Origin of the sequence: Bacillus cereus group sp. N24 (genome assembly GCF_016483345.1) — a bacterium.
GTDB classification, from domain to species: Bacteria; Bacillota; Bacilli; order Bacillales; family Bacillaceae_G; genus Bacillus_A; species Bacillus_A toyonensis.
On the sequence record NZ_JAEHCA010000009.1, the window covers coordinates 1 to 57671 of the forward strand.

Below are 57671 nucleotides of genomic sequence, written 5' to 3' on the forward strand. Positions count from 1 at the left end.
ATATGTTAATCACCCTGTAATAGAATTTTAAGAACCTATAGAATATGTAAAAGATCCTGAAAAAGAATTTGAAGAAACGAAAGAAGAAGTAAAAGAGCCGGTAAAAGAAGTTGAAGAAATAAAAGAAGAAGTAAAAGAACCGGTAAAAGAAGTTGAAGAAATAAAAGAAGAAGTAAAAGAACCGGTAAAAGAAGTTGAAGAAACGAAAGAAGAAGTAAAAGAGCCGGTAAAAGAAGTTGAAGAAACGAAAGAAGAAGTAAAAGAACCGGTAAAAGAAGTTGAAGGTACAAAAGAAGAAGTAAAAGAAGTTGAAGGTACAAAAGAAGAGGTAAAAGAATCAACAACTGGATTGAATCAAGAGCCAAAAGGGGATAATCAAGTTGGGCCGGTGAAGGTGGTAGGACAAGAGAGTACGCAAGAAAAAGTTTCAAATAAGCAACAAGCTAATAAGCAAGAGGAAAATCAGAAGTCTTTAGCAGCAACTGGTAGTCAAGCTAACACATCGAGTTTACTTTCGGGATTAGCATTTGTTCTTTCAGCATTAAGTATGTTTGTATTTAGAAAGAGAGTATTTAAGAAATAAATAACGCTTTATCTTATTATTACAAAAATATATAAATCTTTGAGAAGACCTTATCATAGCAATTTCATGTTGAAATATGCTTATGATAAGGTCTTTTTGAATAGGGGAAGGATATGGATACGAGGATGTTTTAATAGCTAAAATAATGGAGAAACTGTAGCGGAAATTGTAAGTACTTTTCGTTCACGATACGTTCAAATTGTATGAAGAAATAATATGAAATATTGCATTTTATATCTTTTTATCCGGATAATATGTTAATTTCGTGAATGGAATATATAAATAGGGGGCAATGATATGAACAAGAAATCAAAGATTAATAAAATGATGCTTAGTATTAGTACAATGGCGCTATCGTTAGGAGCAATTCAAACGAATGTTTCAGCAGAAGAAAAGGTGCCATATAATGTATTGCATTCGAAACCAGTTGGAATTGAAAAATCAGTAGATGAGATCGGACACGTTTCTAAAGCCGAGGAAACATTATCATTTCAAGAACGTTTAAAAGTAGGAGATTTTTCACAGCGACCAGCATCTATTACGAAGAACTCGGCAGTAAAGCAAGCTAAAGAAAGCTATTCAATGGCTGATTTAAACAAAATGAATGATCAAGAGTTAGTTGAAACGTTAGGCAGTATTAAGTGGCATCAAATTACAGACTTATTCCAGTTTAATGAAGATGCAAAAGCCTTTTATAAAGATAACGGAAAAATGCAAGTAATTATAGACGAATTAGCTCATAGAGGTAGTACATTTACGAAAGATGATTCAAAAGGAATTCAAACGTTTACTGAAGTGTTACGTTCAGCTTTTTATCTTGCATTTTATAATAATGAATTAAGCGCTTTAAATGAAAGAAGCTTCCAGGACAAATGTTTACCTGCTTTAAAAGCAATCGCAAAAAATCCAAACTTTAAGCTTGGAACAAATGAGCAAGATACAGTAGTATCTGCATACGGTAAATTAATTAGTAATGCATCAAGTGATGTTGAAACAGTACAATACGCATCGAATATTTTAAAACAATATAATGATAATTTTAATGCATATGTAGACGATCGTATGAAAGGACAAGCTGTATACGATATGATGCAAGGCATTGATTATGATATACAGTCTTACTTAAATGAGGCCCGTAAAGAAGCGAATGAAACGATGTGGTATGGAAAAGTAGATGGGTTTATTAATGAAATAAATCGTATTGCTCTTCTAAATGAAGTAACACCAGAAAATAAATGGCTCGTTAATAATGGAATTTATTTTGCTAGCCGTTTAGGGAAGTTTCATAGCAATCCAAATAAAGGATTAGAGGTTGTTACACAAGCAATGCATATGTATCCACGTTTAAGTGAACCGTATTTTGTTGCGGTAGAACAAATTACAACAAATTATAACGGAAAAGATTATAGCGGGAATACGGTAGATTTAGAGAAGATACGTAAAGAAGGAAAAGAGCAATACTTACCAAAAACGTATACATTCGACGATGGATCTATTGTATTTAAAACTGGGGATAAAGTGTCAGAAGAAAAAATTAAGAGATTATATTGGGCTGCGAAGGAAGTAAAAGCGCAATATCACCGCGTAATCGGAAATGACAAAGCCTTAGAACAAGGTAATGCAGACGACGTATTAACGATAGTAATCTATAATACTCCAGATGAATATCAGTTAAATAGACAATTGTATGGATATGAAACAAACAACGGTGGAATTTATATTGAAGAGACAGGTACATTCTTTACATATGAGCGTACGCCAGAGCAAAGTATTTATAGTTTAGAAGAGTTATTCCGTCATGAGTTTACTCACTATCTTCAAGGGAGATATGAAGTCCCCGGTTTATTTGGAAGAGGAGATATGTATCAAAATGAAAGATTAACTTGGTTCCAAGAAGGGAATGCAGAATTTTTCGCAGGATCTACTCGTACAAATAATGTAGTACCGAGAAAGAGCATCATTAGCGGATTATCATCTGATCCTGCAAGCCGTTATACAGCAGAGCGCACATTATTTGCTAAATATGGTTCTTGGGATTTCTATAACTACTCGTTCGCATTGCAGTCTTACTTATATACGCATCAGTTTGAAACATTTGATAAAATTCAAGATTTAATTCGTGCGAATGACGTGAAAAATTATGATGCATATCGTGAAAATCTAAGTAAAGATTCTAAGCTAAATAAAGAGTATCAAGAGTATATGCAGCAGTTAATTGATAATCAAGATAAGTACACTGTACCGGAAGTAGCAGATGATTATTTAGCTGAACATGCACCAAAGTCGTTAACAGAAGTGAAGAAAGAAATTAGTGAGACGTTGTCTATGAAAGATGCAAAAATGACAAAACACGAGTCTCAATTCTTTAATACATTTACATTAGAAGGTACGTTTACAGGTAGTGTAACAAAAGGTGAATCAGAAGACTGGAATGCAATGGGTAAAAGAGTAAATGAAGCTTTAGAACAATTGGCGCAAAAAGAATGGAGCGGCTACAAAACGGTTACAGCATATTTCGTCAATTACCGTGTGAATAGTTCCAATGAATTTGAATATGACGTAGTCTTCCATGGTATCGCAAAAGATGACGGAGAAAATAAAGCTCCGACAGTTCATATAAACGGTCCTTATAATGGGCTTGTAAAAGAAGGAATTCAATTCAAAAGTGATGGATCAAACGACGAAGATGGAAAAATCGTTTCTTATTCATGGGAGTTTGGAGACGGAAGAACAAGTACAGAAGTTAATCCAGTACATGCATATGAAAAAGAAGGAACTTATAAAGTAGTGTTAAGAGTAAAAGATGATAAAGGAAAAGAGAGTAGAAGTGAAACAACTGTTACGATTAAAGATGGAAGTTTAACAGAATCTGAACCAAATAATCGTAAAGAGGAAGCAAATCGTATCGGACTAAACACTACTATAAAAGGTAGCCTTATCGGCGGGGATCACACCGATGTTTATACATTTAATGTAGCATCAGCGAAAGATATCGATATTTCTGTTTTAAATGAGTATGGAATTGGGATGACGTGGGTACTTCACCATGAATCAGATATGCAAAATTATGCTGCTTACGGTCAAGCTAATGGAAATCATATAGAAGCAAAATTAAATGCAAAACCAGGTAAGTATTACTTGTATGTATATAAATATGATAATGGCGATGGAACGTACTCATTATCACTAAAATAAGTTCTTTTCCAATGTATGTTTAACTTTACTTTTTGTGGAAAATAGTATATTATATAGATATATAATATATCGGTTATTTTCTAGGAGGAGCCTGTCACAATAGGTTTCTCCTGTTCTTTTTTAGAGACCTGTCTTACAGGTTTTTCTTTAAAGGATAAATAACTGAAAATTGAGATTAATAATCTTTGAAAGAGGTGAGGCATACACATAACAAAAAAGGGATTGTTTAAGAAAGGGGGATAAGAAATGTTCTTGTTTGGTTATCCACTTGAAACAATTTATTTATATGGATTTATTATTGCTACTATACTCACTGTTATTTATATTTTCTTTGGAGATATATTTGAATCAATATTTAGTTTTGGGGGCGGATCTGTATCCGTTGTTACTTTACTACTTAGTTTCTTCGCTATGTTATGTGGACTTAGTTATATAGGAGAATATTTATTTTCCTTTAATAGTACTATTATTTTCGCTGGTTCATTTGCTATATCTTTTATCGGTGTTTTCATAATGAAAATATTAATTTTAAAACCGATTGCAGAAGCAGAACAAAATACCGTACAACGTATGGATGAATTCATTGGTTGCAAGGGAGAAGTCATTACGACAATTCCTACAGAAGGATTTGGTGAAGTATTAATCTCCTCCCAATTTGGAAGTAATGCAATCCCAGCTAAAACAATTGGAAAGAAAGATATTTCACAAGGAACTGAAGTTATTATCGAGGGAGTTCAAGATGGTGTTTTGCTTGTACAAAACATGGCTTATTCTTTAAAGAAACCAAAATTATAAGGGGGAATTTACATGACGATTCCATTAATTATCGGTGGAGTTTTACTCGCAATTTTAATTCTACTCATTTTAGTATTCATTACGAAGTATCGAACAGTTGGTCCAGATGAAGCGTTAATTGTTACAGGGAACTGGCTTGGTGGTGGGAAAAATGTTGTTACCACTGATGATGGAAAGAAGATTAAGATTATTCGCGGTGGCGGTACTTTTGTAGTTCCAATTATGCAAAGAGCAGAGCCTTTAAGCCTATTAAACTACAAATTAGAAGTTGGTACACGTGATACGTATACGAAACAAGGTGTACCAATTACAGTAAATGGTGTTTCTATTATTAAAGTAGGATCGACAATTGAAGAAGTTTCTACAGCAGCTGAACAATATTTAGGAAAAGAAACGGAAGAGTTAAAAATAGAAGCAAAAGAAGTTTTAGAAGGGCATCTCCGTGCTATCTTATCTTCTATGACAGTAGAAGATGCGTATAGTAATAGAGAGCAATTTGCTCAAAAGGTGCATGAAGTAGCTTCTACAGATTTAAAGAAGATGGGTCTTCGCATCGTTTCTTTTACAATTAAAGAAATAATGGACAAAAACGGATACTTAGATGCGCTTGGACAGCCGCAAATTGCAATGGTTAAGCGTGATGCAACAGTTGCAAATGCAGAGCGTGAAAAAGAGGCACGAATTGAAAAAGCTCGTGCTGAGAAAGAAGCAAAAGAAGCAGAATATCAACGTGATGCACAAATCGCTGAAGCTGAAAAACATAAGGAATTAAAAGTGCAGTCCTATAAGAGAGATCAAGAACAAGCTCGTGCAGATGCGGACCTTTCTTACGAATTACAACAAGCGAAAGCGCAACAAGGTGTTACAGAAGAGCAAATGCGCGTTAAAATCATTGAGCGTGAAAAGCAAATTGAATTAGAAGAAAAAGAGATTGCACGTCGTGAAAAGCAATATGATGCAGAAGTGAAGAAAAAAGCAGATGCAGATCGCTATGCTGTCGAACAATCAGCAGAAGCGGAAAAAGTAAAACAAATGAAAAAAGCAGATGCGGATCAATATAAGATTGAAGCAGAAGCAAGAGCACGTGCAGAAGAAGTTCGTGTAGAAGGTTTAGCGAAAGCAGAGATTGAGAAAGCACAAGGTCAAGCGAAAGCGGAAGTACAAAAAGCACAAGGTACAGCAGAGGCAGATGTTATTAGGTTAAAAGGTTTAGCAGAAGCAGAAGCAAAACAAAAAATTGCAGAAGCATTTGAATTATATGGTCAAGCGGCAATTATGGATATGGTTCTTAAAATGCTTCCAAGTTATGCGAAGGAACTTGCAAGTCCGCTTAGTAACATTGATAAAATCACAGTTGTCGATACAGGCGGCGGTGGTAAAAATAGCGGGGCCGGAAAAGTAGCGGGCTATGCGACCGATTTAATGGCAACGATGCAAGAAACTTTAAAAGCTTCTTCTGGAATTGACTTAAAAGAGCTATTAGAAGGATTTGCAGGAAAAGGAGCGGTACAACAATTATCAAGTGATAAACCGGTTGTATCTGTAGTAGAAGATAAGAAAAAAGAAGTAGAAAAAGATAAAGAATAGTAAGGTAGGCAGGACCTCTAGCATGTGCTAGAGGTTCTTCTGTGAATCATAATATTTCGAATAATATACATTTTTATACATTGTTTTAATTATTTAATTTTTATAGAATGAAGTAAGTATGCAATAATCCTTTAAATTTAGAATGATGAGTAAAAAGAAATAGAGAGTCTCGTCAATTTATTTATATCTTATAATTTTTATAAATAGATTAATTGTAATTTATTGCATGTAAAACGGTATGGAGGGGTAGAAATATGTTTCAAAGGAAGTTAAGGAGTAGTAGTTTAAAAACAAAGTTACTTGTGTCATTTATTATCATTTTAATTCTTCCAAGTATTGTAATTGGTTGGACGTCTTATCAGCAGGCGAAAACAAATTTTAATGAAACGATTTTAAACTCGGCGAAAGATAATATAAAAATTTTGGATAATGTAATTAATAAGGAATTGGATAGTAAAAAAGTAGATGCAACTTATTTTACGAAATTATTTACACAATCAAGTTACCAAGCGGATCAAATACAAAATATCCAAAATAAACTAGAAGAATATAATAAGTTACATCCGGAAATGGAAGCTATCTATACTGGGTCTAGCAACGGGCAATTTATTCAATCACCGGCAATTCAAATGCCGGAAGGATATAATCCTACAGAAAGAGATTGGTATAAAGAGGCAGTGAAAAAAAGCGGAGAAGTGATTGTAACTGCTCCATATAAGTCAAAAACGACAGGGAATACGGTTATCACATTGGCAAAACAAAATGAGGATAAAAGTGGCGTTCTTGGGATTGACTTAATTATCAATAATATTGTAACTACTTCCAAGATGGTTAATATTGGTAAGGAAGGTTATGTAGCGATATTTGATCAAGATAAAAATGTAGTCGCACACCCGACACTGAAGCCGGGTGAGAAGTTAGAAGAGAAACTTAGCAAGGAATTTTATAAACAGGAAGCTGGTGATTTTCATTATTCATTAGATGGTGAAGATCGTAACATTACTTTTAAAACGAATAAGAAAACTGGATGGAAAATAGCGGGGATAATGCCTTCAAAAGAAATTATTCGAGCGGCTGAACCTATTTTCTATAAAACGATAACTGTTATTGGGATTTCATTAATGATTGGTGGGGTTTTAATTTACTTCATAATTGCTTCTATTATTAAACCGTTAAAACAACTTGTTCTATCATCTAGGAAAATTAGTGAAGGTGATTTAACAGAATCTATTACAGTTCATTCTAAAGATGAAATCGGGCAGTTAGGAGAAAGTTTTAATGAGATGGCATCATCATTACATAATGTCATTTCCAATATAAATATTTCAGCAAGTCATGTAGCAGCATCTTCAGAAGAATTAACAGCTAGCATGAAGCAGACAAGTGAAGCGACAGAACAAATTACACAAGCTATAGAGCAAGTGTCGAGTGGGGCTGAAATACAAACGAGAGAAGTTGAAGAAGGAGCGACGTTATTAGAAGAAGTTACAGAAGGAGTTCAGCGTGTTGCTGATAGTTCTTCATTAGTATCAACAGCTTCTATGTATACGAAGAAAAAAGCTGAAGATGGTGGGAAGTTAGTTGAGCAAACTGTGAATCAAATGCAATTAATTCATGAGTCAGTTTCAAATTCAGATAAAGTCATTGCTTTATTAGATGATAAGTCGAAACAAATCGGAGCAATTCTGGAAGTGATTCAACATATTGCAGAGCAGACAAATTTATTAGCATTAAATGCTGCAATTGAGGCTGCGAGAGCTGGGGAGCAAGGAAGAGGATTTGCAATTGTAGCGGATGAAGTGCGAAAATTAGCTGAACAATCTGGACAGTCTTCTACGGAAATTGGAAAACTAGTGAAAGAGATTCAATTTGATATAAAAGAAACGGTAAGCTCTATGAATCAAGTTGGAACAGAAGTACAATCAGGTCTTGTAGTTGCAAATGAAACGAAGCAAAGCTTTGCTGAAATATTGAAATCTACAAATGATACAGTTGTGCAAATTGATAGTATGGTAGAAGTAGCGAAACAAATGACGGTAGATGCCAAACAAGTAAGTGCATCTATTAATGAAATTGCAGCTACGATTGAAGAAAATGCAGCAAGTGTTCAAAATATTGCTGGCTCTTCTGAAGAGCAATTAGCTTCAGTAGATGAAATTAATGGAGCAGCAGTTCACTTATCACAAATGGCAGAAGAATTGCAAGAGATGATTGGCAAGTTTAAAGTGTAATAACAAATATTAAGAAACGAGGTAGTAATTTTACTTCGTTTCTTTTTTTATGGAGATAAAAATAAAGAAATGTGTAGTAACCGTGTTATGATTAAGTTTAATAATTAAAAAAACTGTATTTTCTTTAAATTCTATCTTTATCCATGTTAGGGGAATGGTTTTGAAATTTAAAAAATTAAAACTACAACCGAGAATTACATTAACTATTAGTACACTTATTCTTGTTGTGCTTTTGTTAACAAGTTATTTGTTTTACTACATATTATCTGAAACAGTAGAAGAGCAAATTGGTAAAAGAGCTTTGCATGTTGCGAAAACAGTTGCAGCTATACCGGAAATCGCGGAAGCTTTTCAAAAAGAAAATCCAGCTTCTATTATTCAGCCGATTGTAGAAAAAATTCGAATTGATACAGATGCTGATTTTATTGTGGTTGGAAATAAAGAAGGGATTCGTTATGCACACCCCAAGAAAGACAAAATAGGAGAAGTAATGGTTGGTGGAGATAATAAAGGAGTGCTATTAGAAGGGAAATCTTACGTTTCGAAAGCAACGGGATCACTAGGACCTTCCTTACGCGGAAAAGTTCCAATCCGTAATCAGGATAATAAAATTATTGGTGTAGTATCTGTTGGATTTTCAATGGATGATATTCATGGAGCGGTAGAAGTGTATGGAAAGCGTGTATTTTGGATTACAATAATCGGTTTGTTAATGGGGATAATCGGTTCCATATATTTAGCTGCAAGTATAAAAAGAATGATGTTTGGGATGGAACCAGAAGAAATTTCATCTTTATATGAAGAGCATAGTACAGTGATTCAATCTGTACGAGAAGGGATTATCGTAATTGATAAAAAGGGCATGATTAGTTTAGTCAATCAAGCAGCCTACGATATTCTTTCACTAGACAACCGAAAAAATATCATTGGATCATTTATTTTAAATATAATTCCTAATTCATCCATACTAGATGTACTTCAAACTGGTGAAGAACAGTTTGATCGTCAATTAAATATAAAAGGGCAGGCTGTTATTGCTAATCGTCTACCTATTAAAGTAAATAATAAAGTAACCGGCGTCGTATCGAGCTTACGTTTGAAATCTGAAATGGATCAGTTAACAGCAGAATTATCTCAGACGAAGCAATATACAGAGGCGTTACGAGCACAAACCCATGAATACAACAATTTATTATATACGCTTTCAGGTCTTATCCAATTAGAGTCATATGAAGATGCTCTAGAGCTCATTCATAAGGAGACGGCGGTATATCAAGATTTTGTTCAATTTATTATGAAGCGAATTCAAAATCCATGGCTAGGTGGAATTTTAATTGGATTTTATAATAGGGCAAGAGAGTTGAAGATTGATTTTGTACTAGATCGAGAAAGTAGTTTAGAAACATTAAGTCCGCATATTGAGAGTAATTATGTCGTTTCGATTTTAGGGAATTTAATTACAAATGCATTTGAAGCAATTGAAAAAAATCAAGAGCATGATAAGAAAGTTAGAATGTTTGTAACAGATATCGGAGAAGAAATATTAATTGAAGTGGAAGATTCGGGGCAAGGGATTCATGATGAAATAATTACTAGCATATTTTATAAAGGCTTTTCAACGAAAGAAGGAGAGAAGCGAGGATATGGATTAGCAAGAGTGAAAGAGTTAGTAGAAGATTTAAATGGAAGCATTGCAATTGAAAAAGGGGATTTAGGTGGTGCGTTGTTCATTATTGCATTACCGAAAGAGAGAGGCGAGTTGTAATGGGTGAGGAGATTGAAGTATTAATTGTAGAAGATGATATTCGGATTGCGGACATTCATCGGCGTTTTACTGAAAAAATTGAAGGATTTAAAGTAATTGGAACAGCAACGACTGGGGAACAAGCGAAGGAATGGCTAGAGCTTGTGAAGCCACAACTCGTTTTATTAGACGTGTACTTACCTGATATACAAGGAACAGAACTTGTCACATATATTAGGCATAATTTGCATGATACAGATATTATTATGATTACAGCTGCATCGGAAACAGATGTAGTAAGGCATGCTTTACGTGGTGGAGTAACTGATTATATCGTAAAACCACTTATGTTTGACCGTTTTAAAGCGAGTTTAGAAAGTTATCAAAAAAAGATTAGGCAGTTAAAGAAAAGCAATCAATTATCTACAGAACAAATTGAACACTTATGGTCTCAAAGAGGTGTGAAGGGAAATACAGTTGAATATGCTCCAAAAGGAATAGATCCTTTAACTTTAGCGAAAATAAAAAAGCATATGTTAACAGTTAATGAAGAAGGAATTACCGCAGAAGTGTTAAGCTCGATGGTTGGAGTAAGTCGATCAACAGCGAGACGCTATTTAGAGTATTTAATATCTGGGAAGAAAGTACATGCAGAGCTTATATATGGAAGTGTAGGGAGACCAGAGAGAAGGTATTTTCTCGTTTCTTCATAAAAAAAACAGTAGAGGATTTATTTCTTCTACTGTTTTTTGCGTCTTATATTGGAATAATCCCAATTACAATTCCAGTGATCAACATCACCATTGTCGTTCCAACGGCCCACAATAAAGTGAAGCGTTGATGTTCACCAAAATCAACTTTAGCCATTCCGACCAATAAATAAGTGGAAGCGACAAGAGGACTTAATAAGTGAACGGGTTGACCGAGTAAGGAAGCACGTCCCATTTCAGCTGCACTAATTCCATAAGTAGCAGCAGCCTTCGTTAAAATAGGTAATACCCCGAAGTAAAATGCATCATTGGACATGAAAAATGTGAACGGCATACTAAGAAGAGCTGTAATAATTGGCAACTGTGGTCCAAGTGCATCTGGTATAAGAGTTACTACACTTTGAGCCATTGCATCTACCATTTTTGTTCCAGATAAAATACCAGTGAAAATTCCAGCAGCAAATACGAGTGAAACAACAGCTAATACGTTTCCTGCATGAGAGGCAATACGTTCTTTTTGTTGTTCTAAGTTTGGATAGTTAATCATAACAGCAATAGCGAAAGCAACTGTAAAGAGAACAGGTAACGGCATAACTTCTAGTATGAGACAGACAAGTAATATAGCGGTCAATAAAAAATTAATCCATAGAAGTTTAGGGCGTTTATGCACGGCAGCTTCTACTGTGGCAGCTTGCTCATCCATTGTTTGCATTTGTTTTAAATATTGCACATCCATAATGCCTAAACGTTTTCTTTCTTTTTTTCCAAGATAGTAGGCAACGAAAACTACCCAAATTGCACCAGCAATCATTCCTGGTATAAGTGGTGTAAAGAGCTCTGATGCATCTAGTCCAAGTGCACTCATAACTCGAGCAGTTGGTCCACCCCAAGGTGTAAGATTTGTCACACCTGCCCCTAACATAACAACCCCAGCTAATATAAGTGGATTCATTCCGAGACGTTTATATAATGGGTACATTGCGGAAACAGTAATCATATACGTTGTTGTTCCGTCCCCATCTAATGAAACGATAATAGTAAGAATGGCTGTACCAACAACAATTTTTAAAGGATCCCCTTTTACAAATTTTAATATTTTACTAATGACAGGATCGAATAAACCGCTATCGATCATAATTCCAAAATATAAAATGGCAAACATAAGCATAATACCGGTAGGTGCTAATTTTTGAATGCCCTCTAACATCATAGGACCCATGTCTGCATAAAATCCGCCAATTAATGCGAAAGTAATTGGAATTAATATTAATGCTACTAATGCTGACATACGTTTCGTCATGATTAAAAACATAAAGACAAATACCATTGCAAATCCAAGTAGAGCTAACATCCGATCTCCCCCTTTAAAAAATGATTGCGCTTTCAAAATAAAACGAAAATTCAGAACAATGTTTTTTGTTTATCATAAAAGCATCTATCCAAATGGTAAATAATTTGAAAAATAACACCATTAGAAGCATAATTTTTATTTTGGTCATATTGTTCACGAAGGTAATTTTGAATTTTTAAAAATATAATTTACTTCTAACAAGAGTGATAGAATAAGGTGAAAATAGTGAAGTGCGAAGTAGGGAGTAGATTTTGAATGGAAACGAGAATAGAAGAAGTTTATAGTTCTTATGAGGGGAAGATAGAAGAGATTTTTGTTAATGAATCTTCTTATGTATATGAGTGGGAAAAATTAATGATGGTCCGAAAAAATAATGGTGAGCTTGAAAAAGTCGCGGTCGGTATCAGTGGAAATATAAGATTAGTAAATGTAGAAGTTGGGCAGAAAATTAATACAGATACATTATTAGTTAAGTTAGAAGATGATTTATTAATTACGGGCTGTGAATGATGAAAGATGTGTAGAAATAGCTACACATCTTTTTTGTTTTCTATATTACAAAAAGCACATTGTTTTTTCACAAATCCCACACAAGTTTTTGATATTCTCCTTGTGGAGTATACGGTTTTTAGGGAGGAATAGTGATGAGAATAAAGTATGTTGTGCTTGCTATATGTTTATGTTTCTTATTTACGATAGTGGGGTGTGGGAAAAATGGAACAACAGCTGTGGCAATTGATGAGAAACATGATAAGTGTGATATTTGCCAAATTGGGGTAACGGATAATCAATTTGCAACAGAAATCATTTTAGAAAATGGAAAAGCGTTAAAGTTTGATGATATTGGTTGTATGTATAAATGGATGGAGATTAATCCAGGCGAAAAGACGAAAGAAAAATTTGTTCGAGATTATGATTCGAAAGATTGGGTTTCGTTAGAAGACGCTACTTACGTATATGATAAAACAATAACGACACCAATGGCTTATAATGTCATTTCATTTAAAAATAAAAAAGATGCAGAGAGCTTTGTATCTAACTATAAGGGTAAGGTTCTTTCGTATAAAGAGCTAGCAGAGCATAAATGGGAAATGAATAAAGAAATGATGGGGAAACCGAAAACAGGGAATCACGGTGGGCATCATTAATACTAGAAAAAGACAACTATATAGTTGTCTTTTTCTAGTATTACTCAGGTGCAAATATAGAAAAGGTGTAAAATTTTTAGAAGAACGGTTACAATGGAATATAGTGACCTAAAGCAATCATTTATGTACTTTTTAGAAATGTATACAAATGCGGTTAAAACGTGCTAAACTAATTGCTTCATAATGTTAATGATGAGGCCATCAGGCGTATCATTCCAATAGGTTGAGAAACATAGGATAAGCTTAAGATAATCCGATTAAAGAAGGAATATAAAGGGCTTATGGATAAATGTACTCAAGAAGAGTTATTGTATGTGATGGAGGAATGGTTAAGAAAACATTATCTTTCATAGGAGCTGTAGTTGTGAGAAAACAAAAAATTTTATTATGTATGTTATTAGGACTTTTAATGACGGTAGTGGCTTGCGATAAGCAAGAGGAACCAGAATCGAAACCGGTTCATGTGAAAAACGAAAAGAAAAAAGAAAAGCATAAAGAACAAGAAGAAGTTAAAGAAGAAAAAAGTATAAATTTACTGGACAAACAGTTGTTACTTTCAGCGACTCTTGGAGACACAGAGACAGCTATGAAGTTGATTCAGGATGGAGCGAATATAAACGTAGAAGGTGACAACCGAGAAACGCCTATCCTTGCAGCAACGTACCAAAATCATGTAGAGACAGTTAAAGCATTAATTGGTGCAGGTGCAAATATTGAAGTCAAAGATGAGAAACAAAGCAATCCATTCCTTTATGCAAGTAGAGAAGGGTATACGGATATTGTAAAAGTATTAATTAATGCAGGAGTTAATACGAAAGAAACGACTAAGTCAGGTGGCACAGCACTCATTTCTGCATCTGAGCGTGGTCATGTAGAGGTTGTTAAAGAATTATTAGAGCATACAGATATTGATGTGAATTATAAAAATGAACGTGGTGGTACAGCTTTAATAGAAGCAATTGTATTGGGAAATGGTAGTGAAAGCCATAAGAAAGTAATTCAAATGCTTATTGACCACGGGGCAGATGTAAATATGGCCAATAAGGAAAATATTACGCCGCTGCAATATGCTGAAAAAAGAGGTTTTAAAGATATTGCGAATGTGTTGAGAATAGCTGGTGCGAATGAAGTAGTGCAGCCGCAACCACAACCGGTGGAATAATAAGAAAAAGACATAAAGAGTACGAAATAATCCCATTTAGATAGACAGAATGAAGAAGTCATTTTAGTATGATTGATTCAGTAATGTGTATTTAAATGGGATTTTTGTTTTGAACATCAGAAAATAGAGTATGAATGGATGGTATATGGAGGCTACACAGGGTAATGAAGGAGGGCATAAATGCGATTTTCAGAACTTGAGTTAATAGTAATTCAGGCAGAGGTTTTATTTGTTCATAATCAAGTGGGAAGAATAAAGAGTGTAAATGAACAGGGAAATCCGAAAGCACCACGTTTTTTTCTTAGCAAAACTCGTGAAGGGAATATAACGAGATATCATTGTAATTTGGATGGTGAAATAATAAGTAAGATTGAGAAATTAATTCGAGAACGTTCAAATCACATAGAGATAGCAAAGATCATGAAAGTATTAAATGAAGAGAGAACGGTAGAGAATATTTGGATGGGTCCTGCTTACATGTTTCCAAATAATTCAAATGAGCCGACTAGGGTGATACAAATAACAGAGAAAAATAAAGAGCTCATGCGAGAAAATTTTCCTAATCTAATAGAACAGATGGAATGGAGGCAACCTTATTTTGCAATTGTTGAAAATGAACAAGTCGTTTCTATATGCTGCAGTGCAAGAAGTACGCCTATAGCTGCTGAGGCAAGTGTGGAAACTGTAGAGGGCTTCCAGGGAAAGGGATATGGTGCTGATGTCGTTAAAGCTTGGGCAATGTCAATAAAAGAAGAAAAACGTATTCCGCTTTATAGTACCTCTTGGGATAATTGTGCTTCACAAGCAGTGGCGAGAAAACTAAAACTTATTAACTATGGAATGAATTTACATATTGATTGAAATGTAAATATTGTTGTGTTCTGTTAGAGTTTATTCGTATATCTGGATTATTGTAAAAACAATATGGTGAATATTAACATTCGATTAACACCTAATTAACAATTTATCAAAACTGACTTAATAAATGCGTAATATAGTAAAGGTAACAAAATAACTAGGGTAGAGAACATTTGAGAACACCCGCTTACATATAACGTGCCACTTTCTTAGGTGTGCTCTATTCCCTAGAGTTCAAATAAGGAGAAGGGTGTTCTATGTAAGTAGGTGTTTTTAGTTTGGATAAAAATAGAAAAGCTAGGTGGAATAAATGTTTAAAGAACCTCATATCGCGATGATAAAGGATTGGAAAGGGTATAAAGCATACAAAAAATTACCGAAAACAGTTTTTCTTATGACTGGTTCAATGCTGGAGTTACCAGAGCGTGTATATGAATTACAGAAACATGGACATGATGTATTTCTTCATTGTGATTTTATACAAGGCTTAAATACGAACACAGAGGAAGCCCTTTTGTATATTCAAGATGTTATCGGAGCACAAGGTATTATTTCAACAAAAGGTTCGACAATTCGAAATGCCAATAAAATTGGATTAAAAACGATTCAACGAATTTTTATTGTCGATACTTTATCTCTTACAAAATCAATTGAAAATTGTAAAACGACTAAACCAAATGCGGTAGAGATTATGCCTGGAATTATGCCTTCTATTATAAAACAGCTAGCAGAGAAAATAGAGTTTCCTATTATTGCAGGTGGATTGATTCAAACGCGGGAAGATGCGGAAATTGCCATTCGTGCGGGAGCAAGTGCGATTTCAACGAGTCATTATGAAGTATGGATACAAGAAGAAAAAAGGAGTGCAACCTTGTGATCGAATTGAAAGATGTTTCAAAGATATATATAAATGCGGAAGAGACAGCGGTTAAAGATGTATCGGTTCATATTAAGAAGGGAGAATTTTTCGTTTTAGTTGGACCTTCGGGATGTGGAAAAAGTACATTACTACGAATGATCGCTGGCTTAGAAGAAATCTCTTCGGGAGATTTAATGATTAATGAACGTGTTGCAAATAATTTAGAGCCGAAAGACCGTAATTTATCAATGGTATTTCAAAATTATGCATTATATCCACACCTAACTGTAGAAGAAAATATTTTATTTGGACTTAAGGTAAGGAAGGTACAAAAAGAAGAGCGACAAAAGCGATTAATAGAAGCTATTGAAATGGTAGGGCTGAAAGAGTATGTGAAAATGAAACCGGGCCAATTATCAGGCGGACAAAGACAGCGTGTTGCGCTTGCCAGGGCGATCGTGAGTCAAGCACCGATTTGTTTAATGGATGAACCACTTTCGAATTTAGATGCGAAATTACGTGCGCAAATGAGGATTGAAATTAGAGAAATTCAGCAACGACTCGGAATTACGATGATTTACGTTACTCACGATCAAATAGAAGCGATGACTATGGGAGATCGTATCATGGTCTTGAATAAAGGAAGTATACAACAAGTTGGAACACCTCTTGATATATACAACGAACCAGCAAACGAATTTGTTGCAAGTTTTATAGGTTCTCCTTCTATGAATATAAATGATGGAGAAGTGGATAAAGAAAAAGGCGTATTACATATAGGGCAATTGCAAATTCCATTATCTATTGGACAGTTAAAGCAATTACCAGCAGGGACAATTCGAATAGGTATGCGTCCTGAGCATATTGCATTGTCTGAGGCAGGACAAGAAGTTACGCTGCAATCTGTAGAAGTATTAGGGAATGAGTCTATATTAAACTTTGCGGTAAATGGAACAACTTGGAGTGCGAAAGTCATCGGACAGTTAATCCTGAACAAAGGTGACAAAGTAAAATTATTATTCTCGCAAGAAAAACTATGTTTCTTTCACCAAAATAAGAATGAACGATTAAAAGTGGTGGCTGAAGAAGAGTTGAAAGTGGTGGCGAAATAATGATTGAAGTAGGGAAGTTACCAGTTCAAACAGCAGTGTCAAAAAAGAAGAGTTTATGGGGCAGAACGAAAGATTTAAGAATAGGATTATTGTTTTTGGCTCCATCTATTTTGTTATTTTCAATTTTTCTTTTCTATCCATTGTTTAGGACGATTTACTATAGCTTTTATTTAACAGATATACACGGAGAAGCCAATCTTTTCGTTGGCTTAGAAAATTATCAATATTTATTTTCTGATCCTGCTTTCTACAAAAGTATAAAGTCAACTTTATTATTTGTTTTATATACAGTGCCTACTAGTATTGTATTCGCCTTATTTCTTGCATTAATTGCAAATGAAAAAGTAAGAGGTATTGGATTGTTCCGGGTTCTCTTTTCTTCAACGATGGGAATATCAGTAGCTGCTAGCGCAGTGATTTGGCTATTTTTATTTCATCCAAGTGTAGGGTTATTTAATAATATATTAGCCGCTATAAATCTTCCGGCAATCGCATGGTTAACGAGTCCGGACTGGGCACTGTTTTCTGTATCGGTTACAACGGTTTGGGTGAATACAGGATTTGCATTTTTAGTTATATTAGGTGGTTTGCAAAATATTGATACGTCTTTATATGAGAGTGCATCTATAGATGGTGCTAGTTATTTATATAAGCATCGCCGCGTTACATTACCGATGCTATCACCAACTTTATTCTTTATCGTGACAGTAACGTTAATTAGTGCATTCCAAAGCTTTGGACAAATTGATATTTTAACGCACGGTGGACCGAATGATGCAACGAATTTAATTGTGTATTCGATTTATAAAGAGGCATTTGTGAATCATCAATTTGGAACAGCAAGTGCACAAGCGATGGTATTATTTGTTTTCATTTTTATTGCTACATTACTTCAATTTAAGTTTGCTGAGAGAAAGGTGCATTATAAATGATCGTTAAACAGTGGAAACAAAATTTCCTATTATACATGCTGCTCATTATTAGTGCAGTAATGGTGTTTTTTCCTGTACTCTATGCGTTTTTAATAAGCTTTATGACACCAGATGATATTCAAATGAGAAGGTTATTTCCGACCCAATTTACTTTCGATAATTTTATGAATATCTTTCGAAAAGTACCGCTTTTTACATACTTGTACAACAGTTTAATTGTATCGACGATTGTTATGATTGGACAACTTATCGTATCCAGTTTAGCAGCTTATGCTTTTGTTTTTCTTCAGTTTAAAGGGAGAAACGTAATTTTCTTCTTGTTTATTTCAACGATGCTTATTCCGTGGGAAGCAACGATGGTACCGAACTTTTTAACGATTCAAAACTTTGGTTGGATCAATAGCTTTGCTGGGATGACAGTGCCATTTTTTGCAACAGCTTTCGGTATTTTCTTACTACGCCAACATTTTATGACGCTTCCGAATGAATTGAAAGAAGCTGCTTTTATTGAAGGGATTGGAAATGTAAGGTTTTTATTCAGCGTTGTAATTCCGTATTGTAAAACGAGTTTTATTACGCTTGGAGTATATAGCTTTTTAACAACATGGAATATGTACTTGTGGCCGCTCTTAGTGACCACTGATGAAAAAGTCAGAACAGTTCAAATTGGTGTGAAGCAACTTCAATCTCAAGAAGTTGCAACTGATTGGGGAAGCGTAATGGCCGGTGTTACGGTTATCGTCATTCCAACGTTGATTTTACTATTTTTAGGGCAAAAGCAATTACAACAAGGATTAACAAAAGGTGCAATTAAATAAGCATACATAGGAAAAGGTGGGATTGAGATGAGTTTATTGAAAAAAAGTGCTGCTCTTTTAATGGCAGCCACAATGGCATTAACTGGGGCTGCTTGTTCAAATAGTAAAACAGAGGGGAAACCTGAAGCGCAGGCAAAAGTAGCACCAGTTGAAAAAAATGGTGATAAAACTGTAATTCGTTTTTGGCATGCGATGGGTGGAAAAACACAAGGTGTACTAGATGGGCTTGTTGCAGACTATAATAAATCGCAGAATAAGTACGAGATAAAGGCAGAGTTTCAAGGAACATACGAAGAGTCTTTAACGAAGTTTAAAACGATGTCTGCTACGAAAGAAGCTCCAGCTCTTGTTCAATCGAGTGAAATTACAACGAAATATATGATTGATAGCAAAAAGATTACGCCTATCGATAGTTGGATTAAAAAAGATAAGTACGATACATCAAAATTAGAAAAAGCAATTACAAATTATTATTCAGTTGATGGAAAAATGTATTCTATGCCATTTAATTCATCTACGCCAGTATTAATTTATAATAAAGATGCTTTTGCAAAGGCTGGGTTAGATCCAGAGAAAGCTCCACAAACATATGCTGAATTAAAAGAAGCCGCGAAAAAGTTAACGATTAAAGAAGGCGGAAATGTAAAACAATATGGATTCTCTATGCTCAATTATGGTTGGTTCTTTGAAGAATTGTTAGCGACACAAGGGGCTTTATATGTAGATAATGAAAATGGCCGTAAAGATGCTGCAAAGAAAGCGGTATTTAACGGTAAAGAAGGACAGAAAGTATTTGGAATGTTAGATGAATTGAATAAAGCTGGTGCACTAGGAAAGTATGGAGCAAGTTGGGATGATATTCGTGCCGCGTTCCAATCTGGACAAGTTGCTATGTATTTAGATTCTTCAGCAGGTGTTCGTGATTTAATTGATGCATCTAAGTTTAATGTAGGTGTTTCGTATATTCCGTATCCAGAAGATTCAAAGCGAAATGGTGTTGTTATTGGCGGTGCATCATTATGGATGACGAATATGGTTTCAGAAGAAACGCAGCAAGGTGCATGGGACTTTATGAAATATTTAACGAAGCCAGACGTACAAGCAAAATGGCATACTGCAACAGGATATTTCTCAATTAATCCAGATGCATATAATGAATCGTTAGTAAAAGAGCAATATGAAAAATATCCACAGTTAAAAGTAACAGTAGAACAATTACAAGCGACGAAGCAATCTCCAGCAACTCAAGGTGCATTAATTAGTGTATTCCCAGAATCACGAGATGCAGTTGTAAAAGCATTAGAAGCAATGTATGACGGAAAGAATAGTAAAGAAGCGTTGGATGAAGCTGCAAAAGCAACAGATAGAGCGATTAGCATTTCAGCTCGTACGAGCCAAAAATAAAAGAAAGCCGTATCCTAAAGGGATACGGCTTTCTTTATAGGGAGATAAGGGATCAAAGAAATGATGAACTCTTATCTCTTTTATATGAGTAAAGGGTCTAGAATGAATATTGTCCTTTTCATTATTTATTTAACTCCAGTGCAACTTGTTTACCATTTACGAAAACCTCTACCACCGCTACTACAACTTCCATCACTTTTTTCATATCTCATCTCTCCTTGTTTTTTGTTTCATTTCTTACTTTTAGTATAAGGAAATATAGTAATTACAACTATCGAATTGAATGACAAGAGACTTACAGTGTTGTAAGGAAATTAGCTGCATTTGTAATAATAATAATACTTTCTAGTAGTTAGGTTCAGAAAATTCCTTCAAATAAAGTTATAATTAGAAATAACTTTATTTAGAAAGAAGGAGAAAAATGAATAGGATACTTGTCATTAGTGATATTCATGGAGAGATTGATAAATTTAAAAAGTTACTTGAGGAAATACAATACAACGCAAAACAAGATCAATTAATTCTATTAGGGGATTATGTGGATCGTGGTCCGAATGCACGTGCTGTACTTGAAAAGGTGAAAGAGCTAAAAGAAGAAGGAGCATTCGTTTTAAAGGGAAATCATGAAGATATGATGATTAAAGCGCTAACGACAGATGAGGAACGCTCATGGAACCATTGGGTAAAAAGAAATGGTGGAGATAAAACGTTATATAGCTATGGATTTGTAGAAGAAGATATTGCAGTTAATGAAGGGGACTTCCAAAAGCCAATTTTACAATCTCACGTATTAGAGGAACATGTAAAATTTATTCAAGAATTAGATCATTACATTGAAACAGAAGAGTATATATTTGTACATGCTGGTGTTGAGCCAATGAAACGAGTTTCTGAATCTGAACCATACACGTTAATGTGGATCCGTAATGAATTTCATAGTGGGTATAGTGGCGAAAAGGTTGTTGTATTTGGCCATACGGAAACAAAAACGCTTCATGGTAGTGAGAATTGCGGAGTATATTTTGGTAGTAATCGTATTATTGGAGTTGATGGCGGGGCTGTGTATGGCGGTCAATTAAATTGTTTGGAGTTGCCGAGTAAAAAGGTGTACGTAGTAAAAAATTGAAAGAGATAAGGGGAATCTTATTTCTTTCAATTTTTTATTAAGCAAAATTTAAGAAAGAGCTTTTATAATAAAGGCTCAAAATTTTATATCTAGCAAAAACTTAGAAGGAAATAGTTGAAAATGAAATTACATAATAGGATTACATTCTTTCGTTATGAAGAGCAGAAATGTAATAATAAATAGAATTGAACTATAGTATGGAAGGTGAGAATATGCGCTTACTTGTAGTAGAAGATAATGCTTCGTTATTAGAGTCTATCGTACAAATTTTGCGTGATGAATTTGAAGTAGATACAGCGTTAAATGGAGAAGATGGATTGTTTTTGGCAATGCAAAACATTTATGATGCAATTTTACTTGATGTGATGATGCCAGGAATGGACGGGTTTGAAGTAATTCAAAAAATACGTGATGAAAGAATTGAAACGCCAGTCCTGTTTTTAACAGCGAGAGATTCTTTAGAAGATCGAGTGAAAGGATTGGATTTTGGCGGAGACGACTATATCGTAAAGCCGTTTCAAGCACCAGAATTAAAGGCGAGAATTCGTGCTTTATTACGCAGAAGTGGTAGTTTAACAACAAAGCAGACAATTCGATATAAAGGAATTGAATTGTTTGGAAAAGATAAAGATGTTCAAGTAGAGGGACAAGATATTAAGCTGACATTAAAACAATATGAGCTTTTAGAGTATCTCATTCAAAATAGCGGAAAGATTTTAATGCGTGAACAAATTTTCGATCGTGTTTGGGGATTTGATTCAGATACGACAGTAGCAATTGTAGAAGTGTATGTGCATCATTTACGTAAAAAATTAGAGCCATTCGGTTATCAGAAAGATATTCAAACTGTTCGTGGTATTGGATATATATTAAAAGAGAAATGAAAAAAGGAAGTATGTTTCAAAAAACACGCATTCGTCTGACTATAGTGAACTCATTAGTATTTATCCTATTAATAGGAGTATTAGGTAGTATTGTTTATTCGTACACATATAAGCGTATTTATAATGAAGTGGATCAATCTATAAAAATGATGGCTCAGTATGGAGAAAAACTAGATGTTAAAATACCACCAAGAAAACGCATGGAGAATATCCAAATTGGAGATCCGCGGGTAACTAGAATAACTTGGAATGGGAAAATAGTGAAAATAGAGGGTGATAATCGTAAATTCCGTTCTATTTTTGAAGAGAATTTGGAAAAGTTTTCTCCAAAAAAGTTAGAGGATTTGCAAGATATTGAAGTGCAAGGACGATATTTTAGAGCATTTTCGCTTCAAAAAGATGGAGAAATAGTTCAAATCGTGCGAGATATAACAGCGGAAGAAGGAATGTTAAATACTTTATTTTTAATTCTCGTGATAGGTTGTAGTATAGGAAGTCTCTGTGCAATAGGTATCGGCTTTTTCCTAGCTGGCAGAGCACTCATACCGATTCAAAATTCATGGGAGAAACAGCAGCAGTTCGTTTCCGATGCATCGCATGAATTAAGAACGCCACTTGCAGTTATTCAATCAAAGACGGATGTGTTATTTCAGTCCCCCTCCGCTACGATAGAAGAAAAAGCGATGGACATTTCTACAATATCTAAAGAATGCAGGCGGTTATCGAAACTAGTTAGCAACTTATTGTTGTTAGCACGTTCGGATTCTAATCAAATTGAGATGGATAAAAAAACATTTGAAATGGGTAAATTGTTAGAAGAAATAGTAGATCCATATAAAGAAATTGCTTCTTATCAAGAAAAAGAGATGATATTAAAAGTAGAACGTAACATGTCTTTTATGGGTGATAGAGAACGGATTCATCAAATGATGGTCATATTGTTAGATAATGCGATGAAATATACGAATGAAGGCGGTCATATTCGAATTGATTGCACGCAAACGAGCAGCTCGATTTGTATACAGGTGAAAGATGATGGGATAGGCGTGAAAGTAGAGGATATCCCAAAATTATTTGATCGTTTTTATCAAGGGGATAAAGCAAGGAGTACATCAGAGGGAGCTGGATTAGGTCTTTCAATCGCCAAGTGGATTGTAGAAAAGCATTACGGAAAAATATTAGTAGAGAGCAAATGGGGAGAGGGTACTTGTTTTGAAGTAGTTCTCCCTAAAAATCAAAAAATATAAGTAAGAAGACGATCTTGTTTTTACAAGGTCGTCTTTTTTTAAGGGAAAGTTAAGAAACTATTTATATTATGTATTGCATAAAGAAAAATTGTTACATGAAGAAGAGATTATAGAGGTGTATGTGAGTAAATTTTCTCGATCATAATGTTATCTCAGGCAGTGATGAGATGTATGTATAGTATTTAAAAAATGATCCCGCTATTTTCTGGACAGTAAAACTCGGCTGGAGTCGGGCTGTCCGGAAATACTCGATTGGTGAAGGCTAATATTCAGTGGAAGATGAAGCTTCCCATTGAGTATAGTTTCACTTTATGGGAATGATGGGAAAGAAAGTATAAGAGGGAGGAATTAATTTTGAAAAAGAAAATGATGATGGTATTCACTATTGGAGTAATGAGTTTAAGTATATTAGGCGGTGCCTCTCCTTCTGAAACATCGAAAGGAAAGACAGACTATGCGCAGCGCAGTAAAGAGCAATTAAACAATGGAAAAATACATGTAATAAATACAGAAGAAAAAGCAGAGAAATTAGGTATTGAAACGGAAGGAAAAGAACAAATTACGCTAGAAAAAGAAATTCATGAAACAGAAGTAGGCAGAGAAGCAGAACAGTTAGGAATTTCGATTGAAGGAAAAGATGTTGGAATTCTTTCAGAAGAAATCTATGAAACAAAAGTGAAGCAAGAAGCGTTAAACTTAGGGATATCTGTAGAGAACAAATCGATTGTGGATTTAATAAGCCAAATCAATGCAATCAAAATTAATAAGGAAGCAGAGAAATTAGGCGTTTCGACTGAAGGAAAAGAAATAGAAGAGGTTGCGGAAGAAATTTATGGAACGAAAGTAAGAGAAGAAGCAGGAAAGTTAGATATTTCTCAAAAAGGAAAAGAGATAGAAGAGTTAGCGCAAGAAGTGTACGAACAAAAAGTACAGGCCGAAGCAAAAAAATATCATATTGATTTGTATGGTAAAGATATATATCAAGTATTAAGAGAAATTAATGAACAAAAAGTGCTACAATTGGCAGATGAGCTTAATATGGACAAAATGAATATGAACATTCAAGAATTAGCAGAAAAAATAAAAAGAGATCAGCCTGAAAAAGGAAAAGAACTAAATTTTGTACCGATGGTTCGAACGGATGCTGACGCGTTTTATTCTTATTTAACGAATTAAAAAGGGCGTGAGAGTGATACGAAAATTGAAGTGGTATATATGCATAGCTTTACTTGGCGTAGCAGTATGGAGTGTATATACAAATGGAATCACAAAGTATATGGAGAAATTAACATCCTTCATACAAAGCGGAAAAAGAACGGAGTTTAGTAATAATGATGAAAAGATCCTCTTATCAAATGTGCCTTTAATTCAGCAGTTACCAGAGCTGGATAGAGGGTGTGAAGTGACAAGTTTAGCAATGATGTTACAATACGCAGGCGTTTCAGTAGATAAGATGAAATTAGCAAATGAAATAAAAAAAGTTGATTTTATGGTTGATGGTGTACGCGGAAATCCGAATGAAGGGTTTGTAGGAAATATTTATACCTTTTCTGAATCCGGTTATGGTGTATATCATGGGCCACTTTTTCAGTTAGCGAAAAAATATTTATCTAATAAAGCTGTGGATTTAACAGGAAAGAGTATAGAGGAAATGTATAAGAGTGTAAAAGCAGGGCAACCGGTAGTCATGATTACAAATGCAACATATGCTCCTTTAGATGAAGATGAATTTACTACATGGAAAACAAATAGTGGGGATGTTTCTATTACATATAATGAACATTGTGTTGTACTTATTGGGTACGATAAGGAATCTGTATATATTCGAGACCCGCTTGATGATAGCTTAGATGTGAAAGTACCAAGAGAAAACTTTGAACAGGCATGGGTGCAAATGGGGAGTCAGGCAATTAGTTATGTAAAGAGCTCTAAATAAATTAGGACGGAGAGTTTTAACAATATAGCTATAAGGTGAAGGATAGAGATTTAAGGAATTATAAGAAAAGTTTTGTAGGGTGTTTTGTTTAGAATAGAAGCTGTTAAGAAATAAGAGAACTTTAGCATATATAATGCTAAAGTTCTCTTATTTTTATGATTAAAATGCTTAGAAGTAGTGAATATGTAAAAATGCATAATCGACGAAAAAAATACATTTTATCATTATATATTGTTTTATGTATGTTAATTGTATAAAATTACACAAGTATTCACATTACATAAAGGAGGCTTATTATGCAAAATATATTTAACTGGGTTAAATGTATGAGTATCAAGAAAAAATTAATCATTTCATTTTTTATTATTTTAACTATACCAGGACTTATTATCGGTGGTGTTTCATATCAAACTGCCAAAACAAATTTTGAACATCAAATGACAGATAAAGCAAAGGAGAATATTTCAGTTTTAAATACTGTTATTTCTCAAAATATAGAAGAGAAATTTGTTGATGCGACGTACTTTGCAGACATCTTAACAGAGGATACATATCCAAATGGACAAGAAGAAATAGTAAGAACGAAGTTAGCACAATATATAAAGCTTCATCCAGAAGTAGAAGGTATTTATATTGGAGCGCAGACGGGGAAGTTTATAAGAGAACCATTTATTCAAATGTCTGATGGCTATAATCCAACAGATAGATCATGGTATAAAGAAGCGCAGGAAAATAAAGGAAAGGTAATTGTTACTGCACCGTATCAATCGGCATCTACAAAAAATATGGTAGTAACAATTGCTAAAGAAGTAAAAGATGGTAAAGGTGTTATAGGTATTAACTTGAATTTGGATAACATCCTAAAGATTTCAAAAATGATTAATATTGGTGAAAAAGGCTATGCAGTTATTTTAGATCAAAATAAGCAAATTGTTAGTCATCCGTCTAGAAAGCCTGGTTCAAAGGTTACTGATCCTTGGATTAAACCAATTTATGAAGACAAACAAGGAAATGTATCTTATACAGAACAAGATGATAAAAAGAATTTAATCTTTGCAACAAATGAGAAAACAGGATGGAAAATAGTTGGAGTTATGTTTGACGAAGAAATTATGCAAGCTGCCAGTCCAGTGTTTTATAAAACTTTGATTGTCATAGCTATCGCTATTGCATTTGGTAGTGTATTAATTTATTTCATTACAAATTCTATTACAAGGCCATTACGAAAAATAGCTGAATCGGCATATAAAATTAGTAAGGGAGATTTAACCGAGAAAATTACAATCCACTCCAAGGATGATATAGGGAAACTAGGGAATTCATTTAATGAAATGTCTACGTCTTTACAAGATGTGATTACCCAAATTAGCTTTTCAGCAGAGCATGTTGCAGCATCGGCAGAAGAGTTAACAGCGAGCGTACAGCAAGCGAATGATGCGACAGATCAAATTACAATTGCAATGGAACAAGTATCAGGTGGGGCTGAATCACAAAGCCAAGGTGTTGAAGAAGGCGCGGCTACATTACAACAAGTAAATATAGCAATTCAAGATGTAACTGGAAGCGCAGAGTCAATTTCTATTTCCTCATTACATGCGCGAGAAAGAGCTGAAGAGGGAGAAGATTTAGTTGAACAAACCGCAAAACAAATGCAGTCTATTTCTAGATCGGTATCCCAGTCAGATGCTATTATTAAACTTCTTGATGAAAAATCAAAGCAGGTAGGAGCTATTTCTGAAGCAATTCAAAACATTGCAACTCAAACAAACCTATTAGCTTTAAATGCGGCTATTGAGGCAGCAAGGGCAGGTGAACAGGGACGAGGATTTGCTATTGTAGCCGATGAAGTTAGAAAATTAGCAGAGCAATCAGGAGAATCATCTGGAGAGATTGCAAATTTAATTGCAGAAATTAAGGCTGATATTGAACATACTGTTAAGGCAATGGATAATGTGAGTGGGGAAGTTCAACAAGGCTTAGATGTTGTAACAAAAACGAAAGTAAGTTTTACGGAAATTTTAAGTTCTACTACTCATATTGTTTCTCAAGTTAATCAAATGGTAGAAACAACGAGGAGAATCGCTGGAGATGCAAATGAAGTGACAAATGCTATTGATGAAATTGCAGCGGCTGCAGAAGAAAATACAGCTAGTATGCAAAGTGTTGCAGCTTCAACAGAAGAACAAGTAAATTCGATGGAAGAAATTAGTTCAGCTTCGCAAAACTTAGCTGAGATGGCCGAAGAACTACAAGCAATGACTAGTAAATTTAAAGTATAATAACAGCAAATAAGTAAGGTGAAAATAATATCACCTTACTTATTTTTCTATTCAGCAATTAGGGGAGTCATTAGTGGGATGAAAAAAAGAAAAAAACTATGGAATTTATGGAAAACGATTACATTGCTAGTTTGTACAGTTGTAATTTTTTCTTTACTTGTTACAGATATATTAATTAGTCATAATGTAGAGCGGACAACGGAGGATAGCCAGGCAGAGAAAGCAAAAACGATTGCCCATATTGTAGCGAATGATTCGATTGTAATTGATGGTTTGATTGGAAAAGCAGATACTTCTGCAATTCAAACGTATACAAATAGAATATTAAAAAACACAGGTGTTCAATTTATTGTAGTTATGGACATGAATGGAATAAGAAAATCACATCCAAACCCTCAAAAAATAGGTCATCATTTTATTGGGGGAGATGAAGGGCCTGCATTGAAAGGAAAGGAGCATGTATCGCTAGCAGAAGGAACGTTAGGTATTTCAATGCGAGTGTTTGTACCTATATTTTCTGAAACAGGTGAACAACTTGGAGCGGTAGCCGTTGGTATCTCGGCAGATAATGTAAAAGAGAGAGTTAAGGAAAGTAGACATATTATTTATATCGGTGTCGGAGTTGGAGTACTAGTCGGAATTATAGGAGCAATATTGCTAGCTAGACATATAAAGAAAAGTTTATTCGGTCTTGAGCCGCACAGGATAGCGAAAATTCTTGAAGAAAGAAATACGATGTTACAATCTGTAAAGGAAGGCATTATTGCTGTAGATAAAGAGGCGAGAGTAACGTTAATTAATAATGAAGCGAAACGTCTATTTAAAAAAAGTGGACTTGAAGAAGATTTTATAGGTAAAGACGTTGAGCTATATATGCCGAATTCGCGTATAAAAGAAGTATTGCAAACGGGAGAGGTACAATTAAACGAAGAACAAAATATTTACGGAATTACGATTGTGACGAATCGTGTTCCTTTATATGTAAAAGGAGAAATAGTTGGCGCGATTGCAACATTTCGTGATAAAACAGAGATTAGAAAACTAGCAGAGGAACTAACTGGTATTAGGCTATATGCGGAAGCATTACGGGCACAATCTCATGAGTTTATGAATAAAATGCATGTCGTATTAGGGCTTACACATATGAAACAATATGAAGAATTACAAAAGTATATAAGTGGCATGGTATCAGAGCATCAATATGAAATTGGTGGAGTTATGAAAAGAATAAAAAGTCCAGTATTTGCTGGTTTTTTACTAGGTAAACTTAGCTATGCTAGGGAGAAAAATATTAAGTTAATTATAAGTGAAGATTCTTACTTGCCGGAAATATATGATGAAAGTATTACTCATGAACTTATTACGATTGTAGGGAACTTAATAGATAATGCATTAGAGGCAGTGATACATTGCAAACAGAAACAAGTTGAAATTGGGGTGCAATATCAGAATACATTAACTATTACAGTGCAAGATACAGGGAAAGGTATAGAAGAAGACGAAGTGGATGCATTATTTACAAAAGGTTATTCCACAAAAGGGGATAATCGCGGTTATGGTTTGTATCTTGTAAAAGAAAGTATACAGCGAATAAATGGGGAGATTCACATTTCCTCCTTATTAGGAGAGGGAACAACGATAACAATTGAAATACCTAAAGGTAGGGATGAGAAGCAAATATGATTAAAGTTTTAATTGTAGAAGATGACCCGATGGTAGCAATGTTAAATACACATTATTTAGAGCAAGTAGGAGGATTCGAACTTGTTCAAGCAGTTAACTCAGTAAAATCGGCGATAGAAGTATTAGAGAAATCACGAATAGATTTAGTCTTACTTGATATTTTTATGCCTGAAGAGACTGGATTTGAGCTTTTAATGTATATTCGGAATCAAGAAAAAGAAATCGATATTATGATGATTTCAGCTGTACATGATATGGGGAGTATTAAAAAAGCATTACAATATGGCGTAGTAGATTATTTAATTAAACCATTTACATTTGAACGATTTAAAGATGCATTAACTATATATCGAGAAAAACTTACTTTCATGAAAGAACAACAAAAAATTAGTCAATCGGAATTAGATTCGATAATTTTACAAAAAGAAAAAAGAGAGCCTACTGTCAATAAAGAGCTCCCGAAAGGATTAACGAAGCAAACGTTGCAATTAATTTGGCAGAAGATCGAGTCGCTGAATGGACGAGCGTTTACAACAGATGAAATGGCACAATTAGTAGAAATTTCAAGAGTTTCTATTCGAAAGTATGTAATGTTTTTGACTGAAATTGGAGTGTTAGAAAACGAAATGGTGTATCAGCATGTGGGAAGACCTGTAAGTAAATTAAGATGTGTTGATCAAAATAAAATAGGTTTTTACGTATAAGCGACTTATTATAAGTCGCTTATACTTTTTTTAATTACAAAACCAATTACAAAACTTACAAAAACTATTTTTACTATTGAAAGCGTTTTAATATTGTTATTAAGAAAACAAGGGGGTGCCATATGGGAATTCAAAAGAATGTGGAAGCGGTATCATTTGCTGAAGGAAATGAATTGAAAAATGAATCTTTCGCTTCTAAAATTATGAACGTTAAAATCGGTGTTATACCTTTACCGTTATATGTAGTATTGGCTGCTATTATTTATGGGGCATCTGTATATAATAAATTGCCAGCAGACATGATTGGTGGTTTTGCAGTTATTATGATCATGGGTATTTTCTTAGGTGACATTGGGATGAGAATTCCAATTTTAAAAAATATCGGTGGTCCAGCAATTCTCTCATTATTTATTCCATCATTACTTGTATTTTTTAACTGGATGAATCCAGCTTCAATGGAAGCTGCGACTATGTTAATGAAAAAATCGAACTTTTTATATTTATATATTTCTTGTTTAGTAGTCGGAAGTATTTTAGGAATGAATCGTAAAGTGTTAGTGCAAGGTTTCGTTCGTATGTTTATTCCTTTAGTAGTAGGAACGTTAGCTTCTGTAGCAGTAGGATTATTGGTCGGTTCACTATTCGGGTTTGAAATGAAGCATACATTCTTCTTTATTATCGTACCAATTGTGAGCGGTGGTATTGGAGAAGGGATTTTACCATTGTCATTAGCATACAGTGACATTTTAAATGAATCATCAGCAACATTCGTATCACAGCTTATTCCGGCAGCTATTATTGGGAATATGTTTGCAATCGTGAGTGCAGGGTATATGAAGCGTTTAGGTGAGAAGAGACCTGAGCTTAGTGGTAATGGTGTATTAGTGAAAACAGACAATCAAGCAGAATTATTAAAAGAACAAAATACAGAGAAGCCAATTGATTTCTCATTAATGGGAGCAGGTTTATTAATTGCATGTACGTTCTTCATCTTCGGAGGGTTTGCTTCTAAGTTCATCGGTATTCCTGGGGCAATCATTATGATTTTCTCAGCAGCACTTGTGAAATACTTTAAACTAATGCCAGCAAAAATGGAGCAAGGAGCATTCCATTTATATAAATTTATTTCAAAGAATTTAACTTGGCCGTTAATGGTCGGATTAGGATTGCTATATATTCCGTTAAAAGACGTAGCGGCAGTTCTTTCAGTGGGATATGTTGTTGTTTGTGCATCGGTTGTTCTTACAATGGTAGCATCAGGTTTTCTTATAGGAAAAGTGATGAAAATGTATCCAGTTGAATCAGCAATTGTAACTGGATGTCATAGCGGTTTAGGCGGAACTGGAGATGTTGCTATTTTATCAGCTTCAAATCGTATGGAATTAATGCCTTTCGCACAAATTTCGACGCGTTTAGGCGGGGCAGTAATGGTTGTAACAGCGACAATCTTATTAACAATGTTTTCATGATCAAACAAGCTAGCTATATTCATATAGCTAGCTTGTCAAATTAAGGGGAGATTATAAGTATGTTAGAAAATCAAATTAATGAAAGATCATTGTTATTGCATAAAGAGTTGGTAGGGAAAATTGAGATTACAAGTAAGGTAGAAGTTAATACAGCGGATGATTTAAGCCTGACTTATACACCAGGTGTAGCGGAGTCTTGTAAAGCAATTGCAGCAGATGAAGAAACAGCGTATGACTATACAGCAAGAGGGAATATGGTTGCAGTTGTTTCAGATGGAACAGCAGTACTTGGTTTAGGGAATATTGGACCGAAAGCGGCTATGCCTGTTATGGAAGGGAAAAGTATTTTATTTAAAAAGTTTGCGAATGTAGATGCTTTCCCGTTATGTTTAGGGACGACGAATGTGGATGAAATCGTTACCCTTGTGAAAAATTTAGAACCTACATTTGCAGGTATTAATTTAGAAGATATTGCAGCACCACGTTGCTTTGAAATTGAAAAACGATTAAAAGAAGAAACGAATATCCCTGTATTCCATGATGATCAACATGGAACAGCTATTGTCGTCTTAGCAGCTGTTATTAATGCATTAAAAGTTGTAAGTAAACAAATGGATAATGTGAAAATTGTTATTAACGGTGCGGGTTCGGCAGGAATTGCAATTGGAAAATTATTATTAAAAGCTGGTGCAAAACACATTACGTTAGTTAGCTTAGAAGGTATTGTTTGTGAAGGTGAAACATGGATGAACGAAGCGCAAATTGAAGTTTCAAAGAAGACAAATCGAGAATATGTGCGTGGAACATTAAAAGAAGCGATTCATCAGGCTGATATCTTTATTGGCGTATCTGCGCCTAACGTAGTAACGAAAGAACTTGTAAAGACGATGAATGAGAAAGCGATTGTGTTTGCAATGGCAAATCCAATTCCAGAAATATTCCCAGAAGATGCATTAGAAGCTGGAGCTGCTGTAGTTGGAACTGGTCGTTCTGATTATTCAAATCAAGTAAATAATGTATTAGCGTTCCCTGGTATATTCCGTGGTGCTTTAGATGTACGCGCGACTGATATTACAGAAGAGATGAAATTAGCGGCAGCATATGGGATCGCTAACATAATTACGGACGAAGAGCGTAGTGCGAACTATGTAATTCCAAATCCATTAGATAAAAGAGTTGTTCCGAATGTTGCAGAAGCAGTAGCGAAAGCAGCCATAGATTCAGGTGTGGCACAAATTACGAAAATGCCAAGTTATAAATAGTAAAAAGCAGTGCCTTCAAGGCACTGCTTTTTTGAGGTAAGAAATCAAAATAATGAAGAAGTGTAGAGTTATTCGTGCTCCCGCATTATTTATCCCGCCCAAAATTCAGTGGATGCAAGTAAGTAGATTAGTTTTGACAACTTACTCAATAGTGATTACAAATTGATCATAATATTTTTCATTCACATATATATTTAATACCCATAATCCGGATGAAGGTAGCGATATAGTGAGAGGGAGTTCTTTTGTAGTAGAATCGATTGTATTTGAAGTAGTCCAAGTTTGTTTGGAAGTTTCTTGTTGATAGAGTATTGGTGTTGGAGTTACAGATCCTTGTTTTAGCGCGATAATAGATACATTTCCAGTTGGTATTTCAGGGTCTAGAAAGTACCACATAATTTCATTTTGTTCATTTGCGACAATAGGTGTATCAGCAATTGCAATTCTTCTTTCAATCCCCTTTAAAGGTATCTTTCCGTCTACGAAGGAGGGCGCTTCTTCCCAATTTACATCTTTTAAAACACTAAGATGAAAAAAGGAAGGTGCGTTAACCTGAGATGATGATGTTACTATGGCTTCTTTTTTTAGTGCTTTTGAATCAGGTTGGGCCTGTGTGCATCCAGTGATGAGAAAGGAGAAAAGTAGCATAGTTCCGATTTTTTTCATGGTGCCACGCTCCTAATTATTATTGTTAGTGTAATTGTATTTGCTAGATAGCGGGACAATTCCTTTAAAGTATAAAAAGAGGTCGTAAGTTTTGTACGACCTCTTTTGACATTTTTTTATATTTGTTCAGTTGTGTAGGTTGGCTCGGTCTCTTTTTGAGGCATCGTCAAAAAAATAACAGACAGAACGATACATACGCCGCCTAATAATTGATATGATCCAAACGATTCATTTAGCCAAGTGATTGAAACGATGGTTGCTACAAGTGGTTCAATACTAGATAAAATACTTGTTTCTGTTGCTGCTAAATATTTAAGACTACCAATATAAAGAAGGAAAGAAAGGGTCCCACTAATAATGATAAGAATAAGCATAGAAAAAGTTTTTAGTGTAAGAGTTTGTGAAAATTGATTCCATCCAAATGAACGATTATAAATAAGTAGTGCAATTCCTCCGATTAACATCCCCCAACCAATTACTACAGTTGTTCCGCATTCTTTAATGAGAGAAGCTGGATGAAGGGTATAAAATGCAAATCCAATTGCCGTTAATAGTCCGAAAATAATGGCTGATTTAGATAAAACAATATTTTCGATTGAGCCATTTGTAATAATAAAGTATGTTCCTGTTAGCGCAGTTATAATTGCAAGTAGTTGCATAGAAGCAGGGAATTTTCTTTGTTGAAATGCAACATACATTGTAATAAGAACAGGGCCTAGAAATTGAAAGAGTGTTGCTGTGACAGCATTACTAATATGAACTGTTTCGATAAAGGCATATTGCGCGCCGAGCATGCCAAGAATAGAGAAAATAATAAGCTGTATAGAATGTCTAGGATGTTTCCAAATTTGAAATATGTTTTGTTTCTTTATTAGTAAGATAGACAAAATAAATACTCCTGCAAGCAACAAGCGAATTGTTAAAAAATCAATTGATGATACGTTCGTATGTTGAAATAGCCATTGAATCATCGGTCCAGATAATCCCCATAATGTGGCTCCTGTAATAATCATAATGAGTCCAATACGTCTATTTTTGTTCATGATCATGCATCTCCTCTTTAGTATTTGATTTTTTATGTGTGACATGATAAAAGGAATTATATATAAAATCTGGTACTGTAAAAAGTATCAGATTTTAGTTTTATTAAGGGGTCAGATATTATGTTAGAATTAACGCCTAATTTAAATATGAATAGTAAGAAGGCATTGTATGTGCAGTTGTATGAGTATATAAAAAAAGAAATTAAAGATGGAACAATTCTATCTTTTACGAAATTACCAGCTAAGCGAAAGTTAGCAACACATTTACAAGTAAGTAAAAATACAGTAGAGGCAGCTTACGAGCAATTACTTGCAGAAGGTTATATTGAATCAATTTCGAGAAAAGGTTATTTTGTATGTAAGATTGAGCAAATGGTTCATGTAGAAGAAAACGAAGAGAGAATAGAAGAAGTATCCTTTCAGGAGAGGGATTATAAATTTGATTTCACACAAACAGGAGTCGATACAAATGCTTTTCCGTTCAATATGTATCGAAAAATTATAAATGACGTATGGCAGCCTCATAATAATGAGTTGCTCTTTCTTGGTCACCCACAAGGAGAATGGAGCTTAAGAGAAGAAATTGCGAACTATTTGTATGAATCTAGAGGTGTGCGTTGTGTAGCTAGTCAAATCGTATTAGGAGCGGGAACACAAATATTAGTGAAATTACTGTTTCAATTATTAAAAGGAAGTAATTATGCAGTTGAAAACCCAGGATATCATAGAAAAATGGTTGTTTTTGAACGGGGAGAAAAAAGAGTTCAAACGTTATCTTTGGATAGAGAGGGAATTTGTATTGTAGATTTAGAGAATAGCGATGCGAACGTTGTATTTGTTACTCCTTCTCATCAGTTTCCATGCGGAATGATTATGCCTATCACGAGAAGGATGCAGCTTTTACAATGGGCGAAGAAAGAAGAAGGTAGGTATATTATTGAAGATGATTACGATAGTGAATTTCGCTATTCGGGAAAACCTATACCGGCACTGCAAGGGTTAGATACAGACGGGAAAGTTATTTATATGGGGACGCTATCGAAAGCATTGTTGCCATCATTACGGATGAGCTATATGGTGTTACCAAAGAAATTGATTAAAAAGTATCAACAACAATATTTATTTTATACACAAAGTGTTTCAAGAATGGATCAAGAAGTGATTAGAAGGTTTTTAAATGAAGGATATTGGGAAAAACATATTCATAAAATGCGTGTCGTCTATCGAAAGAAGAGAGATCGACTTGTTTTTGAACTAGAAAAGTACTTCTCAAATCGTGTTGAAGTGATAGGAGAAGATTCAGGATTGCACATTTTATTAAAGGTGCATAATGGAATGCGGGAAGAAGAATTAATTAAAGAAGCTGCGAAACATAGTATCAAAATATACCCTGTGTCTACGTACTATAAAGACGGTACAGCACCTGAAAATATAGTGCTACTTGGATTTGCGATTTTATCAGAAGAAGAAATTGCGAAAGCGATTCAATTATTAAATAAGGCATGGTTTATAAAAAAGTAAAAAAACATCCTCATATATGAGAGGATGTTTTTTATTATTTATTTTCATCTAGGAATAAGACCATATGCTCTTCATCCCAATATTGTCCGTTATATTTCAGTGAACGTTCTTGTACACCAAACGTTTTAAAGCCTAATGACTCATAAAGTTTCTTCGCACCATCGTTTCCGACAACAACATCAAGCATAACTTGTTCTACGTCTAAAGATTTAGCAAGCTCAAGACATTCTTTAATAAGTGCTTTTCCTGCTCCAAGTCCGCGTGCTTTTGGAGACACATATACGGAACCAATTTTTGCTTTATGTTCTTGTTTTACATATGGTTTCGTTTCCAGTGTAGCAACTCCGATTAATTTTCCGTCTTTAAATGCACCTAGTGTATAGTTTTCGTCTTGTGCTAGTTTTTGTGCTTTATATTCAATAGCACACTCTTTATTAATAATATCTTCATAAGAAGAGCTGAAAGCTTCAGGGTTTTGCTTTAATCCTTCTACGCGAAGTTCTAAGTAAATTTCTGCTTCGTCTTTTGTTAATACATGGATATCCAATTATATCACCCTCCAGATCTTTGACAAATGTACCTTTACCCCGCATTAACGGGCAGTAAGGCTCCAATTTTAAAATTCGGCGAATGCGCGGAAGTTAGGTGGGAGGTAACTGCCCGTAAATGCCCGATTGGTTCAACTAATAATCCATGGAGTGAACCTTTCCATGGATTAAAGTTTCACTTTATTTTATATTGAAATAAGAATAATTTCAAAAGCTTAGCTTATAAGGACAGATTTTATGAACAAAATAACACCAGTAGTGTTTACTACTACTGGTGTTTTCACACGCATCTTATTCAAAAGGAATCTCGATTATAAAGTTTGTTCCCACTCCTAATTGGCTTGTTACTAGAATGGAACCGTTATGCAATTCTACAATTTCCTTTGCAACAGCCAGTCCGATACCTTTTCCTCCAGTAGCCCTCGTTCTGGATTTATCAACACGGTAAAAGCGATCGAAAATATGCGGGATATCTTCTTCTGGAATACCTTCACCTTCATCTTGTACATTGATTGTAAAATAATCTGCTTCCGTTAGTACACGTATTGTTATAGTAGTGTTTTCTGGTGAATGCTGATAAGCATTATGCAATAAATTTAACATAACTTGTTCCATGCGTCTTTCGTCTATGCAAACTTCTAAATCGTTTTTACAATATACATGAAGTTGCATTTGTTTGTTCGTTAATGTTGTTTTTGTTTTTTCAACCATTCTTTCTAAAAATGGTTGAAGAAGCATCGTTTGTTTTTTAATAACAAATTGGTGTTGTTCTAATTGTACAAGCATAAATAAATCTTGTACGAGATCGGTTACACTATCCGTTTCGTCCTCAATGATTTGTAAATATTCTTCGCGTTCTTCTTTCGTTAAAGAGTCTCTCTTTGCTACCTTTGCATAACCTTTCATATAGGTTAATGGAGTTAATAATTCGTGAGCAACACTAGCGAGGAATTCATTTCGTTCTTTTTTCATATACGTAAGTTCACTCGATAAATCTTCAATCGTTTTTGCTAAACTTCCAAGTTCATCATTTCGTTTAATTCCTAATTGAATTGGCTTATTTAATTTTGAAATTTTTTCGGTCGCTCTTTTCATTTTTATAAGCGGCTCTGTAATAACTCGAGAAAAAACAAAAACAGAAATCGTTGTTAAAATAATTGTTAAAATACTGATGATAAGAAATTGGTCCATGAGTTTAATTAACATATTTTCTAAAAAAGATGTCTTTAATAACATATGTAAGTTACCTTGAAATCCAGTTATTTCAAGTGGGCTTACTGTTGAGATGAATTTCGATTTTTTCCAGTTTTTTTCTACGATCACCCCGTTTTGGGGGATATTTTTCGTTTTGCAAATAAGTTGTTTTTGCATTTCTTTTGTTATGGGTTCTGAGGTGGAAATGATTTTGCCGTTCTTGTCAGTTATAATGATAGTGGTATCGGTGTTAGCAATTAATTCTGAGCCAATTAATTCTTCAGCTGCATGCTCGATAGTGAACTCTTGATACCAAGGGCGTTTAGGTCGTTCAGTGTTTGGTTTTTGTTTAGAATATTCATTCCATTTTGCGCGGTTTACAATTTTGTCACGATACCGATTGCCTTTTTCTAATAGAGCGCCTGTTTCCTCTGTAATCCGCATTTTTGAAATACTTTTGTAAAAGGATACGAAAGCAATTGTTTCAATACATAAAGCTAATATTAAAAAGTATGTCCCAATTTTAAGTGAAAGTTTACTCATTTTCCCACCATACCTTATTCATAATAAAGGGTCAGTGGTATGATATTTCCACTGACCTAAGTAATTATTCGTTTTTCCATTTATATCCGACTTTATAAACGGTTTCTAAATAATCCTCGACTGGAAATCCTTTTTTACGTAATTTATCGCGGATATTGCGAATATGCGAATCAATCGTTCTATATTCGATGTCTGTTTCATAGCCCCAAATTTTTTCGATTAAATCATCTCGGCTGTAAGCACGGTTTGTATTTTGTAAAAACAGTCCAAGTAATGAAAATTCGATAGGAGTTAGTGAGATTTTTTCGTCATACACTGTGACGGTATGTTTCGTTTTATCCCACTCAATACCATTGAAGCTAACAAAGCCATCTTTCTTTGTCCGGCGTAATATAGCTTCAATTCGTGCGACTAATACATGCTCATCAAATGGTTTTGTGATATAGTCGTCTGCTCCCATAGTAAGGCCTTTAACCATATCGTAATTTTGATTACGAGCTGTTAGCATAATGATTGGAACGTTGGAAATTTGACGGATTTGATAGCAAGTATCCCATCCATCCATATTTGGCATCATAACATCTAATAAAATAATATCGAATTTTTTTTGCTCGATTAATTCCAGCGCTTCAAGGCCAGATTTAGCTTTCATACAAAAATAGCCGCGAGGGCTTAAGAAAAGATCTAGCAATCGTAACATACGTTCTTCATCGTCTACTAATAAAATTTTTACCATAATCTTGTGCACCCCAAACTATTCATTCTACTTGTATAGTTTACATGAAAATAATAAAAAACTCTTTTTATGTGATTGAATGGATGGCTGATTTTTTCGCTCAGGGCAATTGACATAAAAAATGCACTAGTTTTGCACAACTATTATTTATAATAGAAAACGTAGCGACACAAATACCCTATGTTGCGACATAACGTCATGTCATTTTATTTATAAAATGACAATTCCATTCTATTGTGTATGTGAGATAGAGAGGGTTTTCGTATTCACCTCGCATCGGATAAGAAAAATTTCCTATCTCACACTTTTTTTAAAAGGAGATAATACACATGAATCCAAAAGAAGAAATTTCAAAAAAAGAAAAGCAAGATCGTAATACGGTTGTAATGTGTGTTGCCGTATCTATGATTATTATTATAAGTTGCGTAAATAAAATTTTGGGAATTTTATAATATATAAAAGCTGATTACTTGTTAACAAGCAATCAGCTTTTTTTATTTTATCCGATTGGTGTGGAGTAATAACTAGTGGGGGAATGACCTCCTGGATTAAAGTTCTACTTTATCAAGAGGCATATTTTTATATAATAAACCAAGGTAAAATTGCTAATCCAGAAGTTACCATTGCTGTAGCACATATTAAAAAGATAGCTCGTTTTTTTTGTTTCATGTCACATTCTCCTCTACATATCAATTGAATGCTGTTCGTTCATTTTATATTTTTAGTATAATGAATGGAAAGGATTGGTACGATCGATAAAGGTGACATGAAGATTACATTGTTGTAATGAAAAAAGCATCTTTCTTAATAAGAAGATGCTTTTGGAAAAATATCTCGCTATTTGTGGATTAATAATCAGTGGGGATAGACAAAACCCCCACCAATTAAAGTTTCACTTTATGTTGAAGTATTAATCATTTAAGAATAAAACCATATGTTCTTCGTCCCAATATTGACCGTTGTGCTTTAATGAACGTTCTTGCACGCCGTAAGTTTGGAAACCTAATGACTCATATAGTTTTTTTGCGGCATCGTTACCAACTACAACATCGAGCATAAGTTGTTCTACATGTAATTTATCGGCATTTTCAATAATTGCTTTAATTAGAGCTCGTCCTGCCCCAAGGCCACGTGCTTTTGGGGAAACAAAAACGGAGCCGATTTTTGCTTTATGTTCTTGTTTAATGAATGGTTTTGTTTCTAAAGTAGCAATACCAATCAAATCGTTATCGTTGAAGACACCTAGAGTATACTTATCCGGATTGCTTAATCTTTTTGCCATAGCAGCTACAGGATTTTCATGTTTAAGAACATCTTCATAAGAAGAGCTAAAAGCTTCCGGGTTCTTCGTTAAACCTTCCATACAAACTTTTAAATATATTTCTGCGTCCTCTGTTGTTAATAAGCGAATTTCCATAGTTGTAACCTCCTTGGTGGATTTCAAATAAATCCATTACTTTTATAAGATTGAGTATGCGTTTTTTAGCAGTCTCTTTTAATTTGTAAAAGAATGAAAAGATATATGCTACAATGTTTTGATTTAATTGTGTAATGAAATTATATATTAACTTTATTAACTATTCAAGTATTTAATATATTACATTTTTATAACTAAAATAACTCCTCGATCGAGGAGTTATTTTTTAAACATTCAATTGATAGCCATCAATTCGTTTTGGATGTGTGTAAATATTACAAGAGTCATTTCTAATAAATCCTACGACTGTAATGCCTAAGTCATGAGCAAGTTGCAAGGCTAGTTTTGTTGGAGCGGATTTAGATAGAACAATTTCACAGCCGATTTTTGAAACTTTGAGTAAAATTTCAGATGAAATACGTCCGCTAAATGCGATAATTTTTCCTTTAACAGATATATCATTACGTAAACAATAGCCGTATATTTTATCTAATGCGTTATGTCTTCCGATATCCATTCTTGATATAAGGATATTGTTTCGATCACATAGCGCAGTATTGTGAACACCGCCGGTTTGGCGAAATGTAGTGGAAGATTGTTGTAAGGCATTCATTAAGTAAAAGCATTCTTCAGGAGTAATTTTTACATGTATATCATGTAAATCTTTTGCTTTTGCGGCGTCGTTTACGAAAATAAAACCTTGTCTACCTTTTCCGCAGCAAGAGGTGATGTATCGTTTATTATATAAAGTTTGATAGAGTGGATTCACTTTTGATGATTTTACATGGACAATTCCGTTCTCTTTTTGAACCCATATTTCTTCAACATCTTTATAGGAAGAAATAATTCCTTCAGAAATTAAAAAACCAACTACCATATCTTCAATATAATTTGGTGTGCATACAACTGTTACGTATTCTTCACCATTTAATTTAATAGTAATAGGAGATTCTGTAACAATCTCATCAACTTGTTTTGAAAATGAGCCAGATTGATAGCGTACAATCGTATATGTCTCTTGTGTAAACTCCATATTAAATTCCCCTTTTATATGTATTTTTCTCCCACATTTATCATAAAACATTGAAAAAATAAAAACACCTATTAGCAGGGAAATCACAGATTATTTTGGTTATTATTGTATATGTACGATATAATAGAACTGTAGAATAGTGACATTTTCAAGCTTTCGTAGTTATACCTTATAACATCAAGAATCGACTTCATAAGAAAAGAATTTCAGCAGAGCGTTTCAAAAATATGTACAGTAACTCGTTTTTGAAAACGGATTCATAAACGTGTTGTACAGTTGGTTGTAAGGAGTGGGGAAACTATGGCAGAACAGACAGTCCGTGTAACCGTTGATGGTAAAGAATTTGCTGCATCAGGTGAAAAGACGATACTACAATTATTTAACGAGAGTAACTTGGAACATCCTCAAATTTGTCATGTACCAGAAGTAGATCCAATTCAAACTTGTGATACATGTATTGTAGAAGTAGATGGGAAGTTAATGCGTGCTTGTTCAACGCAAATAGAGAACGGTATGCATATTGAAAGACAGTCGCAGCGCGCAAAAGAGGCGCAGACTGAGGCGATGGATCGAATATTAGAGAACCATTTATTGTATTGTACTGTTTGTGATAACAATAATGGTAACTGTAAAGTGCATAATACAGTGCATATGATGGAAATTGAAGAACAGAAATACCCGTATGAACCGAAAGTAAGTGCGTGTGAAGTGGACATGTCACATCCGTTTTACCGGTATGATCCAAATCAATGTATTGCTTGTGGACAGTGTGTAGAAGTATGTCAAAACCTACAAGTCAATGAAACTATATCGATTGATTGGAATTTAGACCGCCCGCGTGTTATTTGGGACAATGGTGTAAGTATAAATGACTCGTCTTGTGTGAGTTGTGGGCAATGTGTAACAGTTTGTCCATGTAATGCGTTAATGGAAAAAACAATGCTAGGTGAAGCTGGGTTTATGACAGGATTAAAACCAGATGTGTTAGATCCGATGATTGATTTTGTAAAAGATGTAGAGCCAGGATATAGCAGTATTTTAGCAGTTTCAGAAGTGGAATCTGCGATGCGCAAGACGAAGGTTAAAAAAACGAAAACAGTTTGTACATTTTGCGGTGTAGGTTGCTCGTTTGAAGTGTGGACGAAAGACCGTCACATTTTAAAAGTACAACCTGTTTCAGATGCACCGGTTAATGGTATCTCTACATGTGTAAAAGGCAAATTTGGATGGGACTTTGTAAATAGTGAAGATCGCATTACAAAGCCATTAATTCGCCAAGGAGATATGTTTGTTGAAGCTTCTTGGGAAGAGGCTCTTGAAGTTGTTGCATCTAACATGCAGCATATTAAATCAGAATACGGCAGCGATGCATTTGGGTTTATTTCTTCTTCGAAAGTAACGAATGAAGAGAATTATCTTATGCAAAAACTAGCTCGTCAAATATATGGAACAAATAATGTAGATAACTGTTCCCGTTATTGTCAATCTCCAGCAACAGACGGCTTATTTAAAACTGTCGGTATGGGCGGGGATGCTGGAACAGTGAAAGATATCGCTGAAGCAGGTCTTGTTATTATCGTTGGTGCGAATCCGACAGAGGGACATCCTGTACTTGCGACGCGTGTGAAACGTGCTCATAAATTACACGAACAAAAATTAATTGTAGCAGACCTTCGTAAACATGAAATGGCTGAGCGTGCGGATATATTTGTTCATCCGAGTCAAGGAACTGATTATGTATGGCTTGCTGGTATTACGAAATATATTATCGATCAAGATTGGCATGATAAAAAGTTCTTAGCTGAAAATGTAAAGAACTTTGATGAATATAGCAAAATGTTAGAAAAGTATTCGCTTGATTACACAGAAGAAATTACGGGTATTTCTAAAGAGAACCTGAAAGAAATGGCTCGTATGGTATATGAAGCAGATGGTACTTGTGTACTTTGGGGAATGGGGGTAACTCAAAATACAGGAGGTAGTACAACTTCAGCTGCAATTTCAAATTTATTACTTGTTACGGGTAACTACCGTCGTCCCGGTGCAGGTGCATACCCATTAAGAGGACATAATAACGTACAAGGCGCTTGTGATATGGCGACCTTACCGAATTGGCTTCCAGGTTATCAAGCGGTATCTGATGATACGCTCCGTGCTAAATTTGAAAAAGCGTACGGTACGACGATTCCGAAAGAGCCAGGATTAAATAATATTGCAATGTTACTTGCGGCGGAAGAAGGAAAACTGCGCGGTATGTATGTTATGGGTGAAGAAATGGCTTTAGTAGATTCAAATGCGAACCATGTGCAACATATTTTAGCGAATTTAGATTTCCTTGTTGTTCAAGATATGTTCTTATCAAAAACAGCTCGTTTTGCTGATGTTATTTTACCGGCAGCACCGAGCTTAGAAAAAGAAGGGACGTTTACGAATACAGAACGTCGTATTCAAAGATTATATGAAGTATTGAAGCCGCTTGGTGATTCAAAACCAGACTGGTGGATTTTACAAAAAGTAGCTCGTGCACTAGGCGGAGATTGGAATTATGAAAACCCAAGTGAGATTATGGATGAAATAGCATCGCTTGCACCGTTATATTCTCAGGCAACATATGATCGTTTAGAAGGATGGAATAGTTTATGTTGGGGTAGCCATGATGGTAGCGATACACCGCTATTATATGTAGATGGATTTAACTTCCCAGATAAACTTGCTCGTTTATCATTAGATGAATGGGTACCACCAGTTGTGGCGCCGGATGAGTATGATTTACTATTAAATAATGGTCGTATGCTAGAGCATTTCCATGAAGGGAATATGACGAATAAGTCGGCTGGTATTTTATCTAAAGTATCTGAAGTATTCGTTGAAATTTCACCTGAACTTGCTAAAGAGCGTAATGTGAAAGATGGTGGTCTTGTAGAATTATCATCGCCGTTCGGAAAGATTAAAGTACAAGCACTTGTTACAGACCGTGTAACGGGAAATGAGTTATATTTACCAATGCATGCGACAGTAAATGAAGAGGCTATTAATATTTTAACAGGAACAGCGACAGACATTTATACGTGTACACCAGCTTATAAACAAACGATGGTGAAACTGCGCGTATTACGTGAAAAAGGAAATCGTCCATTACCATCTTCAAACCCGCGAGATAAAAAACGCCATCCACAAAATGGTGTTGAAATTCAGCAAAAGTGGCAAAGAAAACAATACGTATCACTTGTGGACTAGGGGGCGGAGATAGTGGCAAAAGAAATTACGTTAATTAAAAAGAAAGTTGTAACAGAAGAAGAGAAGAAACAGCAATTAGCAGAGGAACTGTTCACGGAGTTAGCGAATAACCGTGAAGCAGTCGAGGAAACGATGCAATTACTAGCGCAATTACAGAAAGCTGGTATTTTAGATGCGGCAATTAGTTTACTTGCTGCGAAAGAAGATGTTTCGAAAATTGCTGTTGAGCAATTAAATCGTGAACCAGTGAAAAATGCACTGAACAATATGATGGGGGCAGGAGAGGCTTTATCTTCAGTTGACCCAGAGGTAACAAAACAAATCACATCGAGTTTAGTTACTGGATTGCAATTTGCAACAGATGAATTAAATAGTGGTAAAAAAACAAAAGTGATGGATTTCTTTAAAGTATTAAAAGATCCAGATATCAATAGAGCAATTACATTCGGTTTTAGCTTTTTGAAAGCATTTGGGCAAGGATTAGAGAAAAAATAGAGTAGATGAAAAAGTGATGGGAAATAGCCATCACTTTTTTCATTGTATGTATAAGAGTGTTCATGTTAAGCGGAATATATTATTATTAAAAAGATGGATTAGAAATGGAAATGTGGAATCCATCTCAAATATCGTTTTAGAATGTGGAGGAATATATGCAACACCGTAAAAGACTATCTATACCAGGAGTAATGAGCCATTCCTTTCAAACAGTAAAATTTGCTTTTTGGAATGTATTAACCTTTCAACTTGCTTATAAATTGTTAGCAGCGATTGTGTTTGTTCCACTGTTTGGGATCATTTTTAATAAATTATTGTATTTTGGTGGTTACGCAAATGCGACAAATGATGAATTATTAGCATTTTTGAAAACACCATACGGCATTTTGGCAATCGTAATTTTATCCTTGTTAGCACTGTTTCTTATCTTTACGGAATTTGCGGTGCTTATTATTATTTCGTATTTCGCTCATAAAAGACAAAAGGTGAAATTACGCCCGATTTTATATAAAACCGTAACGTACTTACCTACGCTTTTCACATATTGCTTACCAGGATTTATTTTATATGCTGTCGTATTATTACCTCTTTTAAATATGGGATACGAAACGGCATTAATTCCGCAAATTCAAATTCCTAATTTTATTACAGGAGAACTGTTTAAGACGACGATGGGACAAGTAGGTTATTACACGTTCTTTGCCGTAGTTGCGTATTTGAACCTTCGCTGGATTTTCGTTCTACCTATTGTCGTTTTAGAACAAAAGCCGTTTCGTACAGCAGCACGCAAAAGTGCAGCTTTAGTAAAAGAAAGCTTTTTTAAAGTACTATTCTTTTTAGTAGGATTTTTCATTTCAATAGGGATTGTTTATATTTTGTTTTTTGGAATATATTTATTGTGCCTATGGGGTGTGTATGAATTTACAAACCCGGAAGGAACATTTGCGTTATTAGCCGAATCAACGATTTCTGTATTCCTAACAAGTACATTGTATTTATTTAGCTTTATTGTGACACCATTTTATATTATGGCTATAACAAGATTGTACTTACAAAAGGTTCCGGTTGAAGATGTGTTATTAGAAGAAGGATTAGATTATTCGAAAACGAAAGCAGATAAATGTTTCTTTCAAAAACATCGCTGGAAATTTATTAGTGTATATATTGTAGGGATTATTACGGCCGGAATGGTCGTTGCCTTCATTGTAACGTTTATTTCAAATTCGTATAAAGAACCGATTATTATGGCGCACCGCGGATATATATCAAAAGGGGTAGAAAATACGAAAGAAGCTGTGCAAGGTGCTATTGATGCAAAAGCAGACTACGCTGAAATAGATGTATTACAAACGAAAGACGGTGAGCTAGCGGTTATACATGACTTGAAGTTAAAACGTCTTGCAAATGCCAATGTGCATGTGTCAGATTTAACGATGGATGAATTAAGACAGCTTACTCTTAGTCAAGATGGATTTTCAGGACAAATAAGTACACTTGATGAAATCATTAAGCTTGCAAAGGGGAAAATCAAACTCAATATTGAAGTGAAGCTTCATGGGGGCGAAAAAGACTTTGTAAATAAAGTATTAAAAGCGATTAAAGATAATGAATTTGAGAAGCAATGTGTAATTCAAACGTTACACTATCCACTCATTAAAGAGTTTAAGCGTGCAAATTCAGATATAAAAGTAGGATATATACTGTATGCAAGTAGAGCTAACTTAAAGAATGTAAAAGCTGACTTTTATGTAGCAGAAGAATACATGTTAAATAAGAAATTAGTAAAAGAAGCAAGGAAGTTAAATAAGCCAATTTACGTATGGACAGTAAATGATATGGAGAGTTTAAAGGCATATTATAAGTTAAACGTAGATGGTATCATTACCGATTATCCTAAAGATGCACGTGAAACAATTAAGGAGTTAAAAGAGCAAGAAGCGGAAGAAAGTGATCTGTTTGATAAAATTACTGAAACAACAGATGATTTGTTTTCAAAGTTATTTATAAGTTATCCAGCTGCTGGCTAAATGCCAGCAGCTGTTTTTTTGTAAAAAGAATATATTTCTAAAGTATTGTGTAAAGTAATAACTGTATATGTATACGTCTTCATTTGGAGTTTTTACATTGTTATATTATTGTCAAATAATAAATGATTACTGCTTATTTTGAAGGGATATAATAAAAATAGAGTAATAGATAATGAAATAGAACGAACTTCCTAATAGAATCAATGTTTTATATATTTACACTATTCTAAATATATAAACTTTAGAAAAATGATATGTTAGCGTTTTCATAACTTTTAAGTTATGCTAGAATAAGGACATAAGTTATTAATTATTACAAAAAGAAAAAAGACTTTCTTTTTTCTGTTAATTATAAGGGGGCATTTCATTATGCGTATTGGGGTACCAGCAGAAATTAAAAACAACGAAAACCGTGTGGCAATGACACCAGCTGGTGTTGTACATTTAATTCGTAACAATCACGAAGTATTTATTCAAAAGGGTGCAGGTTTAGGATCTGGTTTCACAGATGCTCAGTATGTTGAAGCGGGAGCAAAAATTGTTGATACAGCTGAAGAAGCTTGGAACATGGAAATGGTTATGAAAGTTAAGGAACCAATTGAAAGCGAATACAAACACTTCAGTGAAGGTTTAATCTTATTCACATACTTACACTTAGCTCCAGAACCAGAATTAACAAAAGCTTTAATCGAGAAGAAAGTAGTAGCTATTGCGTACGAAACAGTACAATTAGAAAACCGTTCATTACCATTACTTGCACCTATGAGTGAAGTAGCTGGTCGTATGGCTGCACAAATTGGTGCACAGTTCCTTGAGAAAAACAAAGGCGGTAAAGGTATCTTACTTGCAGGTGTTCCAGGGGTTAAACGTGGTAAAGTAACAATTATCGGTGGTGGACAAGCTGGTACAAATGCTGCTAAAATTGCAGTTGGACTAGGTGCGGATGTAACAATCATCGACTTAAGTGCAGAACGTCTTCGTCAATTAGATGACATTTTCGGAAACCAAGTAAAAACTTTAATGTCTAATCCTTACAATATTGCAGAAGCTGTAAAAGAGTCTGATCTTGTAATTGGTGCAGTATTAATCCCAGGTGCAAAAGCGCCAAAACTTGTAACAGAAGAAATGATTAAATCAATGGAACCAGGTTCTGTTGTTGTAGATATCGCGATTGACCAAGGTGGTATTTTCGAAACAACTGACCGTATTACAACTCATGATAACCCAACTTACGAAAAACACGGTGTTGTTCATTATGCAGTTGCAAACATGCCAGGTGCGGTTCCACGTACATCAACTCTTGCATTAACAAACGTAACAGTACCATATGCAGTACAAATTGCTAACAAAGGCTACAAAGCTGCTTGCCTAGGCAACACTGCATTATTAAAAGGTATTAACACATTAGATGGCTATGTAACATTTGAAGCTGTTGCAGAAGCTCACGGTGTAGAGTACAAAGGTGCTAAAGAATTATTAGAAGCAGAAACAGTATCTTGCTAATAGAAGCATTATACAAAACAAAATCGAACAATATATAAAACAACATGATAAGAGCTAAGAGATAATACCTCTTAGCTCTTCTTGGCAAAAGGGGGCATTCATCGTGGCCAACCTATTTAAAAAGAAATCCGTTACGCAATTGTTAGGGGAAAGTAAAAGTAAAACTTTAACGAAAACGCTAGGGGCATTCGACCTAACAATGCTAGGAATTGGTGCGATAATTGGTACAGGAGTTCTAGTATTAACTGGATTAGTAGCAGCAAGAGATGCTGGTCCAGCAGTTATTTTTTCATTTATGATTGCAGCAATTGTTTGTGGATTTGCAGCTTTATGTTATGCGGAAGTTGCATCTACACTCCCTGTTTCAGGTAGTGTGTACACATATTCGTATGCAACAATTGGTGAGTTTGTTGCTCATTTAATGGGATGGACATTGTTATCCGTATATGTCGTAACGACTGCCGCAGTAGCTGGCGGATGGACGGGTTATTTCAATAATTTAGTGAGTGGATTGGGACTTGAAATCCCAAAAGCATTGCTAACGATTCCAGCGCAAGGTGGTATGGTAAACTTACCGGCAGTTATCGTTACGTTAGTGATAACTTGGTTATTATCACGAGGTACAAAAGAAAGTAAGCGTGTGAATAACATAATGGTATTAATTAAAATTGGTATTGTTGTTTTATTCATTGCAGTTGGTGTATTCTATGTGAAACCAGAAAACTGGATACCATTTGCACCTTACGGTTTAAGTGGAGTGTTCGCAGGGGGAGCAGCAGTATTCTTTGCTTTCTTAGGATTTGATGCATTAGCAACTTCTGCTGAAGAAGTAAAAAATCCGCAACGTGATCTACCAATTGGTATTATTGCCTCGTTAGTTATTTGTACAATCATTTATGTTGTAGTTTGTCTCGTTATGACAGGTATGGTTTCTTATAAGGAATTAGATGTACCTGAAGCTATGGCATATGTGTTAGAAGTTGTAGGACAAGATAAAGTGGCTGGTGTAATTGCTATTGGAGCTGTAATCGGTATTATGGCTGTAATTTTCGCTTACATTTATGCGACAACACGTGTATTCTTCGCAATGAGCCGTGACGGTTTATTACCAAAATCTTTTGCGAAAATTAACAAGAAGACTGAAGCGCCAACATTTTCAGTTTGGTTAACAGGAATTGGTAGTGCTTTAATTGCTGGATTTATCGATTTAAAAGAATTGTCGAATTTAGCGAATATTGGAGCGTTATTAACATTCGCCATGGTTGGTGTAACTGTTATCATTCTTCGTAAAACGCATCCGAAATTACAACGTGGATTTATGGTACCACTTGTACCGATCTTACCGATTATTTCAATTGCATGTTGTCTATTCTTAATGGTAAATTTACCATTAACAACATGGATATACTTCGGTATTTGGTTAGCAATTGGAGTAGTTGTATACTTTGTTTATTCGAAAAAACATAGTCATTTAAAAGACGATGGAAGTTCGCAGGATAATTTAGATCAAGCTAATTAAAGGGATATAAAATAGTAAGCCTTGTGCGTCTAGGGAGCGCACAAGGCTTTTTCTTTTGGATAAGGAAGGAAATAAATGTTAAATTGTCGAATTTTTATGTCGGAATATGAAAAAAGGGGAGGAAGAGGAATGCTAGAAACGAAAGTGGTTGTTGGAGCAGAGGGGTATAATAATAACCCTGGTTGGTTACATACGAATGAAGAAGAATTTAATTTATTGCGAAGAGAAACTTGGCTTGATAAATTTCAACCTAATTCTTTATCAGCAATTTTAGCGGAACATGTATGGGAGCATTTATCGTACGAAGAAGGAATCGAAGCTGCAAAAATTTGTTATGAGTTTTTAACGGAGGGTGGATATATTCGTTGTGCAGTGCCAGATGCATTTTTCCCAGATGAAGAATATCAGCAAGGTGTACAAGTAGGTGGACCAGGGCCATTAGATCATCCAGCAGCAAGTCATAAAATCGTTCATAACTATAAAACAATCACGTCCATGTTTGAATCGGCAGGTTTTCAAGTTAGGATTTTAGAATACTGTGATGAGAATGGTAAGTTTCATTATAATGATTGGAATGAGAAAGCTGGTTTTATTTATCGCTCGAAACGTTTTGATCATAGAAATCAAGCTGGTACATTAGAATTTGCTTCGTTAATTGTGGATGCAGTGAAACTTTAATCAGTGGGGGTTCTTCATCGCCTGCTGATTATTAGCCTTCAACAATCGGGCTTTTACGGGTAGCTAATGTAGGGGAAATAAGAGAAGGATGCACGATAGTTTTCGTGCATCCTTTTTGTATGAAGAGTATGATAGGTGCGGAGAATATTGATATGTATATGTTGAAATATGAATGGAATTGTCAAAAAAATCTTTCGGATTTTATTGACACATATGAGTAGGCGCTCATATAATAAAAGTATAAGATATATGAACAGTTGTTCATATGTTCAATTAAAGAGGTGAGCTATAATGGCTGAAAATAAAGTAGAAACACCGCAGGAAACTTGTTCTCAAACGGTAATTCATGAGGAAGTCGTGGATCAAGTGAAGCAAACAATTCCGACTGATGAAAGTTTAAGTAAAGTAGCAGAACTATTTAAAGTATTAGGTGACCGTACGCGTACGAGAATATTACATGCATTATTTGAAGCTGAAATGTGCGTTTGTGATTTAGCTTATTTATTAGGAATGACACAATCGTCTATTTCACATCAGCTACGTGTGTTAAAGCAAGCGAAACTTGTAAAGAATCGTAAAGAAGGAAAGGTCGTTTATTATTCGTTAGCTGACCAGCACGTAATTCATATCTTCGAGCAAGCGTTTGAACACGTAAACGAGGAAGAATAAAAACGCGAGGAGGGAGAACGATGGCAGAAGCATTAGTGAAAAAGAAACTGATGTTAGAAGGTTTAGATTGTGCGAACTGTGCAATGAAAATTGAAAAAGGCGTTGGGAATATAGAAGGAGTAAATTCTTGCTCTGTAAACTTCGCAACAAAGACGATGGTTTTAGAAACAGCACAAAATAAAGAAAATGAAGTTGTGACAGAAGCAAAACAGCTTGTTACAAAGTTAGAACCACATATTAAAGTGCAAGAAGAGCAAAAAAATAAAGCTGCAAAAGAAGTTTTTATATTAGAAGGTTTAGATTGCGCGAACTGTGCAATGAAGATTGAAAATAAAATTAAGGAAATGCCGACAGTTTCAGAAGCAACTGTTGATTTCGTATCAAAGAAATTAAGAGTAGAAGTTGCGAATAAAAGAGAGTTAGAATCGACTGTAGAAGATATAAAGAATGTCGTTCAAAAGTTAGAACCAGATGTGAAAGTTGTTCGTGAAGAAAAGAGCGGCCATGACCAAGGGCATAGTCACGATCATGGTGAAGCAAATGTGAAAAAGATGATAGGGCGATTAGTAGTCGGTGGAATTTTGACAGGAATTGCTGCCTTAGCTGATTTACCACAAATGATAACAATTCCGTTATTCGTCCTTGCGTATTTATTAATAGGTGGAGATATCGTTTGGAGAGCGGTAAGAAATATAACTCGCGGCCAAGTATTCGATGAAAACTTTTTAATGGCAATTGCAACTGTAGGAGCTTTTGCAATTCAACAATATTCAGAAGCTGTTGCGGTAATGCTATTTTATCAAGTAGGGGAACTATTCCAAAGTATTGCAGTAAATCGCTCTCGAAAATCAATTACTTCATTAATGGATATTCGTCCTGATTATGCGAATGTAAAGGTTGGAAATGAAACGAAACAAGTATCACCGGAAGATGTACAAATCGGCGATTATATTATTGTAAAACCGGGTGAGAAAGTACCATTAGACGGAAAAGTAGTCGAGGGAACATCAATGATGGATACTTCAGCACTTACAGGTGAATCTGTACCGCGTGAAGTAGAAGTTGGTAATGACGTATTAAGTGGTTTTGTAAACCAAAATGGTGTATTAACAATTGAAGTTACAAAAGAATTTGGTGAATCTACTGTATCAAAAATTTTAGATTTAGTTCAAAATGCAAGTAGTAAAAAAGCACCGACAGAAAACTTTATTACGAAATTTGCGCGCTACTATACTCCTGTTGTAGTTATTACAGCAGCGATCATGGCGTTTATTCCACCGCTTATTTTAGAAGGTGCTACATTCTCCGAGTGGATTTATAGAGCGTTAGTATTCTTAGTTATCTCTTGTCCATGTGCGTTAGTCGTATCCATTCCTCTTGGATTCTTTGGAGGTATCGGTGGTGCATCCAAAAGTGGGATTTTAGTAAAAGGAAGTAACTATTTAGAAGCATTGAATGATGTGAAATATATCGTCTTTGATAAAACAGGTACATTAACAAAAGGTGTCTTTAAAGTTACAAAAATGGAGCCAAGTGAAGGTACTACTAGTGAAGAACTGTTAGAGTATGCAGCGTTTGCAGAAGTATATTCAAATCATCCAATTGCACAATCTATTCGAAATGCATATGGAAAATCAATCGATGAAAATGCTATTGAAGACTATAGTGAAATTTCTGGTCATGGTACAGTTGTAAAAGTACAAGGAAAAGAAATTTTCGCAGGTAATGCTAAATTAATGAGAAAAGAAAATATTGAATTTAAGCAACCAGAAACAGTAGGTACATTAGTTCACGTTGCTGTAGATGGTAAATACGCAGGTTATATTGTTATCTCAGATGAGGTAAAAGAGGATTCAAAACAAGCGATTCAAAAGTTAAAAGAACTAGGTATCAAGAAGACAGTGATGTTAACTGGGGATGCAAAAGCAGTTGGTGAAGCTGTTGGAAAAGAATTAGGTTTAGATGAAGTTCACGCAGAACTACTACCACAACAAAAAGTAGAAGAGATTGAAAAAATTGATGCGGCTAAGCGTGGAAAAGAAAAAGTTGCTTTCGTTGGTGATGGTATTAACGACACGCCAGTATTAGCACGAGCGGACGTTGGTATTGCTATGGGTGGCTTAGGATCGGATGCAGCGATTGAAGCTGCAGATATCGTTATAATGACTGATGAACCTTCAAAAATTGCAACAGCTGTTAAAATTGCAAAACGCACAAGAAGTATTGTATGGCAAAATATTATATTTGCATTAGGTGTAAAAGGATTAGTTTTATTACTTGGTGCTTTTGGTATAGCGACAATGTGGGAAGCTGTTTTCTCAGATGTGGGTGTGACGTTAATTGCAGTATTAAATGCAATGCGTGTACTACGAGTGAAAGATTTATAAAAAGAGGGCGCAATTGCGTCCTCTTTTTTATCGGTTATTTTGTTGAAAGTGACTCAATAAAATAATATCAAATATTATTTTAGTTTTTAATAACGCGATATTAAATTTTACAAATGAAAAATATTCACCTTGTTATTTTAATATATTTTTTACAAATATCCATATAGTATTGAAAAAACAGAGAAGGAGGAAACTTCTCTGTTTATTTTTGTATGTTTTTTTCAACTTGTTCACGAACAGTTTGAATATAATTCATTTTATGATCCCAGCACTCTTGGCTTAAATCGACAGGATACTCTTCGGGGTTTAAAGTTCGCATGTATTCTTCCCAAAATAGAGCGAGACTCTGTTCGTTATACTTTTGAATATCTAATATACTTGGTAGTTCGTATGTTCTTTCACCGTTAACGAAAATGTCTTTATGCAGTTCACGTGCTTCAAAGTTTGTTACGAATTTACTTATATATGTGTGAACAGGGTGGAACATTTTTAAGCGTTCTTCTTTTTCAGGCTCTTCAGAATCTAACGCAATATAATCGCCTTCAGCATGATTATTAACCCTGTTGACTATACGATAAATTCGTTTAAGCCCTGGAGTTGTAATCTTTTCAGGGTTAGATGAAATTTTAATCGTGTCATTTAATTTCCCGTCAGTATCTTCAATCGCAACTAGTTTGTAAACAGCCCCTAATGCTGGTTGCTCAAAGGATGTAATTAATTTTGTTCCAACACCCCATACGTCAATTTTTGCTCCTTGAGATTTAAGGTGCATAATTGTGTATTCATCTAAATCGCTAGAAGCGATAATTTTTGTATTTGTAAACCCAGCCTCATCTAGTAATATTCTTGCCTTTTTAGACAAATAAGCCATATCACCACTATCAAGACGAATGCCATAGAAATCAATACGATCTCCAAATTCTTTTGCAACACGAATCGCATTTGGAACACCAGATTTTAATGTGTCATATGTATCGACGAGAAAAACACATTTTTTGTGAGTTTCAGCGTATTTTTTAAACGCGACATATTCATCGCGATACGCTTGAACGAAAGAGTGAGCATGTGTGCCGGCTACAGGTATCCCGAAGCGTTTTCCAGCACGAACGTTGCTTGTAGATGAGAAACCGCCAATAAAGGCAGCGCGTGTTCCCCAAAGGGCAGCATCAAATTCATGAGCACGTCTTGTGCCAAACTCTAAAAGTTCATCGTTATTTGCAGCATGCTTCATACGAGCAGCTTTTGTTGCAATTAATGTTTGGTAATTCACAATGTTTAAAAGGGCAGTTTCAATAATTTGTGCTTCACCGAGTGGTGCATCAACACGTAATAAAGGCTCGTTATTGAATACAACTTCACCTTCTTGCATACTACGAATGACCCCAGTGAATTTCATATTTTGTAAATAATGAAGGAATTCTTCTTCAAATTGTAATTCTGCTAAATAAGCGATATCGCTCTCGGTAAAACTGAAATTTTCTATGTACTCTACAATTTTTTCAAGACCAGCAAAAACAGCGTAGCCATTCTCAAATGGAAGCTTTCGAAAATATAAATCAAAAACAGAACGGCGATTATGAATACCATCTTTCCAATATGTATAAGCCATGTTGATTTGATATAAATCTGTATGTAAGGCATAACTATCGTCTTTATAATAATTCATTGCGAAAACACCTCCGTAATTTGGTTATAGTATACCAATTTTACGACGTTCGTAGCAAAGAAGAGATATTGATGTGAAGTCAAGAGAGAAAAAAATGAAATAATGCATATTTTTTAGAAAATTAACATTTATCAATTTATATTTCTTTAGATTTTATGTATTATTAGAGTAATGGGGGTAATGAGAATGGAGGAGGACAATGCAACAAACATTAGAAAAAATAGGCAAACAAGTCTTTTATAAACGGCTACAGCAAAAAATGACACAAGAAGAATTATGTCAGGGCATTTGTTCTGTCTCATACTTAAGTAAGATCGAAAATGGAAAGATCGAAGCATCAGAAGAAATTCTACAATTGCTCTGCGCAAGATTAGAGATTGCTGTAACGGATTTAAGAGATGTAGAAGAAGATGTGAAGGGGAAGCTGGATGAATGGTTGAATGCACTAGTTCATTTGGACAAGCAACAAGTAGAACGCATATATGAAGAGTTGCAAGGTGAAATGAAGCATGTTTTGGATTTTGAAATTATAAATTATTATAAACTGCTGTATACACGTTATTTAATGATGAAGCGGGATCTCCCTGCTGTTGAAGAAGAATTGGACGGATTGAAGAAAGTGTATAAGAAATACTCGCCTTTTCAGAAGATGTTATATACGTATAATAAGGCATTATTATATTCTGTGCAGTACAAATATACGCAAGCATTAGAGTATTTGTTAAAAACAGAATCGATGGCGAAAGAGTTAGGATATTATGAAACAGGAATATATTATAATTTAGCATTGACATATAGTCAGATGGAAATAGATCATATGACATTATACTTTGCTAATGTGGCATTAGAAGGTTTTAAAAGCGAATATAAATTTAGAAATATAATTAATTGTAAGTTTTTAATTGCGTTTAGTTATACTAGAAAAAAACAATATAATGAAGCTATGGAAATCTATAATCATATCATAAGAGAAGCAACTTCTTTTGCTGATAAAGATAATATTCTTTCTATTGCTTTAAATAATATTGGTTATCTGTACTACCGACAAAAAAATTATGCCAAGGCGAAAGAGTATTATATAGAATGCTTAAAATATAAAAAAGAAGAGGATATGAATTATATTGATGCCATGTATGAGCTCTCGTTGCAGTGTATTCAATTAGGAGAACTTGAGGAAGCGGCTGAATGGATTGAAAAAGGTATCCTTGCTGCAAGGAAAGATGAGAGATACAAAGGGATGTTATATTTATTGTTAAATTTAAGATATAAATATTTTGAAGAAAGGGACCTCTATAAAAAATTTCTAGAAACAGAAGTAGTTCCTTTCTTTAAAACAGAGGAAAATATAAAAGATTTAAAGAAAGTATACTTAGAACTAGCTGAATACTTAGAAGAATGCTCAGATTTTAAAGAAAGTAATCGCTATTATAAATTAGCAATTACTTTATTAGAAGAATAAAGAGGAGGGATAGTATGAAAAAGTTAATTGCAGGAACATTTGTGGTTATGGCAATTGCAGCTGTATTATTGGATATTCAGTATGCTTGGAAGCCGGATACTCTAGGGCAAGAAGCTAAAACAGTTGAACAAATTAATTTATAAAAAAAACCCTTTCCCAACGGAAAGGGTTTTTTCAATATTTGTTCCTCAAAATTCTACAAAACTTGAGAAAAAAATTATTTGAATTTTTAGTATATTAATAGTGGAAAC

The 57671-nt window shown here is 34.6% G+C and carries 47 protein-coding genes and 2 pseudogenes; 40 read left to right on the top strand and 9 right to left on the bottom strand.

Annotation, left to right across the window (positions count from 1 at the left end):
- The first annotated feature begins 349 nt into the window (after positions 1 to 349).
- The 8 genes and pseudogenes from JDS95_RS31715 (at position 350) to JDS95_RS14980 (ending at position 10848) form a co-directional block, all read left to right on the top strand.
- On the top strand, positions 350 to 583 hold the full coding sequence (locus tag JDS95_RS31715) for an LPXTG cell wall anchor domain-containing protein (protein ID WP_002042600.1): 234 nt from the start codon (positions 350 to 352) through the stop codon (positions 581 to 583).
- 297 nt (positions 584 to 880) lie between these two features.
- Entirely contained in the window at positions 881 to 3778 is a 2898-nt protein-coding gene (gene colA, locus JDS95_RS14955; protein ID WP_001036365.1) for a collagenase ColA, read from the top strand.
- Between the two features lie 246 nt (positions 3779 to 4024).
- Positions 4025 to 4573: an NfeD family protein gene (locus JDS95_RS14960; RefSeq protein ID WP_000478274.1), complete on the top strand. Its 549-nt coding sequence runs from the start codon at positions 4025 to 4027 to the stop codon at positions 4571 to 4573.
- Between the two features lie 12 nt (positions 4574 to 4585).
- Positions 4586 to 6160, top strand: a complete 1575-nt coding sequence (locus tag JDS95_RS14965) for a flotillin family protein (RefSeq protein WP_000154994.1) — start codon at positions 4586 to 4588, stop codon at positions 6158 to 6160.
- A gap of 254 nt (positions 6161 to 6414) precedes the next feature.
- A pseudogene (locus JDS95_RS32135) lies at positions 6415 to 7449 on the top strand (HAMP domain-containing protein); the annotation flags it as partial.
- 81 nt (positions 7450 to 7530) lie between these two features.
- Positions 7531 to 8391: a methyl-accepting chemotaxis protein gene (locus JDS95_RS32140; protein WP_370512681.1), complete on the top strand. Its 861-nt coding sequence runs from the start codon at positions 7531 to 7533 to the stop codon at positions 8389 to 8391.
- A 160-nt stretch (positions 8392 to 8551) separates the two neighbouring features.
- A complete protein-coding gene (locus JDS95_RS14975) occupies positions 8552 to 10156 on the top strand; it encodes an ATP-binding protein (protein WP_139823581.1) in 1605 nt (534 codons plus the stop codon).
- A complete protein-coding gene (locus JDS95_RS14980) occupies positions 10156 to 10848 on the top strand; it encodes a response regulator (protein WP_000503458.1) in 693 nt (230 codons plus the stop codon). Before JDS95_RS14975 ends, JDS95_RS14980 begins: the two co-directional genes overlap by 1 nt.
- Positions 10849 to 10891: 43 nt before the next feature.
- Here JDS95_RS14980 and JDS95_RS14985 read toward each other — a convergent pair whose 3' ends face one another.
- A complete protein-coding gene (locus JDS95_RS14985; RefSeq protein ID WP_000880434.1) occupies positions 10892 to 12196 on the bottom strand; it encodes a CitMHS family transporter in 1305 nt (434 codons plus the stop codon).
- 255 nt (positions 12197 to 12451) lie between these two features.
- On the opposite strand from JDS95_RS14985, the gene JDS95_RS14990 reads away from it, so the two are divergent.
- From JDS95_RS14990 to JDS95_RS15080, 20 genes and pseudogenes are all read left to right on the top strand, one after another.
- Positions 12452 to 12706 carry a hypothetical protein gene (locus JDS95_RS14990; protein ID WP_000450026.1) on the top strand — a complete coding sequence of 85 codons (255 nt, stop codon included), beginning with the start codon at positions 12452 to 12454 and terminating at the stop codon, positions 12704 to 12706.
- A 134-nt stretch (positions 12707 to 12840) separates the two neighbouring features.
- Complete coding sequence (locus tag JDS95_RS14995; protein WP_001220935.1) at positions 12841 to 13344, top strand: nitrous oxide reductase accessory protein NosL; 504 nt, start codon at positions 12841 to 12843, stop codon at positions 13342 to 13344.
- A gap of 289 nt (positions 13345 to 13633) precedes the next feature.
- Complete coding sequence (locus JDS95_RS15000; protein ID WP_000287349.1) at positions 13634 to 14506, top strand: ankyrin repeat domain-containing protein; 873 nt, start codon at positions 13634 to 13636, stop codon at positions 14504 to 14506.
- A gap of 180 nt (positions 14507 to 14686) precedes the next feature.
- The gene (locus tag JDS95_RS15005) at positions 14687 to 15367 is read left to right on the top strand and encodes a GNAT family N-acetyltransferase (protein WP_001212340.1); all 681 of its coding nucleotides are present in this window, start codon (positions 14687 to 14689) and stop codon (positions 15365 to 15367) included.
- A 307-nt stretch (positions 15368 to 15674) separates the two neighbouring features.
- Positions 15675 to 16241: a glycerol-3-phosphate responsive antiterminator gene (locus tag JDS95_RS15010; RefSeq protein WP_000471996.1), complete on the top strand. Its 567-nt coding sequence runs from the start codon at positions 15675 to 15677 to the stop codon at positions 16239 to 16241.
- Positions 16238 to 17335 carry an ABC transporter ATP-binding protein gene (locus JDS95_RS15015; protein ID WP_000571195.1) on the top strand — a complete coding sequence of 366 codons (1098 nt, stop codon included), beginning with the start codon at positions 16238 to 16240 and terminating at the stop codon, positions 17333 to 17335. The genes JDS95_RS15010 and JDS95_RS15015 overlap by 4 nt, the downstream gene beginning before the upstream one ends.
- Entirely contained in the window at positions 17335 to 18267 is a 933-nt protein-coding gene (locus tag JDS95_RS15020) for a carbohydrate ABC transporter permease (RefSeq protein WP_199690603.1), read from the top strand. Before JDS95_RS15015 ends, JDS95_RS15020 begins: the two co-directional genes overlap by 1 nt.
- Positions 18264 to 19085, top strand: coding sequence for a carbohydrate ABC transporter permease (locus JDS95_RS15025; protein WP_000635953.1), 822 nt, complete (start codon positions 18264 to 18266; stop codon positions 19083 to 19085). Before JDS95_RS15020 ends, JDS95_RS15025 begins: the two co-directional genes overlap by 4 nt.
- 27 nt (positions 19086 to 19112) lie before the next feature.
- The gene (locus JDS95_RS15030) at positions 19113 to 20489 is read left to right on the top strand and encodes an ABC transporter substrate-binding protein (RefSeq protein ID WP_000054809.1); all 1377 of its coding nucleotides are present in this window, start codon (positions 19113 to 19115) and stop codon (positions 20487 to 20489) included.
- A 421-nt stretch (positions 20490 to 20910) separates the two neighbouring features.
- Complete coding sequence (locus JDS95_RS15035; RefSeq protein ID WP_001079920.1) at positions 20911 to 21615, top strand: metallophosphoesterase family protein; 705 nt, start codon at positions 20911 to 20913, stop codon at positions 21613 to 21615.
- Between the two features lie 212 nt (positions 21616 to 21827).
- On the top strand, positions 21828 to 22499 hold the full coding sequence (locus tag JDS95_RS15040) for a response regulator transcription factor (protein WP_001238627.1): 672 nt from the start codon (positions 21828 to 21830) through the stop codon (positions 22497 to 22499).
- An 11-nt stretch (positions 22500 to 22510) separates the two neighbouring features.
- Positions 22511 to 23746, top strand: a complete 1236-nt coding sequence (locus tag JDS95_RS15045) for a sensor histidine kinase (protein ID WP_002042614.1) — start codon at positions 22511 to 22513, stop codon at positions 23744 to 23746.
- A 354-nt stretch (positions 23747 to 24100) separates the two neighbouring features.
- A complete protein-coding gene (locus JDS95_RS15050) occupies positions 24101 to 24922 on the top strand; it encodes a hypothetical protein (RefSeq protein WP_000728558.1) in 822 nt (273 codons plus the stop codon).
- A 13-nt stretch (positions 24923 to 24935) separates the two neighbouring features.
- Entirely contained in the window at positions 24936 to 25682 is a 747-nt protein-coding gene (locus JDS95_RS15055) for a C39 family peptidase (protein WP_000619783.1), read from the top strand.
- A gap of 437 nt (positions 25683 to 26119) precedes the next feature.
- Positions 26120 to 27022: pseudogene (locus tag JDS95_RS32145) on the top strand (HAMP domain-containing protein); the annotation flags it as partial.
- A 120-nt stretch (positions 27023 to 27142) separates the two neighbouring features.
- Positions 27143 to 27961, top strand: a complete 819-nt coding sequence (locus JDS95_RS32150) for a methyl-accepting chemotaxis protein (RefSeq protein WP_438263790.1) — start codon at positions 27143 to 27145, stop codon at positions 27959 to 27961.
- A gap of 78 nt (positions 27962 to 28039) precedes the next feature.
- Positions 28040 to 29644 carry a sensor histidine kinase gene (locus tag JDS95_RS15065; protein ID WP_000746369.1) on the top strand — a complete coding sequence of 535 codons (1605 nt, stop codon included), beginning with the start codon at positions 28040 to 28042 and terminating at the stop codon, positions 29642 to 29644.
- Positions 29641 to 30348 (top strand): response regulator, encoded by a 708-nt coding sequence (locus JDS95_RS15070; protein WP_000598682.1) that lies wholly within the window; start codon positions 29641 to 29643, stop codon positions 30346 to 30348. The genes JDS95_RS15065 and JDS95_RS15070 overlap by 4 nt, the downstream gene beginning before the upstream one ends.
- A 122-nt stretch (positions 30349 to 30470) precedes the next feature.
- Positions 30471 to 31817: a 2-hydroxycarboxylate transporter family protein gene (locus tag JDS95_RS15075; RefSeq protein ID WP_199690604.1), complete on the top strand. Its 1347-nt coding sequence runs from the start codon at positions 30471 to 30473 to the stop codon at positions 31815 to 31817.
- Positions 31818 to 31876: 59 nt separating this feature from the next.
- Positions 31877 to 33079, top strand: a complete 1203-nt coding sequence (locus JDS95_RS15080; protein WP_000892432.1) for an NAD(P)-dependent malic enzyme — start codon at positions 31877 to 31879, stop codon at positions 33077 to 33079.
- Positions 33080 to 33220: 141 nt separating this feature from the next.
- Here JDS95_RS15080 and JDS95_RS15085 read toward each other — a convergent pair whose 3' ends face one another.
- Both JDS95_RS15085 and JDS95_RS15090 read right to left on the bottom strand, forming a co-directional pair.
- On the bottom strand, positions 33221 to 33745 hold the full coding sequence (locus tag JDS95_RS15085) for a DUF4871 domain-containing protein (protein WP_000719666.1): 525 nt from the start codon (positions 33743 to 33745) through the stop codon (positions 33221 to 33223).
- A gap of 116 nt (positions 33746 to 33861) precedes the next feature.
- Entirely contained in the window at positions 33862 to 34788 is a 927-nt protein-coding gene (locus tag JDS95_RS15090) for a DMT family transporter (RefSeq protein ID WP_001039214.1), read from the bottom strand.
- 120 nt (positions 34789 to 34908) lie between these two features.
- Between JDS95_RS15090 and pdxR the strand changes: the two genes are divergently transcribed.
- A complete protein-coding gene (pdxR, locus tag JDS95_RS15095) occupies positions 34909 to 36309 on the top strand; it encodes a MocR-like pyridoxine biosynthesis transcription factor PdxR (RefSeq protein ID WP_000891886.1) in 1401 nt (466 codons plus the stop codon).
- Between the two features lie 34 nt (positions 36310 to 36343).
- Here pdxR and JDS95_RS15100 read toward each other — a convergent pair whose 3' ends face one another.
- The 3 genes from JDS95_RS15100 to JDS95_RS15110 all read right to left on the bottom strand — a co-directional run bounded on the left by JDS95_RS15100 (position 36344) and on the right by JDS95_RS15110 (position 39330).
- On the bottom strand, positions 36344 to 36856 hold the full coding sequence (locus JDS95_RS15100; RefSeq protein WP_000351211.1) for a GNAT family N-acetyltransferase: 513 nt from the start codon (positions 36854 to 36856) through the stop codon (positions 36344 to 36346).
- Positions 36857 to 37148: 292 nt separating this feature from the next.
- On the bottom strand, positions 37149 to 38594 hold the full coding sequence (locus JDS95_RS15105; RefSeq protein ID WP_000041008.1) for a HAMP domain-containing sensor histidine kinase: 1446 nt from the start codon (positions 38592 to 38594) through the stop codon (positions 37149 to 37151).
- 64 nt (positions 38595 to 38658) lie between these two features.
- Positions 38659 to 39330 carry a response regulator transcription factor gene (locus JDS95_RS15110; protein ID WP_000238940.1) on the bottom strand — a complete coding sequence of 224 codons (672 nt, stop codon included), beginning with the start codon at positions 39328 to 39330 and terminating at the stop codon, positions 38659 to 38661.
- Positions 39331 to 39659: 329 nt separating this feature from the next.
- Here JDS95_RS15110 and JDS95_RS31550 point away from each other — a divergent pair, with 329 nt between their 5' ends.
- Positions 39660 to 39782 (top strand): hypothetical protein, encoded by a 123-nt coding sequence (locus JDS95_RS31550; RefSeq protein ID WP_001068390.1) that lies wholly within the window; start codon positions 39660 to 39662, stop codon positions 39780 to 39782.
- Between the two features lie 458 nt (positions 39783 to 40240).
- Here the strand turns inward: JDS95_RS31550 and JDS95_RS15115 are convergent, their stop codons facing one another.
- Both JDS95_RS15115 and fdhD read right to left on the bottom strand, forming a co-directional pair.
- Positions 40241 to 40747 (bottom strand): GNAT family N-acetyltransferase, encoded by a 507-nt coding sequence (locus JDS95_RS15115; RefSeq protein WP_000405887.1) that lies wholly within the window; start codon positions 40745 to 40747, stop codon positions 40241 to 40243.
- A 226-nt stretch (positions 40748 to 40973) separates the two neighbouring features.
- The gene (gene fdhD / locus JDS95_RS15120) at positions 40974 to 41780 is read right to left on the bottom strand and encodes a formate dehydrogenase accessory sulfurtransferase FdhD (protein WP_000397291.1); all 807 of its coding nucleotides are present in this window, start codon (positions 41778 to 41780) and stop codon (positions 40974 to 40976) included.
- A gap of 300 nt (positions 41781 to 42080) precedes the next feature.
- Here fdhD and fdhF point away from each other — a divergent pair, with 300 nt between their 5' ends.
- The 8 genes from fdhF to JDS95_RS15160 all read left to right on the top strand — a co-directional run bounded on the left by fdhF (position 42081) and on the right by JDS95_RS15160 (position 54295).
- Complete coding sequence (gene fdhF, locus JDS95_RS15125) at positions 42081 to 45017, top strand: formate dehydrogenase subunit alpha (RefSeq protein ID WP_000840631.1); 2937 nt, start codon at positions 42081 to 42083, stop codon at positions 45015 to 45017.
- A 12-nt stretch (positions 45018 to 45029) separates the two neighbouring features.
- On the top strand, positions 45030 to 45512 hold the full coding sequence (locus tag JDS95_RS15130; protein ID WP_001040512.1) for a helical membrane plugin domain-containing protein: 483 nt from the start codon (positions 45030 to 45032) through the stop codon (positions 45510 to 45512).
- 155 nt (positions 45513 to 45667) lie between these two features.
- Positions 45668 to 47539, top strand: coding sequence for a glycerophosphoryl diester phosphodiesterase membrane domain-containing protein (locus tag JDS95_RS15135; protein WP_001164747.1), 1872 nt, complete (start codon positions 45668 to 45670; stop codon positions 47537 to 47539).
- 369 nt (positions 47540 to 47908) lie between these two features.
- The gene (gene ald, locus JDS95_RS15140; protein WP_001219740.1) at positions 47909 to 49042 is read left to right on the top strand and encodes an alanine dehydrogenase; all 1134 of its coding nucleotides are present in this window, start codon (positions 47909 to 47911) and stop codon (positions 49040 to 49042) included.
- A 103-nt stretch (positions 49043 to 49145) separates the two neighbouring features.
- Positions 49146 to 50561 (top strand): amino acid permease, encoded by a 1416-nt coding sequence (locus JDS95_RS15145; RefSeq protein ID WP_001284896.1) that lies wholly within the window; start codon positions 49146 to 49148, stop codon positions 50559 to 50561.
- A gap of 129 nt (positions 50562 to 50690) precedes the next feature.
- Entirely contained in the window at positions 50691 to 51239 is a 549-nt protein-coding gene (locus tag JDS95_RS15150) for a class I SAM-dependent methyltransferase (RefSeq protein ID WP_033661224.1), read from the top strand.
- 291 nt (positions 51240 to 51530) lie between these two features.
- On the top strand, positions 51531 to 51908 hold the full coding sequence (locus JDS95_RS15155; RefSeq protein ID WP_000829679.1) for an ArsR/SmtB family transcription factor: 378 nt from the start codon (positions 51531 to 51533) through the stop codon (positions 51906 to 51908).
- Between the two features lie 20 nt (positions 51909 to 51928).
- Positions 51929 to 54295 carry a heavy metal translocating P-type ATPase gene (locus tag JDS95_RS15160; RefSeq protein WP_000796579.1) on the top strand — a complete coding sequence of 789 codons (2367 nt, stop codon included), beginning with the start codon at positions 51929 to 51931 and terminating at the stop codon, positions 54293 to 54295.
- Positions 54296 to 54497: 202 nt separating this feature from the next.
- Here JDS95_RS15160 and JDS95_RS15165 read toward each other — a convergent pair whose 3' ends face one another.
- Complete coding sequence (locus JDS95_RS15165) at positions 54498 to 55961, bottom strand: nicotinate phosphoribosyltransferase (RefSeq protein ID WP_001110357.1); 1464 nt, start codon at positions 55959 to 55961, stop codon at positions 54498 to 54500.
- A 199-nt stretch (positions 55962 to 56160) separates the two neighbouring features.
- Between JDS95_RS15165 and JDS95_RS15170 the strand changes: the two genes are divergently transcribed.
- Both JDS95_RS15170 and JDS95_RS15175 read left to right on the top strand, forming a co-directional pair.
- Positions 56161 to 57420, top strand: coding sequence for a helix-turn-helix transcriptional regulator (locus JDS95_RS15170; protein ID WP_001187940.1), 1260 nt, complete (start codon positions 56161 to 56163; stop codon positions 57418 to 57420).
- A gap of 14 nt (positions 57421 to 57434) precedes the next feature.
- Complete coding sequence (locus JDS95_RS15175; RefSeq protein ID WP_000733135.1) at positions 57435 to 57563, top strand: NprX family peptide pheromone; 129 nt, start codon at positions 57435 to 57437, stop codon at positions 57561 to 57563.
- Positions 57564 to 57671: the final 108 nt, after the last annotated feature.

Bases quoted from the DNA above. Each gene is read 5' to 3' on its own strand.
- colA (WP_001036365.1), top strand. From the start codon at position 881: ATGAACAAGAAATCAAAGATTAATAAAATGATGCTTAGTATTAGTACA.
- JDS95_RS14960 (WP_000478274.1), top strand. From the start codon at position 4,025: ATGTTCTTGTTTGGTTATCCACTTGAAACAATTTATTTATATGGATTT.
- JDS95_RS14965 (WP_000154994.1), top strand. From the start codon at position 4,586: ATGACGATTCCATTAATTATCGGTGGAGTTTTACTCGCAATTTTAATT.
- JDS95_RS32140 (WP_370512681.1), top strand. From the start codon at position 7,531: ATGAAGCAGACAAGTGAAGCGACAGAACAAATTACACAAGCTATAGAG.
- JDS95_RS14980 (WP_000503458.1), top strand. From the start codon at position 10,156: ATGGGTGAGGAGATTGAAGTATTAATTGTAGAAGATGATATTCGGATT.
- JDS95_RS14985 (WP_000880434.1), bottom strand. From the start codon at position 12,196: ATGTTAGCTCTACTTGGATTTGCAATGGTATTTGTCTTTATGTTTTTA.
- JDS95_RS14990 (WP_000450026.1), top strand. From the start codon at position 12,452: ATGGAAACGAGAATAGAAGAAGTTTATAGTTCTTATGAGGGGAAGATA.
- JDS95_RS14995 (WP_001220935.1), top strand. From the start codon at position 12,841: ATGAGAATAAAGTATGTTGTGCTTGCTATATGTTTATGTTTCTTATTT.
- JDS95_RS15000 (WP_000287349.1), top strand. From the start codon at position 13,634: ATGTACTCAAGAAGAGTTATTGTATGTGATGGAGGAATGGTTAAGAAA.
- JDS95_RS15005 (WP_001212340.1), top strand. From the start codon at position 14,687: ATGCGATTTTCAGAACTTGAGTTAATAGTAATTCAGGCAGAGGTTTTA.
- JDS95_RS15010 (WP_000471996.1), top strand. From the start codon at position 15,675: ATGTTTAAAGAACCTCATATCGCGATGATAAAGGATTGGAAAGGGTAT.
- JDS95_RS15020 (WP_199690603.1), top strand. From the start codon at position 17,335: ATGATTGAAGTAGGGAAGTTACCAGTTCAAACAGCAGTGTCAAAAAAG.
- JDS95_RS15025 (WP_000635953.1), top strand. From the start codon at position 18,264: ATGATCGTTAAACAGTGGAAACAAAATTTCCTATTATACATGCTGCTC.
- JDS95_RS15030 (WP_000054809.1), top strand. From the start codon at position 19,113: ATGAGTTTATTGAAAAAAAGTGCTGCTCTTTTAATGGCAGCCACAATG.
- JDS95_RS15035 (WP_001079920.1), top strand. From the start codon at position 20,911: ATGAATAGGATACTTGTCATTAGTGATATTCATGGAGAGATTGATAAA.
- JDS95_RS15040 (WP_001238627.1), top strand. From the start codon at position 21,828: ATGCGCTTACTTGTAGTAGAAGATAATGCTTCGTTATTAGAGTCTATC.
- JDS95_RS15045 (WP_002042614.1), top strand. From the start codon at position 22,511: ATGTTTCAAAAAACACGCATTCGTCTGACTATAGTGAACTCATTAGTA.
- JDS95_RS32150 (WP_438263790.1), top strand. From the start codon at position 27,143: ATGGAACAAGTATCAGGTGGGGCTGAATCACAAAGCCAAGGTGTTGAA.
- JDS95_RS15065 (WP_000746369.1), top strand. From the start codon at position 28,040: ATGAAAAAAAGAAAAAAACTATGGAATTTATGGAAAACGATTACATTG.
- JDS95_RS15070 (WP_000598682.1), top strand. From the start codon at position 29,641: ATGATTAAAGTTTTAATTGTAGAAGATGACCCGATGGTAGCAATGTTA.
- JDS95_RS15075 (WP_199690604.1), top strand. From the start codon at position 30,471: ATGGGAATTCAAAAGAATGTGGAAGCGGTATCATTTGCTGAAGGAAAT.
- JDS95_RS15080 (WP_000892432.1), top strand. From the start codon at position 31,877: ATGTTAGAAAATCAAATTAATGAAAGATCATTGTTATTGCATAAAGAG.
- JDS95_RS15085 (WP_000719666.1), bottom strand. From the start codon at position 33,745: ATGAAAAAAATCGGAACTATGCTACTTTTCTCCTTTCTCATCACTGGA.
- JDS95_RS15090 (WP_001039214.1), bottom strand. From the start codon at position 34,788: ATGAACAAAAATAGACGTATTGGACTCATTATGATTATTACAGGAGCC.
- pdxR (WP_000891886.1), top strand. From the start codon at position 34,909: ATGTTAGAATTAACGCCTAATTTAAATATGAATAGTAAGAAGGCATTG.
- JDS95_RS15105 (WP_000041008.1), bottom strand. From the start codon at position 38,594: ATGAGTAAACTTTCACTTAAAATTGGGACATACTTTTTAATATTAGCT.
- JDS95_RS15110 (WP_000238940.1), bottom strand. From the start codon at position 39,330: ATGGTAAAAATTTTATTAGTAGACGATGAAGAACGTATGTTACGATTG.
- JDS95_RS31550 (WP_001068390.1), top strand. From the start codon at position 39,660: ATGAATCCAAAAGAAGAAATTTCAAAAAAAGAAAAGCAAGATCGTAAT.
- JDS95_RS15115 (WP_000405887.1), bottom strand. From the start codon at position 40,747: ATGGAAATTCGCTTATTAACAACAGAGGACGCAGAAATATATTTAAAA.
- fdhD (WP_000397291.1), bottom strand. From the start codon at position 41,780: ATGGAGTTTACACAAGAGACATATACGATTGTACGCTATCAATCTGGC.
- fdhF (WP_000840631.1), top strand. From the start codon at position 42,081: ATGGCAGAACAGACAGTCCGTGTAACCGTTGATGGTAAAGAATTTGCT.
- JDS95_RS15135 (WP_001164747.1), top strand. From the start codon at position 45,668: ATGCAACACCGTAAAAGACTATCTATACCAGGAGTAATGAGCCATTCC.
- ald (WP_001219740.1), top strand. From the start codon at position 47,909: ATGCGTATTGGGGTACCAGCAGAAATTAAAAACAACGAAAACCGTGTG.
- JDS95_RS15150 (WP_033661224.1), top strand. From the start codon at position 50,691: ATGCTAGAAACGAAAGTGGTTGTTGGAGCAGAGGGGTATAATAATAAC.
- JDS95_RS15155 (WP_000829679.1), top strand. From the start codon at position 51,531: ATGGCTGAAAATAAAGTAGAAACACCGCAGGAAACTTGTTCTCAAACG.
- JDS95_RS15160 (WP_000796579.1), top strand. From the start codon at position 51,929: ATGGCAGAAGCATTAGTGAAAAAGAAACTGATGTTAGAAGGTTTAGAT.
- JDS95_RS15165 (WP_001110357.1), bottom strand. From the start codon at position 55,961: ATGAATTATTATAAAGACGATAGTTATGCCTTACATACAGATTTATAT.
- JDS95_RS15170 (WP_001187940.1), top strand. From the start codon at position 56,161: ATGCAACAAACATTAGAAAAAATAGGCAAACAAGTCTTTTATAAACGG.
- JDS95_RS15175 (WP_000733135.1), top strand. From the start codon at position 57,435: ATGAAAAAGTTAATTGCAGGAACATTTGTGGTTATGGCAATTGCAGCT.